The organism is Williamsia sterculiae (assembly GCF_900156495.1).
In the GTDB taxonomy this organism is placed as follows: domain Bacteria; phylum Actinomycetota; class Actinomycetes; order Mycobacteriales; family Mycobacteriaceae; genus Williamsia_B; species Williamsia_B sterculiae.
This window is the reverse complement of the sequence record NZ_FTNT01000001.1, coordinates 457677-515347: the sequence shown is the minus strand read 5'-3', so window position 1 is coordinate 515347 and position 57671 is coordinate 457677. Positions and strand designations below refer to the sequence as shown.

Below are 57671 nucleotides of genomic sequence, written 5' to 3'. Positions count from 1 at the left end.
CCGGTGGTCCCCTCGAGCACCGTGTCGAGGAATCCCCCCCACCGCAACACCGCGGACGGTTTGCCGTGTACACCCGCCTCGAGCGGAGTGAGGCCGTAGTCCTCGTAGCTCGCGGCCACCACGGCTCGGCAGCGCTGGTAGAGCCAGCGCATCTGCCCGTCGCTGAGATCCTGCAGCATCAGCACATTCGACGGCGACGTCCGCCGTAACCGGGCGGCCTCGGGTCCGCGGCCGACGACCACCAGGCGGCGGTGACTGTCACGGAAGGCGTCGATCACCTTGTCCACGTTCTTGTAGGGCAGCAACCGCGAGACACACAGGTGGAAGCCGAGGTCACCGGCCAGGGCCTCGACCTCGGGGATCGGTTCCGGCGTCGCGTCGTTCGGTGTGTGCGGGGCGAACAGGACGTTCGCGTCGATGCCATAGGTGTCGTGGATCCGCGTCTGCACGACACTGGAGATGGCCAGGTAGGCGTCACACGAGATTGCCGAGCGTCGATCCCAGCGCTTCAGGTATCCGGACATGACCCCGAGCATCAGCTTCTTGGCGCGGCTCGCGTCCGAACCGAGGTAGGCCTCGGACTGGTACAGCCAGCGCGCGGGCGAATAGCAGTAGGCCAGCTTCTTGCCGGTGGTGGTGAATCCGTGCGCCCAACCGCTGGTGCTGGTGAGCACGACATCCGCATCGATGTGGATCGAGCGGGCGGCGAACGGCAGCAGCGGCAGCGCCGCACGGTGGTTACCGCGGAGCGGCCCGACGCGATTCAGCGCTGAGGGGATGACGTTCAGATGGGCGAATTCCGGGTAGGTGCCGTCGGGCTCGTAGAGTGTCGTGTAGATCGGCGCGTCCGGAAAGACCCGCGCCATCGCCAGCACGACCTTCTCGGCCCCGCCGCGCTGCGTGAGGTAGTCGTGGGCGATGGCGATGCGTGGATGCGCGGGAGCTGCGACATCGAATCGGGTTGCGGCGTCGAAATCCCCACGCACGACGGGATCGGACCCGGTCATGACCGCTGACCACGTGGCCGCGGTACACCAGGTGCACAGTCACTCATCCGGACCTCCTGCCGACAAAGAATTACCACCGACAAATCGTGAAGAGCACTAAATTCGACCTCACCGCAGAGCTGCGGGCTTTCCCGCGATGACACAAGAAACGCGTTGGTCACGGTCCTCTGACGTGACGCTCGACCCCACCGAAAATTCACTCTCGTGTATCGACATTTCGCTGCGCCAACAATAACGGGTGACCCGGATATCCGCCGAGTACCGAAACGTGACGCCCGCCGCATCGGTGGGCGCTGTCCGCCGATCGCGCGACGACAACCCGCTCAACCTGCCGTTTCACCGCAGCTCGTGTCATTCCATCGCCCACCTCGCCCGATACGCCGGCATGCAGATGTGGCGAAGATCACCGGGTGATAATTGACCGGAATAGCCACTTCCACGTGCACGACATTCGACGAGCGAGTTCTGTGCTCAGCATCCGAGAATTGCCGCCTTGACGAAGGCGCCGGTCTGATACAGATACTGCGCCTCCCAACCGAGTACCCCCATGTCGTATCGGCGGGGGACCCCACGCATCACCACTTGGCCGTCAAAACATTGATGAAAGATGTAGCGCGAGCGCGGGAGGTGATAACGCCAGGTGATGACGATGACCTTCTTCCATCCGAAACTCTTCGCCAGTTGTTGGGTGAACTTGGCCTCGCCCTGCGTGGTGGCCGGATCCGGGGGCAAGCACATCACCAGTACCCCGGGTATCTGGGCGTTGCATCGGGTGGCCATCACCGGGTCCCAGGCGGGATAGGGATCAGACATCGCGACCACCGGCGCGTACCCCTGCCGGGCCAGGTCGAGTCCGTAATCCTCACGGCCATCGTGTTCACCGCCGAGCACGATGATCGCGTCGGCCTTGGTCAGCGGGTCCATGTCGGCCCGGGTGAACAGGAAATACCCGCTGATCCCCAAGATCACCGGGAACGCGACGATCACCACCACCACGGTGATCATCAGCTTCCGGATGCGGGACACGCAGCCGACGATAGCGATGACAACGGCTCGACAGCGGATGCAGCAATGTGCGTCACACTTCGGAACCTCGGGCCCGACCGGGGCCGGGTGCACGCGCCTTCTAAGGTGACCACCATGGCGACCAGCGGTGACAACACAACTCGGGACAACCCGTTCCGTCCCGACCAGTGGGCCCCGGTCGACGGTTTCGACGACCTGACCGACATCACCTACCACCGGCACGTGGGCCCCGGTCGCGAGAACGGGATCGTGCGGATCGCCTTCGACCGGCCGGAGGTGCGTAACGCGTTCCGTCCGCACACGGTCGACGAGCTGTTCCGCACCCTCGATCACGCTCGTCGCACCCCCGACGTCGGGGTGGTGTTGCTGACCGGGAACGGCCCCAGCGTCAAGGACGGCGGATGGGCGTTCTGCAGCGGTGGCGACCAACGCATCCGCGGGCGGTCGGGGTACCAGTACGCCGATGGTGACGTCGCCGAGACCGTGGACACCGCCCGGGTGCGGGTCGAGGGCGGCCGACTGCACATTCTCGAGGTGCAGCGTTTGATCCGCACCATGCCCAAGGTGGTGATCGCGGTGGTCAACGGATGGGCGGCCGGTGGCGGCCACTCGCTGCACGTGGTCTGCGACCTGACCGTCGCCTCGTCCGAACACGCGCGGTTCAAGCAGACCGACGCCGACGTGGGCTCGTTCGACGCCGGGTACGGCAGCGCGTACCTGGCCAAGCAGGTGGGCCAGAAGTTCGCGCGCGAGATCTTCTTCCTCGGCGAGTCGTACACCGCCGACGACATGTTCCGGATGGGCGCGGTCAATCGGGTGTTCCCACACGGCGAGCTCGAGACGTCGGCCGTGGAGTGGGGGCGGGCAATCAACCGCAAGTCGCCGACGGCGCAACGCATGCTGAAGTTCGCGTTCAACCTCACCGACGACGGTCTGATGGGGCAGCAGGTGTTCGCCGGTGAGGCGACTCGACTGGCGTACATGACCGACGAGGCGGTCGAAGGTCGGGACGCGTTCCTGGAGAAGCGACCGCCCCAGTGGGACGAGTACCCGTTCTACTACTGAGGCCCGTCGCTACTTGATCGGGTCCGGGCAGGTACCGGTGCTCTCACCGATCGAGTTGATCTCGGCATTGGATCGCGAGTCGCCTGCGTAGTTGATCAGGTCGGTGCACCTCTGCGCACCGTCGCCCCGGACACCGGCGGGTTGCCCGGCGCCTCCGGGACCCTGGACGTTCGCGTCGCCGGTCTGGCCGGCCCCGGCAGACTGTCCCGGGTCGGCAGCCTGTTCGCGTGCGGTGGTGTCGACGACGGTGGACGTGGCCGTTGGAGTCGGCGAACTCCTCACCGAGGAGGCGGAGACGGAGCTCGACGGAGCGGTGGTGCTGTCGTCGGAGCACGCCGTCACGGGAAGGGCGATCACAGCGATCATGGCCGCGCCCACCACCCACCTGATGGGTGACCGACGCTCTGCGGTACCTGTGCATGCGCTAGCAGTCATACCCGGTACATCTGTGCAGCCGTTCGTCGGTGTTAGCACCTTCCCGACAACAGGTCGGTAACGACGTCACCGACGCTGCGAGACAACGGCCCACTCGACGCCGATAAAGGCCCACTCGACGGGTTCAACCCGTCGAGTGGGCCCTCGATTGCGTCGAGTGGGCCGTCGTCAGGCGGTGAGCTCTTTGACGCGGGCCACGTCGGCCAGCCGCTGCTCGTGGGTCGCGGCGACCGCGCCGAGCAGCAGCACGGTGATGCCGGAGTCGCGGAAGGCGGCAGCGCGCTCGGTGACCACCGCTTCCGGCCCGATCAGCGACAACGCGTCGACGAGATCTGCGGGAACGGCGGCGGCCGCCTCCGCCTTCTTGCCGTCGAGGTACAGGTCCTGGATGGTCTTGGCTTCCTCGACGTAGCCGTACCGGGTGACCAGCGAGTTGTAGAAGTTCTTGCCCCGCGCGCCCATACCGCCGATGTACAGGGCGAGGTGCGCACGTACCCCGTTCTTCGCGTTTTCCTGCTCCTGCGGATCCTCGGTGATCAGCAACGCCGTCTGGGCGACTATCCCCAGTTCGCCGAGCTCCGGGTCGCGCTTGGCGCGACCCTTGGCCAGTGCCTCACCGAACGCAGCATCCACGTGGTCGGGGTGGAACAGGAACGGCTGCCACTCCTCGAACTTCTCGGCAGCCAGCTCGATGTTCTTCGGCCCGATGGCGGCCAACATCATCGGGATCCGGTCACGAACGGGGTGGTTGATGATCTTCAGCGGCTTGCCGAGGCCGGTGCCGCCGTCTTCTTCGGTGAGCGGCAGCTTGTAGTACTTGCCCTGGTAGTCACTGCGCTCCCGGCGCCAGATCAACCGGCAGATGTCGGCGTACTCGCGGGCACGACCCAGCGGGGCGTCGTACTTGACGCCGTGGAAGCCCTCGATCACCTGCGGCCCGGAGGCGCCGATGCCGAGCACCATCCGACCGCCGCTGACGTAGTCCAGACCCGCCGCGGTCATCGCGATGTTGGTGGGGGTCCGCGAGAACATCGGCAGGATGCCGCTGGCCAACTCCATGGTCTTGGTGCGCGCGGCGATGTATCCCAGTTGCGAGACGGCGTCGAAGCTGTACGCCTCGGGAACGACCACCCGGTCCACCCCGGCGGCCTCGTAGTCGATCAGATTGTCGATCGTCTCCCGGAAATCGCCCGCGTAATTGATGGGTATCCCGACCTTCATGACCACATTCCTCTCGCCGACGCCATCGTCCTGCCAACTCCGATTCCGGAGTCTGCCACACCTGTTCCGGGCCTCCCGTCGTCGCGATTCGGGCGGGTACGGCCAACGCCGCGAGGATGGTAGATGAACATTGGGTGAACAACCCCGAACTCGACGCGAACACGCTGGTCACAGGCCGATTTGTCCGGATCAACGGTTTCCACTTTTGCGTATCTGCACCCCAGAATGTGTGCTCATGAGCGCAGAAATGTTGATCCTCGTGTTGCTGGTCATCACAGCACTCGGTTTCGACTTCACCAACGGATTCCACGACACCGGAAACGCGATGGCCACGTCCATCGCCACAGGGGCCCTCAAGCCCAAGGTCGCCGTCGCACTGGCCGGCATCCTGAACCTCGTCGGCGCGTTCCTCTCGGTCGAGGTCGCCGCCACCATCACCAAGGACGTCCTGAAGATCCAGGGCTCGTCCGGTGCGCTGATCCCCGGCATCACGGCCACCGAGGGGATGATCATCATCTTCTCCGGCCTGATCGGGGGCATCCTCTGGAACCTGCTCACCTGGCTGTTCGGTCTGCCGTCCAGCTCGTCCCACGCCCTGTTCGGCGGCCTGATCGGCGCGGGTCTCGCGGCGATCGGCACCTCGGGCGTGAACTGGGACGGCATCGTGGACAAGGTCCTCGTCCCGGCCGTGCTGGCACCGGTCATCGCGGGCGTCGTCGCGGCCGCGGGCACCTGGCTGGTGTACGCGATCACCAAGCGCGTCACCGGCGCCCGTAAGGAGCAGGGCTTCCGCTGGGGCCAGATCGCCACCGCCTCGCTGGTCGCACTGTCGCACGGTACCGGTGACGCGCAGAAGACCATGGGTGTCATCGCGCTCGCGCTCATCACCACCGGTCACCTCAGTGTGAAATCGGTCAAGGACGGTCTGCCGTTCTGGGTGGTCTTCAGCTGCGCAGGCGCCATTGCGCTCGGCACCTACATCGGCGGCTGGCGGGTCATCCGCACCCTGGGCAAGGGTCTGGTGGAGATCGAGTCGCCGCAGGGTCTGGCCGCCGAGGCGTCCTCCGCCGCGATCATCCTGACCTCCAGCGCGTCGGGTATGGCTCTCTCGACCACCCACGTCGCCACCGGCTCGATCCTCGGCTCGGGCGTCGGCAAGCCGGGTGCCAAGGTGCGTTGGGCCGTCGCCGGCCGGATGGTCGTCGCCTGGGTGATCACCCTGCCGGCCGCCGGCGTGGTCGGTGCGATCACCTACTACATCGCGCACCTCATCGGTGGTGCGGGTGGCGCGATCGCCATCTTCGCGATCCTGCTGGTGCTGGCCGGAGCCATGTTCTGGAAGGCACAGCAGCAGAAGGTGGACTCCAACAACGTCAACGCCGAGTGGGACGAGAACTCCAACAGCGTGGTTCCGACCGAGGACGCCGTCGAAACCACGCCCACCGCGTCGGTCTGATCCGAGACAAGGACTGAATCTGACATGAACGAATTCGAGGCAATCGTCCGCGTGCTGATCGTCGGGTTGGTGCTCGGCGCCGGGCTGCCCGCGCTGTTCGCGGTGGGTCTGCGGCTCTTCACCGAAGGCGGCGGTGACGCCGACGCCGACGGCACCACCCACGCGGGCAACCCGGTCGTGCGGTACGCGGGTCTGACCCTGTTCGTCCTCATCGCGGCGGTGATCGTCCTGGCGATCCTGTGGATCTCACGGAACACCATCGACCACTACTTCGACGTCAACCTTTTCCCGTTCGCCCCGAAGAAGTGAGCAACCATGGCTGACCACAACGTCCCTGCCGCCGGCAACGGCAACGGCACCAACAAGTTCGAGGCGATCCTGAACTGGCTGCGGGCCGGTTATCCCGACGGCGTCCCGCCCAAGGACTACTTCCCCCTGCTGGCTCTGCTGAAGCGGTCGCTGTCGCCGGACCAGATCACCGACGTCATCCTCAACCTGTTCATGGCCAACGGCACCGACCAGCCGGTCACCGCAGAGCAGATCCGCAAGGCCATCAGCGAGGTCATCGAGGACGAACCCGAGCAGTCCGACATCAACCAGGTGGCCGCGCGACTCGCGGCCGTCGGATGGCCGCTCGCGGTGGAAACCCCCTGAGAGGCTGCACACCTCGACGTACAGCACGTCCTCTCCCACCACGGTCTAGCATCGACGTGGTGAGAGGGGGCGGCGTGGACAGACCGCAGTTTCTGCAGCGTGTGGTGGAGTGGCTCCGGGCCGGTTACCCGGACGGTATCCCCCGTGGCGACTATGTCCCGTTGGTCGCGTTGCTCCGCAGACAGCTGACCGACGACGAGGTCGCCGCGGTGAGCAAACGGCTCGTCACCTCCGGCGCCGTGGATCTGACCCACCCCCAGGACGTCTCCCGGGTCGACGCCGGGGTGCTGATCACCGAGATCACCGACGACCTGCCGTCGGAATCGGACATCGCTCGGGTCCGGGCACATCTCGGCACCTTCGCGATCGGCCCCGACGACGAGGATCCCCACTGAGCACCCTGCGTCTGCTGCCCCTGGGTCCCGGTGAGCGGGTGCTCGACGCGCTCGACTTCCTCGCCGAGGCCGTGGTCGGAGTGGCCGACGGCAGCGACGCACACCTGCCGGTACCTGCCGACGACGCCGGTGAGACTCGACGGCTGGCCGACGCAATGGCCGTGGACACCGACATCGACCCGGACATCGCGATGGTGGTGTCCACGTCGGGCACCACCGGGACCCCGAAGGGGGCACAGCTGACCTCGACGGCGCTGCGCGCATCGGCGACCGCCACCCACCGTCACCTGGGCGGTCCGGGTGGTTGGCTGCTCGCGCTCCCCGGGCATCACATCGCCGGACTACAGGTGCTGTTGCGCAGTATCGCCTCCGGGTACGAGCCGGTGGTCATCGATGTGTCGGTCGGCTTCGATCCCGACGATCTGGTCACCGGGCTGGAACGGATGGGTGCACCACGGCGGTACACCTCATTGGTGCCCACCCAACTGATCAAGGTGTTGGACCATCCGCGAGCGACCGCCGCACTGGCCGAGACCGACGGCGTGTTGGTCGGCGGGGCCGCCACCCCGGTCGCGCTGCGGGAGCGGGCGATCGCCACCGGTATCCCCATCGTGCGGACCTACGGCATGAGCGAGACCTGCGGTGGGTCGGTGTACGACGGCATCCCCCTCGACGGGGTGGACGTGACGATCCTGTCCCCGGACGCCGACGGGGTGGGCCGGGTGTCGCTTGGCGGTGCGGTGGTCGCATCGGGGTACCGCAACCTGCCCGATCACGCCGCCTTCGCCGACCCCGGCCGGTTCCGCACCGACGACCTGGGCCGGCTGGACGACGGCGTGCTCACGGTGGTCGGGCGAGCCGACGAGGCCATCTCCACCGGTGGATTGACCGTGGTGCCGCAGGTGGTGGAGGCGGCGATCCTCTCCGATCCGGCGGTCGCCGACTGTGCTGTGGTCGGTCTGCCGGACGCACGGTTGGGTGCCCGGGTGGTGGCCGCGGTGGTCGCCGCCGCGGGCGGTGAACCGTCGACCGAATCGGTCCGCGCCACCGTGACCGACCGACTCGGTGGCCTGGCCGCCCCGCGCGAAGTCCTGGTGGTGTCCGAGCTTCCGCGCCGTGGTCCCGGGAAAGTGGATCGGCGGGCGCTGGTGGCGCAGTGGGCGGGTTATTCGCAGCCGTTTCGCTGATCCGCACCGCCCGTAGCGGCTGCGAATGGCTGGAACTGGTGCGGATCCGACCCCGGCACCCTTCTCATCAGGGAACACTCAGCCGACCGGGGCACAATGGTCCGATGCTCCACGGCCCCTACCCGTTCGTCGGCACCGTGTTGGCGCTCCTGGTCCTGTGCACCCTGTGGTCGCTGATCCGGCCGAGCGTGACCGCCGCCGCGGTGACCCTGCTGCTCGCGGTGGTCTGGCTGCCGGTGAACGAACCGGTGGAGGGTGCGGTGCTGCTGGTGCTCACCCCGACCCACGGGATCACCCAGGCCGACCTGATCTCCGTGATGGCGGTCGCGGTGGTCGGAGTGCGGCTCTGGTGGGTGCGACGACGTCGGCGGGTGTGACCGTGACGTATTCTTTCCCGCAGCACCGTCGCCCCAAACCTGACACCATTTGCTGGTGAGCAACGACGCGCAGCCGGACACCCCAGAGACCGCCTCCCACAGCGATGGTGTGCCGGGCCCGCTGCTCGAGTTGGCCCACCGCTGCGGGGTCGCCACCGAGTACATCGGCTGGGGTGAGAAGCATTACGAAGTGGCTCCGGACACCCTGCGTAAGGTGCTGGGCGCGTTGGGGGTCGCCGCCGACACCGACGAGGAGATCGCGGTGGCCCTGGTCGACCGGGAGCTGGATCCCTGGCGCCGTCGGCTGCCGCCGGTGGTGGTCGGTGTCGCCGGCACCGAGACCCGCATCCCCGTCCACGTCCCGCACGGTGAACCGTTGCGGGTCACCGTGGTCACCGAGAACGGCGACGAGGCGGACGCCACGCAACTGAACGTGTGGGTTGACCCGCGTGAGGTGGACGGCGCGTTGGTCGGCGAGGCCACCTTCGCCCTGCCGGCCGACCTGCCCACCGGCTGGCACGTCATCCGCGCCGAGATACCGGGGCGACCCGAACTCGACGCCGAATGCGACCTCGCGGTCACCCCCGCACGCCTCGACACCGTGGAGCGCCTGAGCGGGCAGCGCTGGGGATTGGCGACGCAGTTGTACTCGATCCGTTCGCGGCGCTCGTGGGGGGTGGGTGATCTCCAGGATCTTGCCGACATCGCAACCGTCGCCGGCGCCCACCACGGCGCCGACTTCGTGCAGGTGAATCCGCTGCATGCGGCACAGCCGAGGCCGCCGGTCGAGTCGTCGCCGTATCTGCCGACCACCCGCCGCTTCGTCAACCCGCTCTACATCCGGGTGGAGGACATCCCGGAGGTCGCACACCTGCCGACCGCCGACTACCGCTCGCTGCGCAAGTCGGCGCACCGCTTCGACCGGGCCAACGTCAAGACCGACCGCATCCGTCGCAACCGGTCGTACCGGGAGAAGTTGTCGGTGCTGGAGAAGATCTTCGGGGTTCCGTTGAGTCCCACCCGGCAGGTCGCGCTGGACGACTACCTGACCCGCGAGGGTGACGGGCTGGTGGAGTTCGCCACCTGGTGCGCACTCGCCGAACGACTAGAGCCAGAGGATGCGCAGTGGCAGGATCTCCTTGCGCACCCGGATCAACTGGGCGCGGCGCGCGTCGAGCTGGCCGATCGGATCTCGTTCCACTGCTGGCTGCAATGGATCTGCGATCAGCAGCTCGAGGCCGCGCAACGCGCCGCCCTCGACGCGGGTATGGACATCGGGATCATGCACGACCTCGCTGTCGGGGTGCAGCGCACCGGCGCGGACGTCTGGACCCTCGGTGACGCGCTCGCCACCGGCGCGACGGTGGGTGCGCCACCCGACGGTTTCAATCAGCAGGGTCAGGACTGGAGCCAACCACCCTGGCACCCATGGCATCTGGCCGAGCGGGGTTACCGCCCGTATCGCGACATGCTGCGCACGGTGTTGCGGCATGCCGGCGGACTTCGTATCGATCACATCCTCGGACTGTTTCGGCTGTGGTGGATCCCGGAAGGTGAATCCGCTGCCGCCGGAACCTACGTGCGGTACGACCACGAGGCCCTCATCGGCATCCTGGTGTTGGAGGCGGAACGCGCGGGTGCCGTGGTCGTCGGCGAGGATCTGGGTGTCTTCGAACCGATCGTGCAGGAGTATCTGACCTCGCGCGGGGTGCTCGGAACGTCCATCCTGTGGTTCGAGCAGACTCCCGACGGCCCCGTCCCACCGGACGACTATCGGCGGCTGTGTCTGACGTCGGTCAACACCCACGATCTACCGCCGACGGCAGGATACCTTGCCGGTGAACACATCCGGGTGCGTTCCGAACTCGGACTACTCACCCGCAGCGAGGAGGAGGAGCGTCTCGCCGACGCGGAAGAACGCGACGCGGTGGTCGCGTTGGCGACGCAGCGGGGGCTGGTGCCCGACGATCCGTCCTCCGAGGACATCGTCGATGCCCTGCACGCGCTGGTGGCGGAGACCCCGTCGGCGCTGATCGGGGTGGCGCTGGTGGACGCCGTGGGCGAGTACCGCATCCAGAACCAGCCGGGCACCGACTCGTCGCAGTACCCCAACTGGCAGATCCCGTTGGCCGACGATCACGGCGCCGCGGTTCTGGTGGAGGATCTCGCCGACAACGAGCGGTTCGCGCGACTGGTCGCGGCGCTGAACCGGTAGCAGCCACGGATCGGGGCGCGCGGCCGTCAGCCGACCGGCCCGGCCCCCGATCCGGCGTGGATGCGGGAGCACGTCGGCGCGGCGAACCCGGCGTCGACGACGGTGCGGTGCACCCGCTCGGCAATCGCGTCGGCCCGATCGATGGGGGCGACGGCGATCACGCAACCACCGAACCCGCCGCCGGTCATCCGAGCTCCGTACGCACCGGCGGCGACAGCGGTGTCGGCGACGAGATCGATGTGCGGGGTGGTGATCTCGAAGTCGTCGCGCATCGAGGCGTGGGACTCGCTGAACAGACGCCCGACCGTCGAATAGTCCTCGGCCGTCACCGCGTCGACCACCGCGAAGACCCGGCGATTGTCGGTGAGGATGTGCCGCGCACGTCGGCGGTCCACCGGATCGACGACCGCCGACAACACCTCGACCCCGCGGTCCTGCACCTCGCGCAGCGACGCCACGCCCAGGTCGTGGGCCGCGCGCTCACACGATGCCCGGCGTGCCGCGTACTCACCGCCGGCGTGGGCGTGCGGGGCACGCGAGTCGATGAGCAACAGCGCCGCGTCGGCGGAGGCCGGGTCGAAACCCACCGGTGTCACCGCGGCATCCTGGAAGTCGATGAGCAGGGCGTGCCCGTCCTGCCCGAACAGCGACGCCAGCTGATCCATCAGACCCGTGGGCGCGCCCACGTAGTCGTTCTCGGCCCGCTGAGCGATGCGAGCCTGTTCCGTGCGGTCCACCCGGTCACCGGTGGCGGCGGTGACGGCGCCCAACACCGCGCACTCCAGCGCCGCCGACGACGACAGCCCCGATCCGATCTGCACCTCGCTGGTGATGTACATGGTCCCGCCGACGCTCCGTCGGCCCGCCACCCGCAAGGACCACAACACCCCGGCAACGTAGGCCGCCCACCCGCCGGTCGCACCGGGTTGGGTGTCCAGCGGGATGCGAATGGCACCGGTCTCATGATCGCTGCGGACGGTGACCGCGGCGGTGCCGTCCGGCGTGAACGTCACCGTGGTGCGCTGCGGCAACGCGATGGGCAGCGCGAAACCGTGGTTGTAGTCGGTGTGTTCGCCGATGAGATTGACCCGCCCGGGTGCCGCGTACCGGATGGCGGCCCCGGTCATCACGCCTCCCGCAGTCGCAGCGCGACGGACTCCGGGGTGACGTCGCTGATGAAGGCGTCCATCGCCGACTCCGAGCCGGCCAGGAACTTCAACTTGTTCGCGCTGCGCCGGACGGACATCAGCTCGATGTGGAAGTACCCCTCGCGTTGGGTGGGGACGTCGCGATACTGGTGCAGCGCGGAGATATACGGCAGCGGTGTGGGATACAACCGGTCGAAGCGACCGAGGACGTCGAGGTAGATCTCCGCGAGGCCGTCGAGTTCGATGGAATCGAGCTCGGTGAGGTTGTGCGCGAACCGGTTCGGGTAGATGTGCACCTCCACCGGCCAGCGCGCGGCGAACGGGACGAAGGCGGTGAAGTGCTCGGTGCGGGCGATCACCCGGCTGCCGTCGACCACCTCGTCGGCCAGGAGATCGGTGAACATGTTGCGGCCGTGGCGCTCCGCGTACGCGTCGGCCTGCTGCAGCATCTGCGCGGTGCGCGGGGTGAGATACGGATAGCCGTAGATCTGACCGTGCGGATGGGTCAGTGTCACCCCGATCTCCTCACCGCGATTCTCGAAGCAGAACACCTGCTCGATACCCGGGCGCGACATCAGGTCGGCGGTGCGGTGCCGCCACGCGTCCACCACCAGTCGTGCCTGCGCGGGTGGGAGCTGTGCGAACGACGCGCGGTGGTCGCTGGAGAAGCAGATCACCTCGCACCGTCCGTGGCCGGGCGCGGTCACGAAATCCGTTCCGTCGAGGGATGGCAACGCGACATCGGCGGTAGCGGCCCCGGAGAGGCTGGGAAATCGGTTCTCGAACACCACCACGTCGTACGACGCGGCCGGGATCTCGCTCAGGGTGCCAGTGGGCCCAGGGCAGAGCGGGCACTGATCGGCGGGCGGCTTGTAGGTGCGGTCCTGGCGCAGCGCCGCGACGATCACCCACTGCCCGGTCTGCCGGTCGTACCGGATCTCCGACTGCTGATCGGTGCGTGGCGGCAACGGGCGACGGTCGACAACCGGCTCCGGGACGTGACCGGGTAGCGAGAAGAACAACTCCTGGCGGCCGTCGGCCAACGGCCACGCCAATGGGGTTGCGGTGTCGGTCATTCCGCTCCTCCGACCGGGGCGACGAGCAGCTCGCCGACCTGACGCGACAGTTCCGCCCGATCGGTGCCGGACAATCCGTCGTCGATGATCATCACGTCGATCTGACCCAGTTGTGCGAACACGTTGGTGCCCACCTCCCGATACTTGGTGTGGTCGGCGAGCACGGTGACCCGGTCGGCGATCGCGATGAGAGTTCGGTTGGTCTGCGCCTCGGCGATGTTCGGTGTGGTGAGGCCGGCGCCGGGATCCACCCCGTGCACACCCAGGTAGGCGGCGTCGACGCGGAACGACCCGATGGACGCGTCCGCGACCGGTCCGACCAGCGCATCGGACGGGGTGCGCACCCCGCCGGTGAGATAGACGGTCGGGGCACCACCCTCGGCTCCCGCGACCGGGTCGGTGAGCACCTGGAAGATGCTGATCGAGTTGGTCACCACGGTGATCGAGGGTCGGTCGCGCAGCCGGCGCGCGAGCTCCACGGTGGTGGTTCCCGCGCCGACCGCGATGGTCATGCCGTCCTCCACGGTGGCGGCGGCGACATGGGCGATGGCGACCTTCTCGACCTGCTGCTGTGCGGCTTTGACCGCCGACCACGGCTCCTCGCCCCGGTTGTGCCGGACGACGGCGCCGCCGCGGACCTTGCGCAGCAGGTCCTGAGCGTCGAGGGTGTCGAGATCCCGGCGCACCGTCATCTCCGAGACGTCGAGCTCGCCGGCGAGGTCGGCAACCCGGACGGCCCCGCCGTCCCGCAGTGCGCGCAGGATCGCGCTGCGCCGTTCCGCCGCCAGCATCGTCTCCGACACTCCTCTCCATGGCATCCGCACAGTGCTCACGCAAGTACAGCATCAATGCCGAACCGAACAGTAACAAACATTCCGAGACCAAAAGGTCGGATCTGCGTGCCAGATGATGTTCTCTTCTGTTAGGTTACGTCAGAACATGTGCCCAGTGATCCACATCACCGGCACCTCGGACATACGCCGGGTCGCTCAACAAAGGAGTTGATGGATGACGACCACCACGCTGGCCGCAGACAATGTGCTGCGACTCAATGCCGGCGCACTCGACTACGTGCTGATCGCGATCTACTTCGTCTTCGTGCTCGGAATCGGCTACATCGCGCGCACCCAGATCTCGTCGAGTCTCGACTTCTTCCTGTCCGGGCGGCGACTGCCCGCCTGGGTCACCGGTATCGCCTTCGTCTCCGCCAACCTCGGCGCGGTGGAGATCATGGGTATGGCCGCCAACGGTGCACAGATCGGCCTGGCCACCATGCACTACTACTGGATCGGCGCCGTACCCGCGATGCTGTTCCTGGGCGTGGTGATGATGCCGTTCTACTACGGCTCCAAGGTGCGCAGTGTTCCCGAGTTCATGCGACGACGGTTCGGCACCGGCGCGCACCTGGTGAACGCGATCAGCTTCGCGGTGGCGCAGGTGCTCATCGCCGGGGTCAACCTGTTCCTGCTGTCCACGGTGATCAACGTGCTGCTGGGGTGGGAGAAGTGGGTGTCGCTCATCGTCGCGGCGGCCATCGTGCTCACCTACACCGCCCTCGGCGGCCTGTCGGCGGCGATCTACAACGAGGTGCTGCAGTTCTTCGTCATCCTGGCCGCGCTGGTGCCGCTCACCGTCTTCGGACTCATCAAGGTGGGCGGCTGGAGCGGACTGAAGGAGAAGGTCGTCGACACCAAGAGCGACGGTTCGGTGACCGCGACCATCCACGACCAGCTCAGCTCCTGGCCCGGAACCGCGTTGAGTGGCTTCAACAGTCCGTTCTGGTCGGTGGTCGGCATCGTGTTCGGTCTGGGCTTCGTGTTGTCGTTCGGGTATTGGACGACCAACTTCGTCGAGGTGCAGCGGGCGATGGCCTCGGACTCGATGTCGTCGGCCCGGCGGGCGCCGATCATCGGTGCGTTCCCCAAGATGCTGATCCCGTTCGTGGTGGTGGTGCCCGGCATGATCGCGGCAGCCTGCATCGGCGACATGATCAACCTGAAGCAGTCGGGGTCGGGTGACATCACCTACAACGATGCGATGTTGCTGATGGTCCGCGACATCCTGCCCAACGGGCTGCTCGGTGTGGCCATCGCCGGTCTGATCGCGTCGTTCATGGCCGGCATGGCCGCGAACATCTCGGCGTTCAACACCGTGTTCAGCTACGACATCTGGCAGCAGTACATCGTCAAGAACCGGTCGGACAACTACTACATCCAGGTGGGACGGGTGGCCACCGTCGGGGCAACGGTGCTGGCCATCTTCACCGCGCTCATCGCGTCGGGCTACTCCAACCTCATGGACTACCTGCAGACGTTGTTCGGGTTCTTCAACGCACCGCTGTTCGCGACGTTCATCCTCGGCATGTTCTGGAAGCGGATGACCGCGACCGCCGGTTGGGTGGGCCTGGTACTCGGAACACTCTCGGCGGTCACCGTTTTCGTTCTGTCCGAGACCGACGTGATCAATCTGCCCGGTCAAGGGATGCCGTTCCTGGCCGCGACCGCCGCGTTCATCGTCGACATCGTGGCGAGCATCCTGGTCAGCCTGGTCACCCGGCCGAAGCCGGTCGCCGAACTGCAGGGCTTCGTCTACTCGGAGACGAAGGTGAACATCCTCGGCGATCCGGACGACGCGAACAAGCCGTGGATCCAGCGGGCCGTCCCGCTGGCCGGCGTGATGCTGGTCCTGGTCGTCGTCCTCAACATCGTCTTCCACTGAGACCGACGTCTCTTCAGCGAGTCAGGAGCACATCATGGCTGTCCCGCACACCAGTCGGCTTATCACCCGACTGTTCGACATCCGCAACATCATCGGTCTGCTGCTCACCATCTACGGTGTGCTGCTCACCATCGCCGGCTTCGCCCCCGGGATCCTGCGCAATCACGACGACCCTGCGGCCGCCGGTAACCGCACCGACCTCTACGTCGGCACCGACGCGAACTGGTGGATCGGGCTCATCCTGCTGGCCATCTCGCTGATCTTCTTCGTGTGGTCGGTGGTCCGCCCGCTCGGCGGTGAGCGCACCGCCGACGGTGACCGCGCGGTCGCCCGCGGACCGGAGTAGGTCGGGGTTCGCGCGTGGGCCCGCGTTCGCACCAGTTTCCGCGATTCGCACCAGCTGTAACTGGTGCGTGCGCGCACAACTGGTGCGAATGCACCCCGTCGGCGGACTCGTCGACAAAGGGCACACATCCGCACCAGTCTCCGAGATCCGCACACCCTGCAACCGGTGCGGATCGGAGAGACTGGTGCGTGTTCGACATGTGGGTACACGTATCCACAAGTACGTCACCGGTCCACAACCGCTGACATCCGTGCTCACGGTCGTCCCTGCGCCGTCATGGTGGTCGGCATGGACTCGTTCCCCTCGGACTCCGACGGATTAATTCGTCGCCGCCTGGTGGTCGCCGGCTTCGGCGATGACGACGGGCTCGCCCGTGCGGTACGTGACGGGTCACTGATACGAGTGCGACGTGGGAGCTACACATCGGTGGATACCGATCCAGATGCTCTCGGCAGACTGCAGATTCTTGCTGCGGCCGGAGACGCCATCATCGAGAAGGCTGTCAGCCACCATTCTGCGGCGGCGCTGCACGGGCTCGACACACTTGACGACGACAGCCCGCCTCGTGGGGTGCACTTCTCGGTGCGGAGGGCCAACGGCGGTGACACTCGCACACGATTGCTGCATCCGACGCGGTGGGATCCGGACGAAGTGGTCATGATCGACGACGTCCTCACCACGTCCATTGCCCGCACCGCCGTGGACATCGCCCGTCAGGGCTCGTGGATGTCTGCACTGGTGGTCTTCGACTCCGCCCTGCGACTCGGGGTCACCAAGGACGACCTTCGGTCGGTTATCCAACGCAGCCGCGGCCGGACCGGGGTAGGCGCGGCACGGGCGGCTCTGCCCTACGCGGACGGCCGAGCCGAAAGCGTCGCGGAGTCACTGAGCCGAGGGTTGATCATCAGCTTCCACGACATCCCCACCCCTACCCTGCAACACGTCATTCGCGACGGGGACGGACGAGAGCTGTTCCGCCTGGACTTTCTCTGGGACAAGGACAGGGTCGTCGGCGAATGCGATGGCAGGCGCAAGTTCGAACAGCATCTACGACCGGGCGAATCCGTGGCAGATCGGCACTGGCACGCGAAAGAGCGCGATGAGGCGTTGATGGATCTCGGCCTGTTCCCCGTGCACTGGGGTTGGCGCGAGCTGATGAACCCGGAAAAGTACCACCACCGACTGGTCAGGGCGTTCGATCGAGCTCATCGACGGTTCGCCGCCTGAGCCGAGTGTCCTGCCGGTAGGCACGGTGGTTGCACCCCGAATACGCCCCAGTTTCGCCGGCGCGCACCCACTGCACCTCATGCGGGTTCGTAGAACTGGGGCGAACTCATCCACCGCCCGGGTGCGCCGAACTCCACATCCAGCGGCCACCGTGGAGCGATCGGTCCGGGTGTCTCTGTGGGGAGGTGGACAATCCGCACCAGTTTCACGAAGTCGGAGCCCCTACAGTGGCTGCGTACTCGCGAAACTGGTGCGAACTCCGCCAGCGCCACGCGCGTCCCGGCCCCCTGACCGCAGGCCACTCACCGCACGACAGCGCCAGACAGCCCCACGACAGCGGGCGAGGGCACAGTCGGCGGCATGAACACATCACGCGATCCCCTCGACGCACCGAGGGCCATCGAGGCCCACGGACTCGTGAAGCACTTCGGCAACACCCGCGCCGTCAACGGTGTGGACCTGGTCGTACCCACCGGCACGGTGTACGGCGTGCTCGGCCCCAACGGGGCCGGGAAGACGACCACCGTCCGGATGCTGGCCACCCTGTTGCGCCCCGACGCCGGGCAGGCGGCGATCTTCGGCCACGACGTGGTCGCCGACCCGGTGGCCGTGCGTTCCATGGTCGGCGTGACCGGTCAGTACGCGTCGGTGGACGAGGATCTGACCGCGAGTCAGAACCTGGTCATCTTCGGCCGGCTGCTCGGGATGAGCCGCGCCGACGCCCGCAGCCGGGCGGGTGAACTACTCGAGGAGTTCGGCCTCCAGGACGCCGCGCCCCGGCAGCTCAAGGAGTTCTCCGGCGGTATGCGCCGCCGACTCGACCTCGCGGCCAGCCTCATCGCCACCCCGCCGCTGCTGTTCCTCGACGAGCCGACCACCGGACTGGACCCGCGCACGCGGGCCCAGATGTGGGACACCATCCGGCGACTGGTCGCCGAGGGCACCACGGTGCTGCTCACCACCCAGTACCTCGACGAGGCCGATCAGCTGGCCGACCGCATCGCGGTCATCGACCACGGGCTGGTGATCGCGGACGGCACGGCCGCCGAACTGAAGCGTTCGGTCGGCTCGGCCACCTTCCAACTCACCCCCGCCGACCGTGCGGACGCCGTCGCCGCGCTCACCGTGGTGGAACGGGTACTCGGCGAGAAGGCCACGCTCAGCCCGGAAGCCGCGCGCATCACCGTGCCCATGCCGTCGTCGGATCGGGTCGCCGACGTGTTGGTGGCACTACGCGAACAGAACATCGCGGTCGGCGGCATGAACGTCCAGGAACCCACGCTCGACGAGGTGTTCCTCACCCTGACCGGCAAACCGCAGCCCGACCAATCCCCATCCGACGACTCCACGAAAGGGGTGGCAGCATGACCACCCTCACCTCCACACCCGGACCGGTCACCCACCGCGCCACCGCGCCCCAGCCCATCGGGATCAGCTTCTCGCAGACCGTCGCGCAGTCGCTGGTGATGGCCGGCCGGGGGTTGCTGAAGTTCCGACACAACCCCGAACAGTTCTTCGACGTGGTGTTCCAGCCGATCCTGTTCACCCTGATGTTCACCTACATCTTCGGTGGCGCGATCTCCGGAAGCGTCTCCAGCTACCTGCCGGTGATCATCCCCGGCATCCTGGTGCAGACCGTGATCACCACCTCGATGGTGACCGGCACCCAGTTGCGGGAGGACATGGACAAGGGTGTGTTCGACCGGTTCCGGTCGTTACCCATCGCCCGCATCAGCCCGCTGGTCGGGGCAACCCTGGCCGACGTGCTGCGCTATCTCATCGCCACGGTGATCACCTTCGCGGTCGGCATCGCGATGGGGTGGCGACCCGACGCGCTCGGCGCCGTCGGTGCCGCGGTGCTGGTGGTCATCTGCAGCTTCGCGTTGTCGTGGATCTTCGCGCTGATGGGGGTGCTGATGAAGAAGGCCTCTGCGGTGCAGGGCATCTCGCTGATGGTACTGTTCCCGCTCACCTTTCTGTCCAACGCCTTCGTGCCGGTGAACACCATGCCGGGTTGGCTGCAGGCCTTCGTCAAGGTCAACCCGGTCTCCAGCCTGGTGACGGCGGTGCGCGATCTGTGCAACGACGGCACCGTGGGCATCCACGTGCTGTGGTCGCTGCTGGGCGCCGCGATCATCATGGCGATCTTCGTCCCGCTGACCGTGCGCGCCTATATGCGCAACGCCTGAGGGGCACCACCCCGTCGACCGACCGTGTCCGCCGTCCGGCGCGCGCGGTCGGTCGGTCAGCGGTCGAACCGGATCTCGTCGGCGTCCAACTCCTGCTGGGCGTCGGCGACCACCTCGGAGCTGTACACCCCGGTGTGGCGGATCTCGAACAACGCGTCGCGTTCGGCCGCGAGCACCTGCATCTGGAGTTCCACCAGACGGGTGAAGGTGTCGCTGTGGGTCTCGGCGGACAGTTCCTCCCGCCACTTGTCGCGACCCTCGATGTATCGCTTGAGCCTGCCCGCCTCGTCGGGGTCGACGTCGCCGGCGGTGATCATGTCATCGATTTCGCTCGTCGCGGTCTCGTTGAGCTGCTGCCACAGTCGTCGACCCTCGTCGGCGATCCGTTCCGCGTCGTCTCCGGGCACGCGAGCGAGGCGGATCACCCACGGCAGCGACAACCCGTTGACGAGCAGGGTCGCCAATGCCACCACATAGGCGATGAGGATGATCTCCGGGCGGTACGGCAGATCCTCCGGCAGGGTCTGCGCCGCGGCGACGGTGATGGCGCCGCGCATGCCCGCCCAGCCGAGGACCAGACCGCTGCGCCACCCGAACGGTTGGTTGAGGACGAAGGCGGCGTCGGCATCCATCCGCCGCAGTCGCTCGGTCACCCGGGCGCGACGACGCTCCTCCCGCGGACTCTCACCGTCCATCTGCGTCAACCGATCCCACCACTGTTGGCTGCGCGAGTCGTGGGTGGACGCGCGCCGCAGGTCCATGCGCAGCATGGCGGTCAGCGGCACCACGAAGATCAACCGGATGACGATCGCGACGACGGTGAGCGTCAGACCCCACGCCACCGACTCCCCCACCCCCTGCGGGCTGTTCGACACGTCCTCGACGAGCCGGTGCATGCTCAGACCCATCAGCAGGAAGATGCCCGACTCGAGCACAAAGGATGCGGTGCGCCAATTGGTCCGCGCGACGGTGCGTTCGCGGGCGGAGATGTGATGCACCGAGATGTCACCGGTGACCAGACCGGCGATGACCACGGCCAACACCCCCGATGCGTGCAGTTCCTCGGTGGGCACGTACGCGACGAACGGCACCACGAACGTCACCGCCGTACTCGACACGGGGTCGTTCAGCCTCGCCCGTACCCGCACGTTGAGCACACCGACCAGCACCCCGATGATCACCGCGACCGCCACCGACAGCACGAAATCGCCTGCCACCGACCACAACGACACCGATCCGGCGATCGCGGCGGTCGCCGAGCGCAACAACACCAGTGCCGACGCGTCGTTGACCAGGCCCTCCCCCTCGATCATCGACACCAGTCGGCTGGGCAGACCCAACTTCCGACCCAACGAGGTTGCGGCGACGGCGTCGGTGGGGCTCACGATGGCGCCGAGGGCGAACGCTGCGGCCCAACCGATCTGCGGCACCAGCAGGTGTAACAACGCGCCGATCCCCACGGTGGTGACCACCACCAACAGCACGGCCAGACCGGTGATGGCCTTGAGGTTGCGCCGGAAATCCTGCGCGGGCATGTTCACCGCGGAGGCGTACAGCACCAGCGGCAGCACGCCGGCGAGGATCACCTCCGGGCCCACCGACACGTCGCCGGCGGCCGGGATGAATCCCAGCGCGATGCCGACCACCACCAGACCCAGCGGGGCGGCCACGCCGAGTCGTTCGGAGAACCGCTGGACCGCAACGATGACCAGCACGCCCACCACGGCGATCACCGAGACCGTCACCCGCGCGCACCTGTTCGCGGCAGATCGGCCTCGAGCTGCGGCCGCCGGACACGCACGATGTCGAGAATCTGTCGCAACGCCGGGTGACGCGCCAGACCACCCACCTCGGACCGTACGACCTCCCAACGGTCGTCCGGCAGAGCGGCGAGTTCGCGTCTGCGCGCGTGGATACCACCCAGCGCCGGGTAGTCGCGCCGGGCACCGATCCGCTCGGACAACAACATCAACCGCGCGCCGTCCTCCGACCCCGGCGTGATGGCACACAACCAGGCGCCGAAGGTGAGGACCAACGCCCCGGCCTGCGGGAGGTCGTGCCAACCGTGCGGACCGAACATGTCCTCCATGGCCACCAGTTCGCGCGCCAGGAAATTCCGCGCATCGTCGAGGTCCCCCGCGGTGACCAGTCCGGCGATCGCGGCGGAGACGACCATCATCGCGCCCGGATCCTGCGTCTCGATCGACTCGTTCACCACGAGATGTGCACCGGTGCGGCGGAACAGGTCGGACGCAGTGGACCGGTCACCGTCGATCACCGCGAGTTCGGCTGCCGCCAGCAGCAATCCACCGACCACCTCGGGGAGTCCCGGCGGGTCGGGTTGATCCGGGGTCCAGTCGCCGACCAGTCGACCCAGCTCGGCGCGGGCCTCGTCGACGCGACCGGCGCCGATGAGAGCGGCCAGCAGGTAGCCACGCACCTGCAGTGCGTCGTGTTCGGCACCGAGCTCCTCCATCAACGCCGCGCCGTCGTGGTAGAACACCGCGGCCTCGGCGTGTTCGCCGCGCTGGCCGTGGATGGACCCGGTGCTGGTGAGAATGGTTGCCTCCAACCACCGGTCACCGCTGCGGCGCGCCATCACCATCGCCATCTGCAGGTCACGCAGTGCGCCCGCGGTGTCGGCGTTGTTCTCCCGCGTGTTCGACGACATGTTCACCGCGATGGTGCGCACCTCATCGGTGCCGTCACGCAACCCGGTCACGAGCAACCGCAGCCCCGCGGTCGCGGTGCGCGCGAGTTGCATGCCACTGAGGAAGTCCGCCTCGGTATGCAGGACCAGGTCGGGTCGGTACAGCCGTCGCAGACACACCCGCGCCCGGGCCAGCACCCGCACGTCGTGGTGTCGGCTCATGGCCTGGAACATCGCGCAGACCAGCAGCGACAGCTGCCAGCTCTCCCGGTCGGCATCGTCGACCACCGGCGCGGCCGTGAGAGTGGTCACCACATCCGGTGCCCAGGAGACGATCTCGGAGTGCAGCCCGCGCATGGACCACAGCGCGGCGACCATCGGGAATCCCATCGCCACGGCCCGTCGGTACAGATCGGGGTCGTCCGTGCCCGGGTCGGCGGCGAGCACGACACACCGTCGCAGCGCCCACACGACGTTGTCGATGTCGGCACGTACCGCGGCCAGGAGTTCGACGTGACGGCGCCCGCGGTAGAGCGCACGGACCTGGGCGGCGAACTCGACGGCCCACCGTGCGGTGGCGGCATCGACGTCCGCACCGACCCCCGCCGCCGCGATCTTCAGTTCGCCGAACTCGCGCACCATCTCCAGCATCCGGTAGCGCACGGCACCGTCGCGCTCGACCACCCCGAGCAGCGACTGGTTGACCAGGCTGTCGAGGGCGTCGTCGAGGTCGGGACCCGACAGTCCGGTGAGCACCGATGCCGCGTCCGCGTCGAATCCCGCGGGGAGCCGACTGAGCATCCGCATCGTGTGCTGGGCGCGCTCGTCGAGCAGCTCCCAGCTCCACTCGATGACCGCCTCGAGTGTGCGATGGCGTTCGGGTGAGCTGCGGTCGGCTCCGCGCAGCAGCGCGAAGCGCTCGTCGAGACGACGGTTGATCTCCTCCACCGACATGGTCCGCACCCGGGCCGCGGCCAGTTCGATGGCCAGTGGAAGCCCGTCGAGGCTGCGGCACAGCGCGGCGACCGGACCCGCGGGCAGGGCCACACCGGGGCGGATCGCCCGGGCGCGGGCGGTGAACAGGTCGGTGGCCGCGGAACCCGTCGCGGCGACGGCCAGCATCGGCAGCGGATGGATACGCTCGCCCGCCACCAGCAGCGGCGACCGGCTGGTGGCCAACACGCGGATGGCGGGGTCACCGGCGATGAGGTCGGTGACCGCGGCGGCGCAGCCGTCGATGATCTGCTCACAGTTGTCCAGGACCAGCAGGGCGTCGGTGCCCTGCAACGATTCGGCGATGCGGTCGGCGAGGTCCACGTTTCCGCCGACCGGGCGGCGGCGGCCGGACGGTCCTATCTCGGTCTCCCCGACGCCGAGGGTGGCGGCGATTGTCCCGAGCACGTCGGCGTCGTCGCGGACCGGGGCGAGAGGGACCACGAAGACGGAGACCCCGTCGTCGACCATCCGCTGGGCGACGGTGTTGGCGACCCGCGTCTTGCCCGCACCACCGGGTGCCTGCACGGTGACCACTCGATGGACCCCCAGCGCGGCGACGATGGCGGCGACGTCGCCGTCCCGGCCCACCAGATCGTCGGGTTCGGCGCGGACCCCGACGCTGCGCCCGTGTGGCCGGGACGGCGCGGCGACGCGTGTCGACACGGGTGCAGTGGTGTCGGGCAGCTGTTCGCCGTCACCGGCCGTGAGCAGCTCGCGGTGCAATGCGGCGAGCTCGGCACCGGGATCGACCCCGAGTTCGGTGGACAACGCCCGCCGCAATCGGGAGTACACGGCCAGTGCATCCGCGGTGCGCCCGAGGCCGGCCAGTGCCCGCATCAGGTGACCGGCGACCACCTCGTCGAGCGGGTCGATGGTGAGCAGTTGCTCGGCCAACCGGCGGGCGGTGTCGTGATCGCCCGCTGTCGCGGCAGCGGCGAGACGCGCTTCGTCGAGCCGACGCCGCAGACCCGCCGCCCGCCGCGCCACCTCCCGTCCCAGTTCGTCCCCACCGCCGTCACCACCGCCGAGGTCGTCACCGGGGATACCCCGCCAGGCCCGCGTCGCACGGTCCAGTGCCGCGGGTGATCCCGCGTCGAGAAGATCGGCGACCTGGCGTAGATCGACGGCCTCGGGTGGCACCTGCAGCCGGTAGCCGTTGGCGGTGGCCTCGATGGAACCGCCCGGTAGCAGCGGTCGCAGCCGGGAGATCTGGGTGTGCAGCGCCGCCTGGGGGGACCGGGGCGGGTCGTCACCCCACACCAGGTCGATCAGCCGGGCCGACGAGCGGAACGAGCCCGCGTCCAGGGCCAGTGCCGCCAGCAGGCGCCGCGCCCGGGTGCCGGGTACCTCGCGCATCCCCGATCCCGAGTCGACGGCGATCGGGCCGAGCAGGCCGATCGTGACCGAGGTCCGCACCGGTGTCACCGCCCCAGTCTCTGTCAACGACCCGATCTCCTACCACGGTTGCGTGCCTGCCGTCTGTGCCCCTGCCATCTGCGGCGCCACGACGGTGGGGCGGCGCGGAACTCGGCCTGCGGGGGTTGTCGGTGTTCGGTCAACACTAATGCTGGAAGATCGACGGCATGGCAACCGCACGAGAGTGGGTCGAGGGCGCACGCCCACGGACCCTGCCCAACGCAGTCGCACCGGTGATCGCCGGGACCGGGGCCGCCTGGTGGGCGACGGACGCGGGAACGGTCGGCGCGCACTGGTGGAAGGTGGTGTTGGCCCTGCTGGTGGCGCTCGCGCTGGTCATCGGGGTCAACTTCGCCAACGACTACTCCGACGGCATCCGCGGCACCGACGACGACCGGGTGGGCCCGATGCGCTTGGTCGGGTCCAGGGCGGCGTCCCCGGCGTCGGTGAAGCGGGCCGCGATGCTGTGCTTCGCCGTTGCCGCGGTGTGCGGACTGGTCCTCGCGGTCACCTCCGCGTGGTGGTTGGTACTGGTGGGGGTGATCTGCATCGCAGGCGCCTGGTTCTACACCGGAGGTCGAAACCCCTACGGCTACCTCGGTTTCGGCGAGATCGCGGTGTTCGTCTTCTTCGGTCTGGTCGCGGTGTCGGGCACCCAGTTCGTGGTCGCGGGCCGGGTCGACTGGGTCGGTCTGGTCTGTGCGGTCGCGGTGGGCTGCTACTCCAGCGCGGTGCTGGTGGTGAACAATCTGCGCGACATCCCCACCGACAAGGCGTCGGGGAAGAACACTCTCGCGGTACGCCTCGGCGACGCGCGGACGCGGACCTTCTACACCGTGCTGACCGTCGTGCCCAGCGTGTTGACCGTGGTGCTGGTGGCAGCCACCCCGTGGGCGCTGCTCGGGTTGCTGGCCCTGCTGCCCGCGTTCCGCGCCGGTGCCCCCGTCCGTGCTCGCGCGCAGGGGCCGGCATTGATCCCGACCCTGGCCCTGACCGGGATCGCGATGCTGGTCTGGTCGATCAGCACCGCGATCGGGGTGTCGGTCTAGGACCGTCGGTCCCGCCGTCCCGTCAGGCCTGGACGGTGAGCGCCTCGCGCAACTGCTCGGGCGTGGTCACCGACTCGATCAGGGCCCGCGACGCGGCATCGTCGACGCGCAGGATGCCGATCAACACGTGCTTCTCGATCAGATCGGGGTCGCCCGCGCCGCGGGCATCCTCGACGGCGTAGGCCAGAGCGGCCTTGGCGTCGGCGGAGAAGCGCGACCGGCCGAACGGGCCTCCGCGACCGCGCGGCCCGCGTCGACCGCGACCTTCGCGCCAGGGTCCGTCGCGCCAGGGTCCGTCCGCACCCCAGGGGCCGCCGCGGCCGGGGCCGAATTCCTCGCGGTCCCACGGCCCGCGCTGACCGCGTTCCCATCCCGGCTCACCGCAGGGTCCGCCCTGTGATCGGCCGTGGGGTCCACGGGGATGGCCATGGTGCGAACGGCCCCGTCCGGAACCGCGGCGTTCGCTGCCGCGTCGACCCCAGCCCTCGGTGATGTCGCTGCCGAAGCGGTCGCGCACCGCGGCGACCACCTTGTCGAGGTCGATACCGATGGCCTTGAGGGCCTCGCGGTCCTCGTCGACGATCTCGCGGTCGTCGGACTCGGCGGTGGTGTCCGCCTCGTCGTCGTCGGGGCGGGTGGCCGCGAACTCGCGGACCGCCGTGCGGGCACCGTCCAGGGTCAGCCCCAGGTCGGTGAGGGTCGTGTAGATGGGACTGCGCGCATTGCACAGCATCCCCAGGATCAGGTGCTCGTTGCCGAGCCGGTCGCTGCCGAGATCGACAGCCTCGTCCATGGCGAACATCAGGGTCGCCCGGGAGTCTCGTGTGAAGTGTTCGAACATGTCAGTTCCTTCTTCTGTCCGACGCAGTTCTGTCTGCGTGTGAATGTTTCTGGTGCACGGCCTGCCTGCTGATCTGCAGCACGTCGGCAATCGTCTGCCAGCTCCAGCCCTGGTCTCGGGCGTTGGCCACCTGGACTTCTTCCAGGCGGTCGGCGAGGGTGCGCAGCGCGCGTACCGCTGCCAGCCCCTTGGCCGGGTCATCGCTGGTGACGCCGCGGGTGACGGCGTCGGTCCGGTCTGGTGTGGTCTCGTCGTTCTCGTGCACGTTGTCAGGTTATGTTGACACCACTCGGTTGTCAATAAAAATTGACAATTGGCTGCCGGCGCGACTCTGCCGGTGGTGTACAGGCTGGGCTACCTGAGCGCATCCTTGCTGGACAGGGGCCGGTAGTCGCTGTTTACCTGGCAGCATGACCACATCAGCGGATTCGACGTCGGAGGAGGGGGTGACCCCGCGCCGGCATCCCGCCGAACCTCACGCGGGTTCGCTCTCGCAACGGCTCAACTGGCTGCGCGCAGGCGTCCTCGGCGCCAACGACGGGATCGTCTCGGTGGCCGGCATCGTGGTGGGGGTGGCCGCGGCCACCGTGGAGCGGGGTCCGGTCCTGACCGCGGGAGTGGCGGGACTCGCCGCGGGGGCGGTGTCGATGGCTCTCGGCGAATACGTCTCGGTGAGCACCCAGCGTGACTCGGAGCGTGCACTGCTGGCCAAGGAGCGCGCCGAACTCGACGAACAACCCGGTGCCGAACTCGACGAACTCGCGGCGATCTACCAGACCAAGGGGCTCTCCCCGACAACCGCGCGACAGGTCGCCGTGGAGTTGACCCGGCACGATGCCTTCGCCGCGCACGTCGACGCCGAGTTGGGCATCGACCCGGACGAGCTGACCAATCCCTGGTACGCGGCGCTGTCGTCGGCGCTGGCGTTCATCGTCGGGGCGCTGCTGCCGTTGGTCGCGGTGTTGCTGCCCGGGTCGGATGCGCGCATCCCCGTCGCGGTGGCCGCGGTGTTGGTGGCGTTGGCCGTCACCGGTTTCCTCGGTGCTCGACTCGGCGGGGCCGAACCGCGCCGCGCGATGGCCAGAGTGGTCGCGGGCGGTGCGATCGCGATGGCGGTCACCTTCGCGATCGGCAGCGCCGTCGGCGCGGCGGTGAGCTGAACCGGATCGCGCCGGGGAACCGACTCAGAATCGTGCCAGGATGACGCGAGCGGCGCGGGCCACCACCCGGCGGTCCACGGTTTGGGCGACGGACAACATCACGTCGGCGTCGCCGGGCTCTCCCCAGCCGCTGCCATCCGCACCCCGATCGAGCGGCCGAGCCGACAACAACTGCGCACGATGGGTGCCGAGCACCACGACGTTCCATTCGTCGGCCAACGGGTCACCGTCGGTCAGCGCCGCGGACCGGACGTTGCCGTCGAGAATCTGGAGTGTGCCCACCCCGTACACGCCGGCGAAGGCGGTGCGGTCGGCCAAACCGTGCCAGCGCACCCGAGCTTCGTCGGTGAAGTCGGAGGCGGTGTGGAAGGTCCCGAGCACCAGGGCCGAGCGACCCGCGGTGGAGGCCTGGGCCTCGATGTGGTTGGTCAACGATTCCAGGAACGCACGGCTCATCCGTCGGGTGTGCCCGCCCGCCGCCGCGAGATCGTAGACCGATTCCCCGGCGACGAATGCCCCCCGCCCGGTCTCCGGGGCCTGCACCGCGGTCTGCGGGAGTGGCCGCAACGGTACGTCGAGCAGGTCGGCCGGATCGACCACGGCGGGGTAGTGCGACCCGACGCCGAGTACGCCACCCATCGACATCGCGGTCACCCGATCGGCCGGGCTGTCGACACCGTCGATCACCGCCACCGTCCCCGGGCAGGTCTCGCGGTAGACGCTGAGCACCTCCGCGATCGCCGCCACATCGGCGACGGGTCGGCGCAGGAGTTCCGGATCGGTCATCACAAGGTCGGGCTCCATCAGGAACACCGCCACCGTCGCACCGTCGTCACCGCCGACGCCGTCCACGATCAGCGTGATCCCCGCCGCGCGCGCCGCGGCCACCTGGCGGAGGACCGATCCCGGGTTCTCCAGCACCTCGCGAACACCGACCGACACCAGTTGACGTCGTCGTTCGGTGGCGAAATCGGGGGGCGCCAACTCCGTCACCGACGACGGATCGAGGAGGGTCAGGAGGAACAGGCCCTCCGGGAGCACCCCCTGTTGCGCGACCCGGGCGAGATCCCATTTCACCCGATCCAGCGCGTCGTGCTGCCGCATGGTGCGTGCCGCTCCTCGCAGCGCGGTCGCGTGTTCCACCGCCGACCCGGGACGGCCGCCGATGCGCAACTCGATCGCGGCCAGCGATCCGTCGCCGAGCCGATGTACGGGCGTGTATCGCACGGTGGTCATCGGCGGACGGAAGAACCGCTCATCGGGATCGACCGCGGCACCCCCATCCTCGCCCGAATCCACCAGCTGGGGATGGGAGGCGTTTGAGGCCTCCTCGTTACCGGTGCGCAGATCGCTGTTGCGATGTATCCGCAGGTCAACCCCTCTCGTTATCTGACCGTTATCCTAGCGCACCGATACCGTTACGCTGACTGTGCGGCGCTGTGACCCATTTGTACAATTCTCTACCCTGTGCGCACCGGGGTGTCGGCACTTCCGCCGTCGCTCCACCTGCGGTCTGGACCCGCCATATCGAGGCCTGAACCCGACAGGCGCCACACGGTCTTCAAGGTCAGCACCCACGTCCTCGCGGCGTGAGTGTCCTTGAGGTTGTCGACCCCGCATCCCGGAGGCTGCTTGCCCCTCAGCCTCCGGGACGCGGGGATCGTCGGCGGCCGAACCGTACCGACGTCGTCGATCGTATGCTGCGGCCACCCGATTGGTCGACCCTCCTAGTGTTGCGCCGGAAAGCCGCGGATCCCGTGTTCCGGTTCCGTGTCGTGCGCTCCGTCGCCGGTGTCCTATTCGTCGGTGACCGCGTCGCGGATCGTCATCCGCGACGCCTGCGCGGCCGGGAAGAACGCACCCGCAAAGCACAGCGCGAACGCGACGACCACATAGACGGCGGTCTGCCACTGCGCGGTGTAGACGATGTCCACCGAGGTGGTGGTGGCCAGGATGCGGTTGGACAGCTCGTGCAGCACCTCCCCCATCATCACGCCCAGTACGGTGCCGGTGGCCGCGATCGCCGCCGCCTCGGCCAGCACCATGCGCGAGATGAAGCCGCGCGCGGCACCCATCGCCCGCAACACTCCGAGGTCGCGTCGGCGTTCGATCACCGACAGCAGCAGGGTGTTGAGCAACGCCACCGCCGCGACCACCGCGACCACCCATTGGATGGCGACGGCGAACCGGCCCGACTGCTCCACCGATGTCCGCGTCGCCTGCAGGCTGTCGGCGCCCGTGTAGACGTGACCGGGGCGACCGGACGCGGCGATCTCCGCGGCGATCCGCCCGCGCACGGCGGCGACATCGGCACCGGTTTGCACATTGACCTGCAGATACGTGGCACCTGGCCGGTCGAACAGCTGCCGCATCAGATCCAACCCGATGGCCGCGGTACCCGAATCGATCGCCACGTAGTCGACGAGTTGCAGCACCGGCAGTTCGCGGAATCCCGCGGGGGTCGCGAGCCGGAGTCGGTCTCCGACGGCCACCTTCATCGTCCTGGCCAGCGTGGTGGAGACGATCAGGCCGTCGCCGGCGAGCACCCGCCGCAACACCGCGGGGTCCGCCCGTTTCACGAACGGTGCGGACATGCCGGGGGTGAGTCCCTGTAGCAACACCCGGGCCTCCCCTAGATTCACCGAGAGCCACTGCCCGTCGAGTACCCGCGCTACCCCCGGGGTGCGCGCCACCGCGGCGGTGAGGGAGGGATCCAACAACGGTCCCGACGGCAACTCCGCCGCCGGTCGCGACGAGACGTACAGGTCGGGGTCGCCGAGACCGTCGAGAGACCTCGACACGGATCCCACCAGATCGTTCATCGCCCCCGACGTGCCGACCCCCACCGTCACCGCGATGGCCACCGTCATCAGGGTCGCCCAGGCACGACGTGGTGCCCGTTCGGTGTTCACCGCGGCCAGCTGCCCCGGACCACCGAGCCGGGAGGAGATCGCGGTGACCACCCGCACCAGCGCGCCGGTGACCGCGAAACAGATCAGCAGCACACCCACGGCGTAGGCCACCCCGGCCAGGAACGCGGCCCGACCCTGCACCGTCACGACGATCAGCCAGGCCGCCCCCACCAGCAGCACCCCCACCGCACCGGCCAGGCGGGCCGACCACCCGGCTCGACGGTCGCGCGCGACCACCTCGCCGGGCACCAGTGCCTCCACCGGGGACACGCTCAGTACTGCGCGGGCAGCCAGCGCACTGGCGGCCACACAGGCGACGACACAGGCTGCGACCGCGACCGGCCCCACGTAGGCGGGTAGCGAGAACGTGATGGTCGCACCGTATTTGTCGGACGCGGCATCCGGCAGACGGTCGATGATCCACGACCCGGCGAGCATGCCCACCGGGATTCCCGCCAGGCCGCCGAGCAGTCCGAACAGTGCCGCCTCGGCGATCAGATCGGTGACCAGAGAGCGGCTGCGACCCCCCAGAGCGCGGATCATGGCCAGGGTGGGCCTGCGGGTGGCCACCGACATGGTCATCGTGTTGAACACCAGGAATGCGGCGACGACCAGCGAGATGAGGGCGATGAGCAGGGTGGAATCGCGGGTGACCGAGCCCGCGGTCTCGGCCTGGGCCGCCCGGAACTCGGGATCGACGACCACCGCGCGGCCGTTCACGACCCGTTCCAGGTCGGCCCGCAGGGCACCGGTGCCGACGCCGGGTGCGGCCTTGATCAGGACGGAATCCAGCCGCCCCTGATGACCGGTGAGCCGCTGGGCGAGACCGAGATAGGCGAAGGCGTACCGACCGCCGTTGAGAGCTTTCGCGGCATCGGAGTCGATGACGGCCGACACCGTCACCGGAACGCCACCGATGGTGACCCGATCCCCCGTGACCAGCCCGAGCGCCTTGCCGACCACCACACCGTCCTGCAATGTCCGCAGGTCGGTGCCGGTACCGGACTGCACCGCGGTACGCAGGCGGGAGTTCAGCTCGGTGATGCGGTAGTCCGACCCCAGCACCGAGATCGAGGTGGGCGCCGCCCCCGCGCGATCCAACTGGGCCGGGCTCTGGATGAGCGGAACGGCCGCGGCGGCCGCGGGTACGGACGCGCGGATCTCACCTGCGAGCGCGTCGTCGAGACCGGTGTCGGAGATGCCCGCGACCTCGAGGTCGGCGGTGCCCGCCACGGTGGCGCTCAGCTCCCGGACCGACGAGGTGAGCGACCCGTACGTGCCCAGCACCGCGACCAGGAGCGCCGAGGACACCACCACGACGAGCAGCGAGGTGATCACGCGCAGTCGGTGGGAGCGCAGCTCCCGCAGGTTGAGCACCCACAGGCGCGTCGCGGCGGCCCGTCCCGGCAGTCTCAGTGCCATCGCGCGACGGTCCCGCTCACGACGCCACCACGCGACCGTCGCGCACCTCGACCGTGCGGTCGGCGACCCGCGCGGCGTGGGGGTCGTGGGTGACCATCACCACCAACCGGCCGGCCCCGTCGTGCGCGACATCACTCAGCAGTTCCAGGACGGCGTCACCGGTGTGGGAGTCGAGGTTGCCGGTCGGTTCGTCGGCCAGCACCACCCTCGGGTTCATGATCAGCGACCGGGCGATCGCCACCCGCTGCATCTGCCCACCGGACAGTTCCGAGGGCCGGTGGTCGACCCGCGCGCCCAACCCGACCCGGTCGAGGAGGGCCACCGCCTCGGCTCGTTGCGCCCGCAGGGGGCTGCCGTCAAGCAGTCGCGGCAGCGCCACGTTCTCCCAGGCCGACATGGTGGGCACCAGGTTGAAGAACTGGAAGATGAACCCGACCCGCCGACGCCGGAACCGCGACTGCGCGTCGTCGTCCAGACCGGCCAGGTCGGCGCCGTCCACGACGATCGACCCCGAGTCGGGTACGTCGAGCGCCCCAAGGACGTGCAACAACGTCGACTTGCCCGCGCCCGAGGGACCCACCACCGAGACGAACTGGCCGCCGTCCAATTCCAGACTCAGACCGTCGAGGGCGCGCACGGTCGCCTCGCCGAGCCGGTATTCGCGGACCAGATCCGTCGCCTGCACCAGTGCGCTCACCGCGACCCCGGCGCCCGTGGTGGCGAACCCGTCACCGCGGCCAGGACCCGTCGGTCAGGAAGCGCCGCACCACGGCATCGGCGGCACCGAGGTCCAGGCCCTGCGCGGCCACCCAGCCGTCGTCGAAGTACGTGTCGGCGTAGCGGTCACCGCTGTCGCAGAGCAGGGTCACCACACTGCCCGCCCGACGGTCGGCGATCATCTCGGCGATCAGCGCGAAGGCACCCCACAGATTGGTGCCGGTGGATCCGCCGACGCGACGGTCGAGCACGTCGCTGACCCGTCGGGCGGTGGCGATCGACGCCGCGTCGGGCACCTCGATCATCGCGTCGATGACCTGCGAGATGAACGACGGTTCGACGCGCGGTCGACCGATACCCTCGATCCGCGAACCGGGTCGCCCGCCGGCGTCGGTGTGTGGCAGGCCATCGGTGTTCAACAGGCCATCTGGGCCCACATCGTCGGGAGACCGATAGGCCGGGGCGAACACCGAGTTCTCCGGGTCGGCGACGGCCAGCCAGGTGGCGTGCCGCCGATATCGCAGGTAGCGACCGATGGTCGCCGAGGACCCGCCGGTCCCCGCCCCCACGACCACCCAGGTCGGAACGGGATAACGCTCCTGGGCCATCTGGGTGTAGATGGACTCGGCGATGTTGTTGTTGCCGCGCCAGTCGGTCGCGCGTTCGGCCATCGTGAATTGATCGATGAAGTGTCCGCCGAGTTCCCCCGCCAGACGGCGGGCCTCGGAGTACATGTCACCGGCGCGATGCACGAAGTGGCATCGCCCTCCGCGACGCTCGATCAGGCGGATCTTCTCCGGCGACGTACTCGCGGGCATCACCGCAACGAACGGCACCCCGATGAGATCGGCGAAGTACGCCTCGGAGACCGCCGTCGACCCCGACGACGCCTCCACCACCGGGGTGTTCTCGGTGATCCACCCGTTGCAGAGGGCATACAGGAACAACGACCGCGCCAGTCGGTGTTTGAGCGACCCGGTGACGTGGGTGGTCTCGTCCTTCAGGTACAGATCCACTCCGGCATCGGCGCCGTCGACCCCGTCCCAGCGCGCGAAGTCCCCGAGCGGGAAACGCAGCAGGTGGGTGTCGGCGCTGCGCCGGGCGTCGGCTTCGATCAGTCGGACCGCGTTGTCCACCCAGGCCCGGGAACTACGGTGATCGGTGATGCGGGTGGGCACCGATGCGGCGCTCGGCACCCGCGTCAGCGCTTGCTGCCGGGACGCGCGCCGGGCTCGCCACCGCGCAGGCGCGCCTCGAGGTCGGCGCGTTTGGTCCGACGGGACTCGTCGACCTCGGCGATGGCCTCGTTCACCCGGGCGCGTGGTTTCTTGAACGCGACCATCCCCACCGGAAGGGCGATCACCAGACCGAAGAGGATCGCCACCAACAACGGCACGGTCACACCCACGGCCTTGCCGAGACCGAACACCGCCGCCGCGACGATCACCACCAACGCCAGCCGCAATCCGGTGTAGATCCCGAGCGCCAGGGCCAACCGACCCCCCGAACCGGGACGGGTGTCCGTCCGCCGCGCCGAGATGTCCGTCTCGTCACCGTCCACGCCGCGTGATCCCTTCTCCACGTTCGCACCGGCCACGTCGACGCGCCCGGTTCGTTCTCAGGTTCCCCAGCCTACGACCCGCGTGACGCGAGAATTTAGTTCGTCCTGCTCACAACCATGAACGCGCAGGTCGAGGCCCGATCCTCGGGCCGAACGGCGATCCGCGCGGTGTCGCGGATTAGAAAGAAGCGCGTTTTGGGTGTATTCATGAGTGCAGGGGCAAGTCCATGAACGGTGCGGTGCCATCGCGTACCGCCGTACAAACTTGTCCGGCCGTCAGGCCTGCAGAGGAGTAGTGATGACCGCCTCAGATCCGATCACCTTCGATTCGGTGTCGCCGAACCCCACCTCGCACAACACTTCCGCGCACACCCCGATCACCCCGCGAGCAGCGAGCCAGCACACGCTGACCCCGGGACAGGTGGCCGCCATGTTCAACGTGAATCCCAAGACCGTCGCCCGCTGGGCCAGTTCCGGGATCCTCGGTGCCATCCGTACGCCGGGCGGCCATCGCCGGTTCCGTGAGGCCGACGTGGTGGCGCTGCTGAACCGCAAGGTCGAGGACTGACACGACGCACCACTCGGGGGCCGTCGACGGAGTAGCGGTTGAGGGGCTGACCGTCGGCGGCCTTCGCTCATCGGTCACGACTCGACGATGAGGACCCCTGCCCCCGACAACGGGTAGCGTGGTCGCACGGAACACGTGTGGAGGGCTGGATCGTGGTCTACATCTTCGTCATCGTCGGGATCGCCGCGCTGGGTTATCTGGCGTGGCGGGCGTTCGGTCCCCAGGGCATCGTCGGCCCCGACCGGGACCGCGACGACCGCGCGCTCACGCCGCGGACCGGCACCCGACGTCAGGCACAGCGGCCCCCCATCGGTCCCGACGACGACCCGGAGTTCCTGTGGAAGCTCGGCCGCGACCGGCACCCCGGTCCCGACGACGCCCCCGGAGCCTCCGACTGATCACCCGACGGTCGGCCGGGACGTTCATGTCCCGCCTGTCACGCTCGTCCCGTCCGGCTCACTCACGCGCGACGCGGGAATGCGGACGCTAAGATTCGGGAGTCGGTGCCCGCTCTCGGTGGACGCCGGGACATGAGCAGGTCGGGGCCAGTGACAGTCACACATACACATACACACGAAGTTGCGGGCGGCACGTCGTTCGCCGACCGTCTGAACCAGTTGTTCGAGACGGTTCGGGACGAGAACGGTATGACGTTCACCGGCAAGAAGATCGCCGCGCGGGCCAACGAGCTGGGGTACACGCTCAGTGATGCCTACATCTCGCAGCTACGCACCGGTAAGGCCAAGACACCGTCGTTCCGCACGGTGGAGGCGATCTCCCGGGCGTTCCGGATCAGCGTGACCTACTTCCTCAGCGACCCCGAGGAAGACCTGGCCAGGGTGCAGCAACAGCGCGAGTACGTGCAGATGGCCGCGCAGACCGGGGCGCACCTCGCCGCGTTCCAGCACGGGCCGATCTCACCGGAGACCATCGACATGGTCATCGAGGTACTGAAGGTGATGAAGCAGCAGGACCCGGCTCGCGGGAACTGAGTGCTCGCGGCCGGTGCCGCCGGTGCGGCCGTCCGGCGGGTCAGAGGCCGGCGTACGAGTGCAGACCGGACACCACCAGGTTGATGATGAAGAGGTTGAACAGCATCGCCACGAAACCGGCGATGTTGATCCACGCCGCGGCGGTGTTCCGCCAGCCCGCGGTGGCTCGCGCGTGCAGGTAGGCCGCGTAGATCACCCAGGCGATGAACGACACCGTCTCCTTGGGATCCCAGCCCCAGAACCGTCCCCAGGCCGACTCGGCCCAGATGGCCCCGCAGATGACGCCGAGCCCGAACAACGGGAAGGCGAAGACGACGGTCTTGTAGGCCAACCGGTCCAGGGCCTGCGCCGACGGCAGCCGTTCGAGGATGCGGCCGCCGACACCGTCACCGGCGTTCGGGTAGCGCAACCGGATCAGGTAGAGCGCGCTGGCCACCCCCGACACCAGGAACACCCCCGATCCCACCGACACGATCGACACGTGGATGGCCAGCCAGTACGACTTGAGCGCCGGGACCACCGGGGCGGCCTGGGTGTAGAGCCACTTGCCGGCGATGAACATCAGCAACGAGACCGGCAGCAGCACGAACGACAACAACGGTCGCTGATCGGTCTTGCGCAACACGATCAGTCCGGCGATCACCCCGGCCGCGCAGGACAACGAGATGAACTCGTACATGTTGCCCCAGGGCATGCGGTGGGTGGCGAGTCCGCGGATCACGATCGACGCCACATGCGCGGCCACGCCGACGAACAGCACCGCGAACGCCATCTTGGCCCAGCGGTCGCCGATCGGGGTCCGCTCCTGCCGCCCCAGCTTGCCCGGGGTGCGTACGTCCTGGCCGGGCGATGTGTGGCCGGCGCCGACACCGGCGGCGACGAGTTCCTCGGAGCGCACCACCCGGCGGGTTCGCACCGACGCCAGCGACGCCAGGAACATCACCATCGCGAGGACGTAGATCGTGAGCGCGGTGCCGAACAACAGGTCGGAATACCGCGCGAGGTGCTCGTCGATCTGCATGTGTCAGGTCCTCACTCTTGGCTTCCGTGTCCTACCGAGCTTCCGGGCTCTACCGACCTTCTGGGCTCGACCGCCTTCTGGGTCGAGACCGACCAGTGTGCGGCTGAGGGCGACGAATCCCTCACCCCACCCGGCCTGGTCGGTGCGGGCCAACCCGGCCATCTCCACAACTGTAAGTCGTCGGTCGCCGGATCCCGAGTCGGCATCGGCGGGGGTCAGCCGCGCCCACACCCGGCGTCGCTTGACCAGCAGCGAGACCAGCAGCCCGGCGAGCATCGCGATGGCCGAGATCAACACGTAGATCTGCGCGGGGTCATGGGACACCTGTAGGGAGGCCCACGGCTTGTACCCGTCGAACGAGACCGTGGTGCCGTCGGCGAGTCGGGTGTTCTGTCCCGGCGCCAGGTTGACCTGGGCCTTCTGCAGCAGCCGGCCCTGGTTGATGAGGTTCTGGTCGAGGGTGTAGACGTTCTGCGGCCGCCCGGTGTCCAGGCCGGTGTCGCCCTGGTAGACCCGGATCGCGACGTACGGGTCGCGGGCGTCGGGATAGGACGACGACAACAGCGTGCCCTGAAAACTCGCGGTCGGGGCGAACAGACCTTCCAGCGCGACCTGGTGGTCGCGGCGTTGGTCTTCGTTCGGATACAGCCCGGCCGGGGTGTCGAAGCGCGCGGCACCCGACGACAGCAGCGTCGCGGTCTCGTCGGGACGGAACGGCACGGTCTGGGTGCGCTTCTCACCATTGGTGAAGGTGACCGTGAACGTCGGCGCGAACCCGTGACCGAGTAGGTAGACGCGGTCGCCGGCCACGCGGAGCGGGTCGTTCACCTTGATCGTGGTGTCGCGGTACCGACCCGCGTCGAGGTCGGAACCGGCCGCGTAGCGCACCTGAGCCGAGTACATGTCCGGTTGGCCGTCGGGGAGGTAGGCGGCCGAGAACCTGTTCACATCCACGCAGAACGGGGTCAGGTCGGTTCCGTCGACGAGGTTGCCACCGCGGAACGAGTCATAGACCGCGGTGGAGGTGTTGCACAGCCCCTGGTCGTCGTCGGCGACCAGGATGCGGGTGCCCTCGTAGCCGAACATCTTGCCCGCGGCGATGGAGACCAGCAGGGCGAGCAGCGCGAAGTGGAACACCAGGTTGCCGAACTCGCGGAGATAACCCTTCTCCGCGGAGATCTCGACGACGTCCCCGGATCGACCCTCGTCCGCGGTGGTCCCGCCGGACCCCTCGACGGTCCGGCTGACCTTGCGCCACCCGCGCAGGTTGCCCATGATCGTCGCGCCGACCTCGTCGGGAGTGCCCTCGACGGAGTGGGTGACGTGACGCGGCAACCGACCGAGGTTGCGCGGGGTGGCCACCGGCTGCGCCCGCAACGACGTGGCGTGCTCGATCATCCGCGGGGTGAGGCACCCGACCAACGAGATGAACAGCAGGACGTAGATCGCGGTGAACCAGACGCTGGAGAACACCTCGAAGAACTGCAGCTTGTCCAGGGTGCGGCCGATCCACCCGTGATCGGTGATGTACTGCTCGGTCTTCGCCTCGTTCAGCGACCGCTGCGGCAGCAGGGCGCCGGGGATGGCGGCCAACGCCAGCAGGAACAGCAGTGCCAGCGCGGTCCGCATCGAGGTGAGCGAACGCCAGGTGTTGCGGACCGGCCACCAGAGCCGTCGGGTCACTGGTCCCGGCCGCGGGTTCGGTGAGGACGACTGGGGGCGTGTCGGGGTGTCGGTGCTGGTCATCAGATCGGTAATTGGTTGTCGGTGACGAAGGCGTCGCGAACCCAGTCGACGAACACGTCCCAGGCGCCGGTGAGCAGTGCGACACCGACGGCGATGAGCAGGACCCCACCGGCCACCTGGATGGCGCGCGCGTGCGCGTTCATCCAGCCGACGGTGCGCAACGCCCACGCCGACCCGAAGGCCAGGATGACGAACGGCAGGCCGAGGCCGATGCAGTACGCGACGATGAGGGTGACCCCGCGGGCGGCGGTGGACCCGGCGGTGCCGCTGGCGGTGGCGATGACCGCGGCCAGGGTGGGGCCGAGGCACGGGGTCCAGCCCAATGCGAACACCGCACCGAGCAGCGGCGCCCCGACCAGGTTGGAGACCAGCCGCGGACGCATCCGGGTGTCTCGCTGCAACATCGGCACCAGACCGATGAACACCAATCCCATCAGCACGGTGATCACCCCGCCGATGCGTTGCAGCAGGTCGCGGTTGACCAGGATCGACCCGGTGATACCGAACACGGTCGCGGTGGCGGCGACGAACACCGCGGTGAACCCGGCCACGAACAGCAGTGCCGCGCCGGCCACCCGCACCCGACCGGACCCGGCCTTCTCCCCCGCCCGGACCGGTGGCGCCTCGGCGCCGACCAGCCCGGCCAGATACGACAGGTAACCCGGCACCAGCGGAACCACACACGGCGAGGCGAACGACACCAGCCCGGCCACCAGGCAGGCGGCCATGGCCAGCAGCAGCGGACCGGTCGCCACCGTGGTGGAGAACGTCTCGCCGACCGATGCCAGCGGGGTGAGCATCACTGTTCGGCCGCCAACCGGGTGACCACGGGTTTCAGCTCGTCGACGCTGATCGACTTGAGGAACACGGCGGCGGCGCGACCCTTCTTGTCCACGACCATCGTCGTCGGCACCACCGACGTGGGGGTGGTCAGCTTGCCCAGCTGCAGGCCCGGGTAGTCGTAGATGGAGGGGTAGGCGATCGCGCGGTCGGCGATGAAGTCCTTGGCCGAATCCCGGTCGTCGCGGAAATCGATGCCGAGGAACGCGACACCGGAACCCTTGGTCTGTTCGTAGGTCTGCTCGAGGTCGTCGGACTCCGACCGGCACGGCGCGCACCAGGAACCCCACACGTTGATCACCACCACCTTGCCGACCATCGACGACAGCGACAGCGGTTGCCCGGTGCTGACGTCGGGACCGGTGAGGTCGCGCACCTGCTTACGGCTGGCGGGTGGGTCGTAGGTGATGACCGTCTTGCCGCCCGGGGAGATGAACTGGAACGTGTCCCCCTGCGCCACTGCGTCGTCGCCGGTGCCGCAGCCGCCGACCACCAGGGCGGTGATCGCGGCGAGTGGCGCGACGAACGACGACATCCGGCACGGGCGGGACGCGAGCATCAGGCCCCGGTGGCGAGGGGGTCGGACGATCCGGCGGGTTCGGAGTAGACGATGTCGACCAGCGCGTCGCCGTCGAACATCAGGCTGGTCAGCGAGGCCAGGGCGCACTGCCGCGAGCGCGGGTCGTGCCACAACCGCTGGCCCTCGAGAAACCGACGCAGGGTGTACACGGGCAGTTGGTGGCTGACGCAGACCGCCTCGTGACCGGCGGCGGCCTCGCGGGCGCGGTTGGCCGCGGCCAGCATCCGGTGGGCCAACTGGATGTAGGGCTCACCCCACGACGGTGTGAACGGGTCGCGCAGCTTCGCCCAGTGCCGGGGGCGCCGCAGGGCGCCGTCGCCGACCGAGATCCGCAGACCCTCGAAGACGTTCTCGGCCTCGATCAGCCGGTCGTCGGTCTCGATGGTCAGGCCGTGTTCGGCGGCGATGGGGGTGGCCGTCTCCTGCGCCCGCTGCAGCGGCGAGGCGAAGACATGGGTGATGTCGTGGCCGGCGAGCACGTCGGCCACTGTCCGGGCCTGCGCCACACCGTTCTCCGACAACCGGAAGTTGGGCAACCGCCCGTACAGGATGCCGTCCGGGTTGTGCACCTCCCCGTGCCGCATCATGTGGACGATGGTGCGCTCCATCGGATCAGCTCACCTCCTGCGGGTCGGTCGCCGCAGCGGCCGCCGCAGCCGCTGCGGGCATCGCGTCGGCGATGACACCGAAAGCATCCTCGTCCAGCGCGGCGGAGACAAACCAGGACTCGAACGCCGACGGCGGCGGGTACACCCCGCGGTCGAGCAGCGCGTGGAAGAAGGGGGCGAACCGCCAGGTCTCGGTGCTTTTCACCGCGGTGTAGTCGCGGATCGGGGCATCGGGGTCGGAGGTGAAGAACACACTGACCAGGTTGCCCGCGAACTGCACGCGGTGGCCGACCCCGGCCGCGGTCAGTGCCTCACCGATCAGCGCGCCGAGCCGTTGGGCGTTGTTGTCCAGGGCGGCGTAGACGTTCTCGTCGGCGTGGCGCAGGTTGGCCAGTCCCGCCGCGACCGCCACCGGGTTCCCCGACAACGTGCCCGCCTGGTAGACGGGTCCGGCCGGGGCGAGGCGTTCCATCACGTCGGCGCGGCCGCCGAACGCCGCCGCGGGCAGTCCACCGCTCATCACCTTGCCGAAGGTGTACAGATCGCCTGCGACCCCATCGATGCCGTACCACCCGGAGCGGCTGACCCGGAACCCGGTCATCACCTCGTCCATGATCAGCAGCGCACCGTCGGCGGAGGTCACCTCCTTGAGCCCGGCGTTGAAACCCGGCATGGGTGCGACCGCACCCATGTTGCCTGCCGCGGCCTCGGTGATGACCGCGGCGATCTGACCGGGGTTGGCCTCAAAGGCCGCCCGCACCGCGTCGAGGTCGTTGTAGGGCAACACGATCGTGTCCTGGGCCTGCGCGCCGGTGACCCCGGGTGAGGTGGGCAGACCGAAGGTGGCCAGGCCGGACCCGGCGTCGGCGAGCAGCGAGTCGACGTGCCCGTGGTAGCAACCGGAGAACTTGATGATCTTGGTCCGACCGGTGAAGCCGCGGGCCAACCGCACCGCGCTCATGGTCGCCTCGGTGCCGGAGTTCACCAGGCGCACCCGCTCCACGGGTTCCACCCTGCCGATGATGGCCTCGGCCAGATCGATCTCGGCGGCGGTCGGCGCACCGAACGACAGCCCGGTGGACGCGGCGCGCTGCACCGCCTCCACCACGGCCGGGTGCGCGTGTCCCAGGATCATCGGTCCCCAGGACGACACCAGGTCGACGTAGGTGTTGTCGTCGGCGTCCGTGAGGTGACACCCCACGGCGCTGCTGATGAAGCGGGGGGTACCCCCGACCGCGGCAAAGGCCCGGACGGGCGAGTTCACGCCGCCGGGTATCACCGTCTCGGCACGGGCGAACAGGTCGGCCGAACGGGAGGTTGTCTCGGGAGTCGAGGTGCTCACGACATCCAGTGTTCCAAATCCGATCGCCGGACCCCGCATCCGGCGGGTGCGGGGTTCAGTTGGCCAACAGGATGAGCAGCAGTTCGGCGCGGGTACGGGCGTCGGCCAGGTCGATGCCCAGCAGTCGTTCGATCCGGTCCACCCGCTGCCGCAACGTGTGCCGGTGGATGCCGACGGCACGGGACGCGGCCTCCCACTGACCGTTGGCCTGCAGGTACGCGCGCAGGGTGGTCAGCAGGTCGGCGTGCTCGGCGTCCAGCAGCGGACCGAGGCGGGGTGCGTAGGCACCCTGCAATCCCGACCGCACACCGCCGATGGCCAGCACCGACCGCTCGGTGTCGAGGTCGACGAGCTCCCCGTCGGGCGCGGTGCCCGCGGCCACCCGCGCGCCGCGCGCCGAGGCCGCGATCTCGGTGACCGCGACCGCGGGCCCGAGCCCGCCGCGCACCCGCACCCCGTCGGGTCCCGGTGTGCGGAACCAGCCGCGCAACCCGTCGAGGAAACCGACACCGTCGTCACCGTGCACCAGTGCCGACACCTCCCGGCCGTCGGTCCGGACGAATACCGCGCGCCACTGCTCCTCGAGGTGTGCGGTGAGGTGCTCGGCACCCTGTTCGGCGTCGTCGTCGGTGGCGAAGACGTACAGCACCACCCGCACGCGACCGTCCCGTCCGGCCGCCCGGTCCAGCAGTCGCGCCATCGCGGGGGTGACGGTGCCGGACGCGGCGAGGTCGAGGAGCTCGGCGTGCACCCGCGCCTGTTCGGCGGCCACCTGCCGGGGTTTGGCGTGCTCCAGGGTCAACAGCGACGTCGCGTGACCGACCAGCACCCGCTCGAGGTCGCTGGGCGGGGTGACCCCCACCACCACCAGATGACCGAAGGTGCTGCGGCCCACGCTGATGCGTTGGACGGTGACCGCGGAGTCGGCGGTGATCGACACGCCGCTGGACGATCCGCGCTCGCGGCCGAGGATGGCGTCGGCGGTGGCGATCACGTCGGCGGGTGGGTGCGACGGCCGTGCGGTGATCAGGTGACCGCCGTCGTCGTACAGCAGCACGGTCTGCCCGATGGCGTCGCCCAGGGCACGCACCACCCCGGCGGTCCCACCGTTGACGATGGCCCGGGTCATGGTCGGTTGGGTGCGGGAGGCGCGGACGAACTGGTCGTATCGCTGTTCGGCCAGCCGGTCGAGCACGGTGCGGGCGATCGCCGAGAACGGGACCTGCAGCGGCACCGCGAACAAGGGCAGGCCCACCTCCTCGGCGGCGGCGATCAGGTCGGCGGGCACCTCGTCGAATCCCATCCCGACCGCGAAACCGAGCCCGGCGATACCGGTGCGGTCCAACGCCCGAACATAGCGATGCCGACCCTCAGCGGTGTCGGGAAGCCGCAATCCCGTGGTCAGCAGCAGTTCCCCACCCGACAACCACTCGTGCGGCGCCGGGAGTTCCGAGGTCAACGCGCAGTCGATCTCCCGGTCCAGTCCGGCAGCGCCGCCGCACAAACCCAGGCTCAGCGCGCGTCGACCCAGCAGCCAGCGCACAGTTGCGGTCATGGGCTCCATTTTGTCCTACGACTTGCCCACGGCACACCGGATTGTCAGGGTCGAGGGTGGGCCGGGTGCGCGAACACTGAAGCCACCGGCCACCACCGGCACACCCGACACAGAGGAGCGATGTCACGATGACCGCAACGATCAGCCACCGCCTGCCCCAGAAGCGGCACCTCGTGACGCCGCTACCGGGTCCGGAGTCGAGTGCGCTGGCGAAGCGGCGCGCGGCCGCCGTCGCCGCCGGGGTCGGATCGGTGGTGCCCATCTACGCCGCCGACGCCGACGGCGGGATCATCGTGGACGTCGACGGCAACTCGCTGATCGACCTCGGCTCCGGTATCGCCGTGACCGGTGTGGGCGCCAGCAACCCCGCCGTCGCCGACGCCGTGGCCGCACAGGCCCACCACTTCACCCACACCTGTTTCATGGTCACGCCCTACGAGGGGTATGTGGCCGTGGCCGAGAAGCTCAACGAGCTGACCCCCGGCGACCACGAGAAGCGGTCGGTGCTGTTCAACTCCGGGGCCGAGGCGGTGGAGAACGCGGTCAAGGTGGCGCGGCTGGCCACCGGACGCGACGCCATCGTCGCCTTCGACCACGCGTACCACGGCCGCACCAACCTGACCATGGCGCTGACCGCCAAGACCCAGCCCTACAAGTACAACTTCGGCCCGTTCGCGCCGGAGATCTACCGCATGCCGATGTCGTACCCGTACCGCGACGATCTCGGCACCGACGGAGTGTCCGCGGCGAAACGGGCCATCCGTCAGATCGAGACCCAGATCGGTGGCGAGGCGGTGGCCGGGTTGCTCATCGAACCCATCCAGGGTGAGGGCGGCTTCATCGTGCCCGCGCCCGGCTTCCTGACCACGCTGGCCGAGTGGGCCCGCGACAACGGTGTGGTCTTCATCGCCGACGAGGTGCAGGCCGGGTTCTGCCGCACCGGCACCTGGTTCGCCAGCGAGGCCGAGGGCATCGTGCCCGACATCGTGACCACCGCCAAGGGCATCGCCGGCGGTATGCCCTTGTCGGCCATCACCGGTCGCGCCGACCTGCTCGACAAGGTGCACCCGGGCGGTCTCGGCGGTACCTACGGCGGCAACCCGGTCGCCTGCGCCGCGGCGTTGGCGACCATCGCGGAGATGGAGGAACTGGACCTCAACGCGCGGGCGCACCACATCGAGGAGATCGCGCTGCCCCGGCTGCGGACGTTGGCCGACGACCTCGACGTGATCGGTGACGTCCGCGGACGCGGGGCGATGCTGGCCATCGAGATCGTCGAACCCGGCACCGACACCCCCGCGCCCGCGTTGGCCAAGAAGGTCGCCGCGGCGGCGCTGGAAGCCGGTGTGGTGATCCTGGTGACCGGCACCTTCGGCAACGTGATCCGCCTGCTGCCACCGCTGGTCATCGACGACGAGACGCTGGTCGACGGCATCGACGTGCTCGAGCAGTCGCTGCACTCCGTGGCCGCCCCGGTCGGCGTATGACCGAGCCGCATCCTCTCGATCCGCTGACCGCGGACGAGTTCACCGCCGTCGCCGCGATCCTCGGTCGCGACCGGGGAGTGGTGCCCGGGCCGGTCCCGGGATGGCGGTTCTGCTCGATCGAACTGATCGAACCGGACAAGAGCGCGCTCGCCGAGTACGCGACCACCGGTGCCGTCCCGCCGCGCCGGGCCACCGCGATCTGTCTGGACGCGGCCCACAACACGACCCACCGGGCCGTCGTGTCGCTGACCGACGACGGCGTGGAGTCGTTCCAGCACCTGCCCGATGTGCAGCCCAACGTGACCGTCGACGAGTTCGAGGAGAGCGACGCCGTGCTCCGGGAGCATCCGGACGTCATCGCGGCGTTGGCCCGACGCGGCATCACCGACCTCGACCTGGTGTTCATGGACACCTGGACCTACGGATGGGCCGTCGCGCCGCCGGAGTACCGCGACCGCCGGTTGGGTTGGTCGGACACATGGGTGCGCGCCGCACCGGGAGCCAACCCGTACGCGCATCCGGTCAGCGGTCTGCACTGCGTCATCGACCTGAACACGATGGAACTGTTGCGGATCGAGGACAGTGCCGACTCCCCGGAGGGCGCGGTGGAGCCCGCCGAGGTGATGGGCGAGTACGTCCCGCGTCACATTCCCGAACGCATCCGGGCCGGGTGGAATCGGGAACCGCTGCGGCCCTTGGAGATCACCCAGTCGGAGGGCCCGTCGTTCACCCTGGACGGACACCGGCTGACATGGCAGAACTGGACCATCCGGGTGGGGTTCAACTACCGCGAGGGGATGACCCTGCACACCGTGAGCTACCGCGACGGCGACACCGATCGTCCGGTGGCGCACCGGATGTCGTTCGCGGAGATGATGGTGCCCTACCGCGACCCCAGCGAGGAGCACTACCGTCGCACCGCCTTCGACATCGGTGAATGGGGCCTGGGTTTCATGACCACCTCGCTGGAACTCGGGTGTGACTGCCTCGGCGAGATCCGCTACCTCGACGCCACCCTGCACAACAGCCGCGGCGAGCCGTACACCATCGCCAACGCCGTGTGCATCCACGAGGAGGACAACGCCGTCCTGTGGAAACACGTCGATCAGGAGGGCCCCCACCCCGCCGGGGCCGAGGTCCGCCGGATGCGCCGACTCACCGTGAGTTCGCATGTCACCGTGGCCAATTACGAGTACCTGGTGTACTGGCGTTTCTACCAGGACGGCAACATCGAATGCGAGGTGCGGGCCACCGGCATCATGGTGACCACCCCGTTCCGCCCGGGGATCACACCCACGCACGGCACCGTCGTCGACGAACGCACCTACGCGCCGTTCCACCAGCACTTCCTGGTCGCCCGACTCGACCTCGACGTCGACGGCACCGACAACACGGTGTTCTCCTCCGAGACCGAGATCGAGCCGATGGGACCGGACAATCCACTGGGACTCGGTCTGGTGCAGCGCAACGTCGCGCTGACCGACGAGGACGCGGGCAAACAGGACATGAACTGGAACACCCAGCGGGCGTGGAAGGTGGTCAACACCAACCGCACCACCGACCTGGGTCTGCACCCGGCCTACAAGCTCGTGCCCGGCTCGGCGATTCCCGCGATGTTCGACCCGGCGTCACCGGTGTTCCAGCGCGCCACGGTCATCGGCCACACCCTGTGGGTCACCCCCAACGACCCCGACGAACGTTGGCCCGCGGGCGAATTCGTCAACCAGTCGGCAGGCGACCGGGGGCTCGGCACGTGGACAGCGGCCAACCGGTCCATCGACAACACCGACGTGGTGCTCTGGTACGTGTTCGGTATCCACCACATCACCCGGCCCGAGGACTGGCCGGTGATGCCGGTCGACACGGTGTCGTTCTGGCTCAAACCGTTCGGCTTCTTCGACCGCAACCCTGCGCTCGACGTCGTCGCCACCGCATCGGACCACTGCGCCTCATCCGACCATTGCGCAAACCCCCACCACCACTGAAGGAGAGCACCCGAGTGACCACCAGCGGAGTCCACCACGATGTCGTCGAGCGCCACCGGGCACTGCTCGACGCGGTGCCCACGGGTATCTGGATCGACAACGCCTCGCGTACGGCGGCCACGGCGCGGACCTTCGTGGTCGACGACCCGGCCACCGGCCGGGAACTGACCCAGGTCGCCGACGCCGGCCCGGACGACGCGATGCTGGCGCTGAAACAGTCGGTGGCCGCCGCGGACGACTGGGCCGCCACCAGCCCGCGCGAGCGGTCGGTGATCCTGCGTGCGGCATTCGACCTGATCACTGAACGCGCCGCCGATCTGGCGCTGCTGATGACCCTGGAGATGGGGAAGGCTCTGCCGGACAGCAAGTCCGAGATCGCCTACGGGGCGGAGTTCCTGCGCTGGTTCTCCGAGGAGGCGGTGCGCATCAACGGCCGCTACACCCAGTCGCCCGGTGGTACCGGGCGCATCTTGGTCACCCACCAGCCGGTGGGCCCCTGCCTGGCCATCACCCCGTGGAACTTCCCGCTGGCCATGGGCACGCGCAAGATCGGCCCCGCGCTGGCCGCGGGCAACACCATCATCGTCAAACCCGCCGCCGAGACCCCGCTGACCATGTTGGCGCTGGCCAAGATCTTCGCCGAGGCAGGGTTGCCGCCGGGTGTGCTCGCCGTGCTGCCTACGTCCGACGCGTCGGCGGTCTGCACTCCGCTGATCGAGGACACCAGGATTCGCAAGATCACCTTCACCGGTTCGACCGGGGTGGGTCGGATTCTGCTGGGTCAGGCCGCGGCGAATGTGCAGCGGACGTCGATGGAACTCGGTGGGAACGCACCGTTCATCGTGTTCGACGACGCCGACCTCGACGCCGCCCTCGACGGTGCGTTCGCGGCCAAGATGCGTAACGGCGGCGAGGCGTGCACCGCGGCCAACCGGTTCCTGGTGCACGACTCGGTGGCCGAGGAATTCACCGATGGGTTGATCGCGAGGATGCAGGCGCTGACCGTGGGACCCGGATACGCCGACGGCACCACCCTGGGTCCCCTGATCAGTGAGAAACAGCGCAACTCGGTGGCGCAGAAGGTCACCGACGCCGTCGCCGACGGCGCCCGGGTCCGTCTCGGAGGGGAGCAGGCTCGCGCCGAACAGCACGGCGGGGACGGCTGGTTCTACCCGCCCACCGTTCTCGACGAGGTCCCGGTCGGCGCCGAGATCACCCGCGGCGAGATCTTCGGTCCGGTGGCGGTGATCAGCACCTTCGGCACCGTCGACGAGGCGATCGCCGCGGCCAACGACACCGAGTACGGGCTGGCCGCCTACATCTACACCCGCGATCTCGACCGCGCGTTGTCGGTGTCGGATCGGTTGCAGACCGGTCTGGTGGGCGTCAATCGCGGGGTGATCTCCGACGTCGCCGCACCGTTCGGCGGTGAGAAGCAATCCGGGCTCGGCCGGGAGGGTGGACTCGAGGGGATCGGTGAGTTCCTCACCACCAAATACGTCGCGCTGACCAGCTGAGTCGCGGCACGGACCGGTGGGCCTCGGCCGGGAGGGTGGCGCGAACCGTGCTCGTCAGCCCGCCCGTCGGTAACGCATCACGACCGCGCCGTTCGCGAGAGGATCCGCGGAGATCAGCTCGAGGCGTCGGGTGCTCGGCAATCCGCCCTGGTACAGGGTCGGGCCGTGGCCGGTGATCCTGGGATGGACGAGGAACATGTACTCGTCGATGAGATCCAGGCGGTCCAGCTCGGTGGCGAGGGCGCCGCTCCCGACCAGGACGCCGCCGGCCACCGTGTTCGCGAGTCTGCGCACGGCCGTGCGCAGATCGCCGACGAGGTGGTGGCTGTTGGTCCACGGGAAGTCGCTGCGTGTGGACGACACGACGTATTTCGGCTTGGCGTCCAGCGTGCGCGCCCAATCGGCCAGTGCCGGCGGCGCGTCGACCTCGCCACGGGCGACTGACGGCCAGTAGCTCTCCATCATCTCGTAGGTGACACGACCCCAGAGCATGGCGCCGCAGTCGTCGAGAAGTCGGGTGAAGAACGCGTGGGTCTCGTCGTCCGCGATGCCCTCCTCGTGGTCGACGCAACCATCCAGGGTGACGTTGATACTGAACGTGACAGTGCCGGATCGCATGCAGGATTGACCCGCGACGGTGCAGAAACTCATCGCACCGTCCGTGTGAGCCTTACTACAGAGTGGACCCCACCGCCGGAGTGGTGTCCGTATCGTGGGGCCATGACCGTCACCGCTGCCGGAACACCGAAGCCCTCGTCCCCGGAGAACGGGTCCCCCGACGACGAGACCCTGGACACCACCGTCGACAACTCCGACGTCCCGCACGCGGGCAATCCGGAGGGAGCACCCTCGGTACCGACGCAGGAGTCGGCGGACGTCCGGCAACTGGTCGACAACCTGCGACGGACCTTGGACGGCCGGTGGCACGACCTGCGCGAATACGCACGGGAGAAGATGGACGACCCGGAGTTGCTGCCCGACCCCAGCCTGACGTTGGAGCAGACTCGGGAACGCACGTTCGACCACCTCAAGCGGTTGGCCGACCTTGATTTCGCCGCCGCAGGTTTCCGTCCGGAGCACGGTGGCACCGGCGACGTGGGGGCAGCCATCACCGGTATCGAGATGCTCGGTTACGCCGACCTGTCGTTGATGGTGAAGGCCGGTGTGCAATGGGGGTTGTTCGGTGGGGCGATCGAGAACCTGGGCACGCAGCGACACCACGACCGGTACGTCAAGGACCTGATCAACCTCGACCTGCTCGGCAGCTTCGCGATGACCGAGATCGGTCACGGGTCCAATGTGCAGGCGCTGGAGACAGTGGCCACCTACGACCCGCAGACGGAGGAGTTCGTCGTGCACTCGACGACCCCCGACGCCAGCAAGGAGTACATCGGGGGTGCCGGTCAGACCGCGACCATCGCCGCGGTCTTCGCGCAGTTGGTCACCGGTGGTCCGGACGAGGAGCCGACCGGACGCGGGGTGCACTGTTTCGTGGTACCGATCCGTGACGAGAGCGGCGCCGACCTGCCCGGCATCACCACGCACGACGACGGTTACAAGGGCGGACTGAAGGGTGTCGACAACGGCGGCATCACCTTCGACGAGGTACGCATCCCCCGCGAGAACCTGCTGAACAAGTACGCCGACGTCGACGCCGACGGCACCTACACCTCGCCGATCGAGAACGAGAACCGGCGTTTCTTCACCATGCTGGGCACCCTGATCCGCGGTCGCACCAGTGTGGCCGCGACAGCGGGAGCCGCCGGCCGCAAGGCACTGGCCATCGCCACCCGCTACGGGTTGTCGCGCAAGCAGTTCGAGGCCCCTGACGCCGATCACGAGATCGCGATCATGGACTACCTGGCCCATCAGCGCCGGTTGCTGCCGCTGATCGCCACGTCGTACGCGCTGGCCTTCGCCCAGAACGAGGTCACCAACGAATTGCACGAGGTGCAGGGCGGTCCGGAACAGAACCCGGACACCGCCTCCGACGGCGACGACTCCAGGGCCGGACGGCAGCGCGAGCTGGAGGCGTTGGTCGCCGGGTTGAAGGCGATGACCACCTGGCACGCGTCGCACACGATCAACACCTGTCGTGAGGCCTGCGGCGGCGCCGGATACCTCGCCGCGAACCAGCTGTCGATCATGCGCGGTGACATCGACGTGTTCACCACCTTCGAGGGTGACAACACGGTGCTCACCCAGTTGCTGGCCAAGGAGTTGTTGTCGGCCTACGCGCAGGATGTGCGCGGGCTGAGCACCGTCGGATGGGCCCGGTTCATCGCCGACATGGCTCGCGACGTGTTCTTGGAGAAGTCCGCGGCACGCCAGGTGGTGCAGACGCTGATGGACTCCTCCGACGAGGACACCGAGAAGTCGGAGCTGAGCAACCGTGGTACGCAGATCCGTCTGCTGCGGAACCGCGAGGACCACCTGGTGCGCACCTGCGCGCAACGGCTGCGACGAGCCACCGAACCCGACGCCGACGCCTTCGAGGTGTTCAACTCGGCGCAGGATCACCTGCTCAAGGTCGGTCAGGCGCATGTGGAGCGGGTGGTGTTGGAGTCGTTCGTCGAGGCCATCGACAACTGCGACTCGCGGGCCGCGTCCGAACTGCTCGGCAAGGTGTGCGACCTGTTCGTCTACTCCCTGCTCGAACAGGATCTGGACTGGTTCCTGATGCACCGGCACGTCTCGGTGGAGCGGGCCAAGGCCATCCGACGCGGGGTGAACGATCTGTGCGCGGATCTCCGTCCGCACGCGCGCACCCTGGTCGACGCCTTCGGGGTACCCGAGGGCCTGCTCACGGTGCAGATGACCCCGGAGAATCGACCGGATCCGACCACCGTCTGAGTGGTCGTCGCGGCCACACCGCCTGCGCGGCGATGAACACCGCGACCACGGTGATCACCGCGGCCAGGGTGGCCAACGCCATCCACGAACCATCGTGCGTGGTGATGGTGTACGCACCCGCGATGCGTGTGTCGCCGTCGCTGACCTCCGGGTAGTGCGCGGTGCTCACCCCGGCCATCCAGGCCAGCACGGTCCCCACCGAGGCCATCGCGGCGACCAGCACGGCCACCGCGATGGTGAGGCGTCGCCTCGTCATTCGGGGTCCTCGCGGGACGGTTTCTCACGGTTGGGTTTCTGGCCGTCGGGTTTCTCGCCGCCGGGATTCTCGCCGATGAGGCCGAGTTCGACGGCCAGGTGGGCCTCGGTGAGTTCGGTACGGAATCGGTCGACGTCGCGCGCCCAGGCCTGTGCCAGCGTGCCGTCGGCGAGCCGCACGCCGATCCCCTTGCGGCGTCGTGGGACACCGGTGAGCTCACCCAGCGCGCGTGCACTCTCCCACTTCTCGTGTTCGGTGCCCAGGTTGGCCGGATAGATCTCGGCGATGTCGTCGAGCCGGATCACCTTGGTGCCCTGCCGCAGGGTGGTCTCGGTCAGTTCCATGCTGACGTGTCGGCGGGCGGCATACACCTGGGCGACGGAGAATCCGGTGAGGACCACGAAGAAGATCGAGAGCACGGGCCAGTGCACCTGGCCGGGTCCGGCGATCTCGACGATCAGTGTGGCGGCGACCAGGGCCGGGCCGATGGCGACCACCCACCAGCTGCCGCCGTTCTCGCGGTAGAGGGTGCGCGACGTCGTCGGCTGCTCGGTGCTCACGCCGCGCCGTCTGCCTTACGGGTCTTGCCGGTGAAGAACTCCTCGGCGGCGGGACGGTAGGCGATCAGTGAGCCGACCAGGGTCAGCAGGCCGGCGATCAGGGTGAAGATCGCGAAAGCGAGTTGGAGCATGGCGAACAAGGTGGACACCAGGGTGATGGCCAGGGTCAGCACCGCCAGCGACGAACGCCACCGGGGGTCGGGAGCCAACGCCATGCGGGCCATCTGGATGATGCCGACGCCGACCACGATGACGATGACGCCGAACACCTTCACCACGGCGATGCTGAAGATCAGGAACACCACGCCCATCACGATCAGCAGGGCGGCTCCGGCGATCCAGAACCAATAGGCCCGTTTGGCGATGGGCGGGACCGGCCTGTCTGGGGTCGTCATCGTCGATCCTTGTCGTCGGGGTCGTCGGAGTCGTGTCGGCCTGGTGGGTACGAGGGCGGTTGCTGCTGGTACGGGGGCGGTTGCTGCTGATAGGGCGGCGGTTGCTGCGAGGGCCAGTTCGGGGACGGGGGCCACTGGGACGACGGGGCCCATCCGGACTTCTGCTGCTTGCGGTACCCGCTCATCGCTCGGCAGTAGGCGTCGGAATCCCGCAGGGCGGCGGTGTAGAGGGCACCGAGGGCCGCCACCCCGCCGATGACGATGGGAATCATCGCCCACGAGGTGCGGGCGTCGGAGAAGAACCGGAACACGGTGTCGACCAGCACGTACACGGCGAAGAAAATGCTGACCAACCTCGCCCAGTTGTACCCGGATCGTCCGAGCCAGGCGGCCCCGAGGACCACCGCGGTGGTGACCAGTCCGACGATGATCATGGCCACCAGCAGGACGGTGTCGCTGATGTGCACCTGAGCGGCACCGTCGCGGGCCGTGGCCGCGGTGTCGTCGTTCACCCGCTGCGCCACCTCACGTGAGGTGGCGCGCAGATCGGGTAGCTGCGCCACGAACGCGACCCACTGGGCGACCACGACCACCACCCACAGCTCGAACGCGATCGCGAGCCCGGTCGGTCGATCGGGCCTGTTCTGCTGCGGCCGGTCGTGCGGCGGTAGCGGCACGGGTGGCCCTGGCTGATACATGACTCCCGAGGATAGTGATCAGCAGGGCGTCGGGTCGGCGGGGTCGGCCGGTGTGGGTGGTGGTTGCTCGGGGTGACCCACTTCGATCAGGGCCTGCCACACCCGGACGCCCGCAACGCCCCGAGGTTCACCGCCTGCGCCATCGCCCGGTATCCCGCCGGGTTGGGGTGCAGATTGTCCACGCCCACCAGACGCGGGTTCATGATGTTCGGGTTGCGTGGGTCGCGGACCACCTTGTCGAAGTCGACCACGGAATCGGACAGTTTCTGCGATCGGATCCAGCCGTTCAGCCGGATCCGGACCGAGTTGGCCAACGGTGCGGTGATCCCGTCGAACAACGCGTCGGACGCGGGCAACAGCGTTCCCAGGTGGACGCGGATCCCCCGGGCATGCAACCGGTTGATGACGTCGGTGTAACCGCGAACCAGGTCCTCGTAGTTGACCCCGATCGGGATGCCCAGGTCGTTGATGCCCTCCATGAAGATGACGTCGCTGACACCGGACAGACCGATGACGTCGGAGTCGAGTCTCGCGATCGCCGCGGGTCCGAACATGGGGACGAATCCCGGACGGGTGACCCGGTTGCCGGTGATCCCCGCATCGGCCACCGCAGCGCCGGACCCCGTCGCCGTCAGCCTCCGTTGCAGGAAATCGGGGTACCGCACGTTGCGGTCGGTGACGGCACCGTTCTCCGGGACCAGGATATACGTCCCGCCCACGTACCCGTCGGTGATCGAGTCACCGAGGGTCGCGACTGTTGCCGAGGAACGGGTGGGCACCACGTCGAGCGCCGAGACCAGCGGCAGTGCCGTGGTGGTCAACGCGAATCGTCCGCCCTGACGGTCGCGGGTCGCGTCACCACTGCCCGGCAGCGAGTAGTAGCTGGTGGTGTTGGCGTTGAAATGGCCGGTGGGGGCGATGCCCTGTCCGGATACGTACAGGCTGACCGCCAGCGGCGCACCACCTCGTACGGGCCCCGCGATCGGGTCGGACACCACGTCTCGGCCCGCGGGGATGGTGACCCGCGACGATCCGCCGAAGGTGATCTGCCGCGGATTCCCGACGAGGTTGGCACCGCTGCCCTTGGGCGCCAGGGTTGCTCGGCCGACCACCAGAGGCGTGGGACGAAACCTGTTGGTGAGGCGCACTCGTACCTCGGTGCCGTCGACTCCCGGGGTCACCACCAGCCGATAGGATTGCTCCCCACCAGACAGGGTCGGTATCAGCCGCGGGTCGGCCAGGGTCGGGTCGGTGGGTCTGGCTGCGAACGCCGTGACCCATCCGGTGCCGCAGGTCGGACGGGGTGCCGCATTCACGGGTGCGGTCGCGGCGACGCCGACTCCGGAGATCAGAGCGGACACAATGGCTCCGGCGACGGCCATTCGGATTCGCATGCCGGAAACGTACTCTGGGCGTCGATCGACCACACCGGTTTCGGCCAAACCACCGGACTGATCGCACCGACCGCACGGGAGGCGACACCACGCGCCACGGCGCCGCTGCTCACCGGAGCAACGACTTCGGCCAAGCAGACGATGACCACGGCCCACTCGACGCGAATATCGGCCCGCTCGACGCGAACGAGGGCCCACTCGACGGGTCAGCCGAGGCGCTGGGCCACCTCGGTCGCCCAGTAGGTGAGCACGATATCGGCACCCGCCCGACGGATCCCGGTGAGCGACTCCAGGATCGCGGCGTCGCGGTCGATCCAACCGCGTTCGGCGGCAGCGGTGATCATCGCGTACTCCCCCGAGATCTGGTACGCCGCAACCGGTACGTCGACCTCATTGGCCACATCACGCACGATGTCGACGTAACTCATCGCCGGTTTGACCATCACGATGTCGGCGCCCTCGGCGAGATCGAGCCGCAGCTCGCGGAGCGCTTCCGAGCGGTTGGCCGGATCCTGTTGGTAGGTCTTGCGGTCACCGTGCAACGAACTGCCGACCGCCTCGCGGAACGGTCCGTAGAACGCCGACGAATACTTCGCCGTATAAGCCAAGATGCCGGTGTCGGTGAACCCGTCGAGGTCCAGGGCCTGACGCATCGCGCCGACCTGACCGTCCATCATCCCGCTGGGCCCCAACAGATGTGCACCGGCCCGGGCCTGTGCCAGTGACATCGACACGTACCGATCCACGGTCGCGTCGTTGTCGATCACGCCGTGGTCGTCGAGCACCCCACAGTGTCCGTGGTCGGTGAACTCGTCGAGGCAGGTATCGGCCATCAACACCGTGTCGTCACCGAGATCGGCACGCAGCGCGGCCAATCCGCGGTTCAAGATCCCCGCGTCGTCGTCGGCGCCTGACCCCACCGCATCCTTGTCCTCCGGCTTCGGCACACCGAACAACATCAGCCCGCCCACACCGGCGTCCACGGCCTCCCGCGCGGCGGTGCGCAGCGAATCCAGCGTGTGTTGAACCACCCCCGGCATCGATCCGATGGGCCGCGGCTCGTCGAGTCCATCGGCGACGAACATCGGCAACACCAGATGCCTGGGCTCCAACGAGGTCTGGGCCACCAGTCGACGCATCGCCGGACCGGTGCGCAGCCGGCGTGGCCGGATCACGGGACGGTCGATGTCCACAGCTGCCTCCTGATGTGGTCGGAAGACGGAGAACCGGTCAGGAGCGGGAGCGGCGCGCCTTCTTCCGCGGCGGCGGCAGCGCACCCTCGGCCCGCAGCCGAGTGGCGTGCTCGGCCAGCGCGTCCACCAGTTCGGACACCGAGGCCGTCTCCGGCTGCACGTCCACCCGCAACCCGAACTCCGTCGCGGTCTCGGCCGTCTTGGGGCCGATACAGGCGACGATGGTGCGCGCGTGCGGCTTACCGGCGATACCCACCAGATTGCGCACGGTGGAACTCGAGGTGAAGCACACCGCGTCGAAGCCACCGGTCTTGATCATCTCGCGGGTCTCGGCGGGCGGCGGTGCCGCGCGCACGGTCCGGTAGGCGGTCACGTCGTCGATCTCCCAGCCACCGTCGCGCAGTCCCTCGGACAACGTCTCGGTGGCGATGTCGGCGCGCGGCAGCAGGATCCGGTTGACCGGGTCGAAAACGTCGTCGTAGGGCGGGAAGTCGGCCAGCAGACCCTGCGACGACTGCTCACCCGACGGCACCAGCTCCGGGTTGATACCGAAGGCGCGCACCTTCTCCGCGGTCGCCTCACCCACACAGGCGATCTTCACGCCGCTGAAGGCGCGGGCGTCCAGACCGAATTCGGCGAACTTCTCCCACACGGCACGCACCGCGTTGGTGGAGGTGAACACCACCCACTGGTAGCGGCCGTCCACCAGTCCCTTGACCGCGCGTTCCATCTGCGCGGGACTGCGGGGCGGCTCCACCGCGATGGTCGGCACCTCGGCGGGTACTGCGCCGTAGGTGACCAACCGCTCGCTCATGTCGCCCGCCTGATCCTTGGTGCGTGGCACCAGCACGGTCCAGCCGTACAGGGCGCGGGATTCCCACCAGTTGAGCTTGTCACGCAGGCCGACGGCCTTGCCGATGGTCAGCACCAGCGAGCCCTGCAACTCGGCACCCTGCTCGTTGAGGGTGGCCAGGGTGGCCTCCACGGTCCGCTGCTGGCAGGTGGTGCCGTTGACGGTCACCGCGACCGGTGTCTGCGCGGCCAGTCCGTGCTCGGTGAGCGCGCTGGCGGCCTCGGCCAGATGCCCGGCCGTGGCGTGTAACACCAGCGGACCGGGGGCGGCGGCCAATGCGGCCCAGTCGACCTCACCTCGGACGTCGGCCTCGGTGTGACCGGAGCCCAGCGGGGTTCCCGCGTAGGTCGGCACGGCGGTGGCCGCGGACAGACCGGGCACCACCTCGAAGTTCAGGTGCGCCTTGGCCACCGCGGTGACCTCGGCGAGCACCGAATCGGTGGTCAGCGGATCTCCGGAGACCACGCGGACCACGTCGTCACCGTTGCGGGCAGCGGTGATGAGGGTCCGGGCGACCTCGGTCGGATCACCCAGTGCGGGCCGCACCGCGGCCTCTTCCTCGACACCATCGTCCGTGGTGGCCACGTCGCCCGTGGCGGCGTCGGCCGTCTCGTTCTTGGTGGGACGTCGCCGTTGGTCATCGGTGGCCGTCGAGCCACCGATGATCGCGATGACGCCCGCGGGCACGTCGGGGTCGATGAAGGCGATGGTCGCGCCGGTCAGCGCACCACGCGCGCGAACCGTCAGCAGTGCCGGATCCCC

At 68.5% G+C, this 57671-nt stretch carries 53 protein-coding genes (2 of these 53 cut by a window edge); 22 read left to right on the top strand and 31 right to left on the bottom strand.

All coding sequences use genetic code 11. The features are described from left to right. A protein-coding gene (locus tag BW971_RS02265; protein WP_083709174.1) for a glycosyltransferase crosses the window boundary here: on the bottom strand, positions 1-1007 show its 5' portion. The gene continues 199 nt to the left of window position 1, outside the view; the window shows 1007 of its 1206 coding nt (coding positions 1-1007); it begins with the start codon at positions 1005-1007; its stop codon lies off the left edge, out of view. 471 nt (positions 1008-1478) lie between these two features. Further along, a complete protein-coding gene (locus BW971_RS02260; protein WP_076476063.1) occupies positions 1479-2033 on the bottom strand; it encodes a YdcF family protein in 555 nt (184 codons plus the stop codon). Between the two features lie 114 nt (positions 2034-2147). Between BW971_RS02260 and BW971_RS02255 the strand changes: the two genes are divergently transcribed. Beyond that, positions 2148-3098 carry a 1,4-dihydroxy-2-naphthoyl-CoA synthase gene (locus tag BW971_RS02255; RefSeq protein WP_076476400.1) on the top strand — a complete coding sequence of 317 codons (951 nt, stop codon included), beginning with the start codon at positions 2148-2150 and terminating at the stop codon, positions 3096-3098. 9 nt (positions 3099-3107) lie between these two features. Here BW971_RS02255 and BW971_RS02250 read toward each other — a convergent pair whose 3' ends face one another. Both BW971_RS02250 and BW971_RS02245 read right to left on the bottom strand, forming a co-directional pair. Next, on the bottom strand, positions 3108-3464 hold the full coding sequence (locus BW971_RS02250; protein WP_143690162.1) for a hypothetical protein: 357 nt from the start codon (positions 3462-3464) through the stop codon (positions 3108-3110). A 237-nt stretch (positions 3465-3701) separates the two neighbouring features. After that, the gene (locus BW971_RS02245) at positions 3702-4754 is read right to left on the bottom strand and encodes an LLM class F420-dependent oxidoreductase (protein WP_076476058.1); all 1053 of its coding nucleotides are present in this window, start codon (positions 4752-4754) and stop codon (positions 3702-3704) included. A 235-nt stretch (positions 4755-4989) separates the two neighbouring features. On the opposite strand from BW971_RS02245, the gene BW971_RS02240 reads away from it, so the two are divergent. The 7 genes from BW971_RS02240 (at position 4990) to malQ (ending at position 11038) form a co-directional block, all read left to right on the top strand. Further along, positions 4990-6210 carry an inorganic phosphate transporter gene (locus tag BW971_RS02240; protein WP_076476398.1) on the top strand — a complete coding sequence of 407 codons (1221 nt, stop codon included), beginning with the start codon at positions 4990-4992 and terminating at the stop codon, positions 6208-6210. Between the two features lie 24 nt (positions 6211-6234). Further along, positions 6235-6519: a hypothetical protein gene (locus tag BW971_RS02235; RefSeq protein WP_076476056.1), complete on the top strand. Its 285-nt coding sequence runs from the start codon at positions 6235-6237 to the stop codon at positions 6517-6519. A 6-nt stretch (positions 6520-6525) separates the two neighbouring features. Next, entirely contained in the window at positions 6526-6864 is a 339-nt protein-coding gene (locus BW971_RS02230) for a DUF3349 domain-containing protein (RefSeq protein ID WP_076476054.1), read from the top strand. A gap of 74 nt (positions 6865-6938) precedes the next feature. Continuing rightward, entirely contained in the window at positions 6939-7259 is a 321-nt protein-coding gene (locus BW971_RS02225; RefSeq protein ID WP_076476396.1) for a DUF3349 domain-containing protein, read from the top strand. Beyond that, positions 7256-8446: an o-succinylbenzoate--CoA ligase gene (gene menE, locus BW971_RS02220; protein WP_076476394.1), complete on the top strand. Its 1191-nt coding sequence runs from the start codon at positions 7256-7258 to the stop codon at positions 8444-8446. Before BW971_RS02225 ends, menE begins: the two co-directional genes overlap by 4 nt. Before the next feature lie 104 nt (positions 8447-8550). After that, on the top strand, positions 8551-8823 hold the full coding sequence (locus BW971_RS02215; protein ID WP_076476053.1) for a hypothetical protein: 273 nt from the start codon (positions 8551-8553) through the stop codon (positions 8821-8823). A gap of 109 nt (positions 8824-8932) precedes the next feature. Further along, entirely contained in the window at positions 8933-11038 is a 2106-nt protein-coding gene (malQ, locus tag BW971_RS02210; RefSeq protein WP_076476392.1) for a 4-alpha-glucanotransferase, read from the top strand. 26 nt (positions 11039-11064) lie between these two features. Here the strand turns inward: malQ and BW971_RS02205 are convergent, their stop codons facing one another. Genes BW971_RS02205 through BW971_RS02195 form a run of 3 tightly spaced genes read right to left on the bottom strand, consistent with a single transcriptional unit; the run spans position 11065 to position 14065 of the window. Then, positions 11065-12165 carry a galactokinase gene (locus tag BW971_RS02205; protein ID WP_076476051.1) on the bottom strand — a complete coding sequence of 367 codons (1101 nt, stop codon included), beginning with the start codon at positions 12163-12165 and terminating at the stop codon, positions 11065-11067. After that, on the bottom strand, positions 12165-13262 hold the full coding sequence (gene galT / locus BW971_RS02200; protein WP_076476050.1) for a galactose-1-phosphate uridylyltransferase: 1098 nt from the start codon (positions 13260-13262) through the stop codon (positions 12165-12167). The genes BW971_RS02205 and galT overlap by 1 nt, the downstream gene beginning before the upstream one ends. After that, positions 13259-14065 (bottom strand): DeoR/GlpR family DNA-binding transcription regulator, encoded by an 807-nt coding sequence (locus BW971_RS02195; RefSeq protein ID WP_407701181.1) that lies wholly within the window; start codon positions 14063-14065, stop codon positions 13259-13261. The genes galT and BW971_RS02195 overlap by 4 nt, the downstream gene beginning before the upstream one ends. 205 nt (positions 14066-14270) lie before the next feature. Here BW971_RS02195 and BW971_RS02190 point away from each other — a divergent pair, with 205 nt between their 5' ends. From BW971_RS02190 to BW971_RS02170, 5 genes are all read left to right on the top strand, one after another. Beyond that, positions 14271-15980 carry a sodium:solute symporter family protein gene (locus tag BW971_RS02190; protein WP_076476048.1) on the top strand — a complete coding sequence of 570 codons (1710 nt, stop codon included), beginning with the start codon at positions 14271-14273 and terminating at the stop codon, positions 15978-15980. Positions 15981-16014: 34 nt separating this feature from the next. After that, positions 16015-16326 (top strand): Asp23/Gls24 family envelope stress response protein, encoded by a 312-nt coding sequence (locus BW971_RS02185; RefSeq protein ID WP_076476046.1) that lies wholly within the window; start codon positions 16015-16017, stop codon positions 16324-16326. A gap of 288 nt (positions 16327-16614) precedes the next feature. Beyond that, positions 16615-17553, top strand: a complete 939-nt coding sequence (locus tag BW971_RS02180; protein ID WP_076476388.1) for a type IV toxin-antitoxin system AbiEi family antitoxin domain-containing protein — start codon at positions 16615-16617, stop codon at positions 17551-17553. A 360-nt stretch (positions 17554-17913) separates the two neighbouring features. Further along, positions 17914-18921 (top strand): ATP-binding cassette domain-containing protein, encoded by a 1008-nt coding sequence (locus tag BW971_RS02175; RefSeq protein WP_076476044.1) that lies wholly within the window; start codon positions 17914-17916, stop codon positions 18919-18921. Beyond that, positions 18918-19742 (top strand): ABC transporter permease, encoded by an 825-nt coding sequence (locus BW971_RS02170; RefSeq protein ID WP_076476042.1) that lies wholly within the window; start codon positions 18918-18920, stop codon positions 19740-19742. Before BW971_RS02175 ends, BW971_RS02170 begins: the two co-directional genes overlap by 4 nt. 56 nt (positions 19743-19798) lie before the next feature. Here the strand turns inward: BW971_RS02170 and BW971_RS02165 are convergent, their stop codons facing one another. Then, the gene (locus BW971_RS02165; RefSeq protein ID WP_076476040.1) at positions 19799-21487 is read right to left on the bottom strand and encodes a cation:proton antiporter; all 1689 of its coding nucleotides are present in this window, start codon (positions 21485-21487) and stop codon (positions 19799-19801) included. After that, positions 21484-24813, bottom strand: a complete 3330-nt coding sequence (locus tag BW971_RS02160) for an ATP-binding protein (protein ID WP_076476038.1) — start codon at positions 24811-24813, stop codon at positions 21484-21486. Before BW971_RS02160 ends, BW971_RS02165 begins: the two co-directional genes overlap by 4 nt. A gap of 158 nt (positions 24814-24971) precedes the next feature. On the opposite strand from BW971_RS02160, the gene BW971_RS02155 reads away from it, so the two are divergent. After that, the gene (locus BW971_RS02155) at positions 24972-25853 is read left to right on the top strand and encodes a 1,4-dihydroxy-2-naphthoate polyprenyltransferase (protein ID WP_076476036.1); all 882 of its coding nucleotides are present in this window, start codon (positions 24972-24974) and stop codon (positions 25851-25853) included. 22 nt (positions 25854-25875) lie between these two features. Here the strand turns inward: BW971_RS02155 and BW971_RS02150 are convergent, their stop codons facing one another. Together BW971_RS02150 and BW971_RS02145 are read right to left on the bottom strand one after the other, a co-directional pair. Beyond that, positions 25876-26694: a Clp protease N-terminal domain-containing protein gene (locus tag BW971_RS02150; RefSeq protein WP_076476034.1), complete on the bottom strand. Its 819-nt coding sequence runs from the start codon at positions 26692-26694 to the stop codon at positions 25876-25878. A 1-nt stretch (position 26695) separates the two neighbouring features. After that, a complete protein-coding gene (locus BW971_RS02145; RefSeq protein ID WP_076476032.1) occupies positions 26696-26959 on the bottom strand; it encodes a hypothetical protein in 264 nt (87 codons plus the stop codon). 145 nt (positions 26960-27104) lie between these two features. Here BW971_RS02145 and BW971_RS02140 point away from each other — a divergent pair, with 145 nt between their 5' ends. After that, positions 27105-27854 (top strand): VIT1/CCC1 transporter family protein, encoded by a 750-nt coding sequence (locus tag BW971_RS02140; protein WP_076476030.1) that lies wholly within the window; start codon positions 27105-27107, stop codon positions 27852-27854. Positions 27855-27878: 24 nt separating this feature from the next. Here BW971_RS02140 and BW971_RS02135 read toward each other — a convergent pair whose 3' ends face one another. The 5 genes from BW971_RS02135 to BW971_RS02115 form a co-directional block, all read right to left on the bottom strand. Continuing rightward, on the bottom strand, positions 27879-29090 hold the full coding sequence (locus tag BW971_RS02135; RefSeq protein ID WP_159441818.1) for a DICT sensory domain-containing protein: 1212 nt from the start codon (positions 29088-29090) through the stop codon (positions 27879-27881). Between the two features lie 560 nt (positions 29091-29650). Continuing rightward, positions 29651-32188 (bottom strand): ABC transporter permease, encoded by a 2538-nt coding sequence (locus tag BW971_RS02130; RefSeq protein ID WP_076476026.1) that lies wholly within the window; start codon positions 32186-32188, stop codon positions 29651-29653. Between the two features lie 16 nt (positions 32189-32204). Further along, positions 32205-32876, bottom strand: a complete 672-nt coding sequence (locus tag BW971_RS02125) for an ABC transporter ATP-binding protein (RefSeq protein WP_083709217.1) — start codon at positions 32874-32876, stop codon at positions 32205-32207. 40 nt (positions 32877-32916) lie between these two features. Then, on the bottom strand, positions 32917-34101 hold the full coding sequence (gene cds1 / locus BW971_RS02120) for an L-cysteine desulfhydrase Cds1 (protein ID WP_234974183.1): 1185 nt from the start codon (positions 34099-34101) through the stop codon (positions 32917-32919). 5 nt (positions 34102-34106) lie between these two features. Then, positions 34107-34487: a DUF4229 domain-containing protein gene (locus tag BW971_RS02115; RefSeq protein WP_234974182.1), complete on the bottom strand. Its 381-nt coding sequence runs from the start codon at positions 34485-34487 to the stop codon at positions 34107-34109. Between the two features lie 277 nt (positions 34488-34764). On the opposite strand from BW971_RS02115, the gene BW971_RS02110 reads away from it, so the two are divergent. The 3 genes from BW971_RS02110 (at position 34765) to BW971_RS02100 (ending at position 36026) form a co-directional block, all read left to right on the top strand. Beyond that, entirely contained in the window at positions 34765-35034 is a 270-nt protein-coding gene (locus BW971_RS02110) for a BldC family transcriptional regulator (protein WP_076476022.1), read from the top strand. 137 nt (positions 35035-35171) lie between these two features. Beyond that, the gene (locus BW971_RS02105; RefSeq protein ID WP_327200195.1) at positions 35172-35432 is read left to right on the top strand and encodes a hypothetical protein; all 261 of its coding nucleotides are present in this window, start codon (positions 35172-35174) and stop codon (positions 35430-35432) included. Positions 35433-35564: 132 nt separating this feature from the next. Continuing rightward, the gene (locus BW971_RS02100) at positions 35565-36026 is read left to right on the top strand and encodes a helix-turn-helix domain-containing protein (protein WP_234974181.1); all 462 of its coding nucleotides are present in this window, start codon (positions 35565-35567) and stop codon (positions 36024-36026) included. A gap of 40 nt (positions 36027-36066) precedes the next feature. On the opposite strand, the gene ccsB is transcribed toward BW971_RS02100, so the two are convergent. From ccsB to BW971_RS02065, 7 genes are read right to left on the bottom strand one after another with little or no spacing between them, the layout of a single operon-like run. Further along, entirely contained in the window at positions 36067-37047 is a 981-nt protein-coding gene (gene ccsB, locus BW971_RS02095; RefSeq protein WP_076476018.1) for a c-type cytochrome biogenesis protein CcsB, read from the bottom strand. A gap of 3 nt (positions 37048-37050) precedes the next feature. Then, entirely contained in the window at positions 37051-38793 is a 1743-nt protein-coding gene (gene resB / locus BW971_RS02090; RefSeq protein ID WP_076476016.1) for a cytochrome c biogenesis protein ResB, read from the bottom strand. Then, complete coding sequence (locus BW971_RS02085) at positions 38793-39593, bottom strand: cytochrome c biogenesis CcdA family protein (protein WP_200799336.1); 801 nt, start codon at positions 39591-39593, stop codon at positions 38793-38795. Before BW971_RS02085 ends, resB begins: the two co-directional genes overlap by 1 nt. Beyond that, positions 39593-40168, bottom strand: coding sequence for a TlpA family protein disulfide reductase (locus tag BW971_RS02080; protein ID WP_076476378.1), 576 nt, complete (start codon positions 40166-40168; stop codon positions 39593-39595). Before BW971_RS02080 ends, BW971_RS02085 begins: the two co-directional genes overlap by 1 nt. Positions 40169-40191: 23 nt before the next feature. Continuing rightward, positions 40192-40821 (bottom strand): histidine phosphatase family protein, encoded by a 630-nt coding sequence (locus BW971_RS02075; RefSeq protein WP_076476014.1) that lies wholly within the window; start codon positions 40819-40821, stop codon positions 40192-40194. A gap of 4 nt (positions 40822-40825) precedes the next feature. Continuing rightward, positions 40826-42202 (bottom strand): glutamate-1-semialdehyde 2,1-aminomutase, encoded by a 1377-nt coding sequence (hemL, locus tag BW971_RS02070; RefSeq protein ID WP_076476012.1) that lies wholly within the window; start codon positions 42200-42202, stop codon positions 40826-40828. Positions 42203-42218: 16 nt separating this feature from the next. After that, entirely contained in the window at positions 42219-43718 is a 1500-nt protein-coding gene (locus tag BW971_RS02065; RefSeq protein WP_076476010.1) for a PucR family transcriptional regulator, read from the bottom strand. Positions 43719-43846: 128 nt separating this feature from the next. Here BW971_RS02065 and gabT point away from each other — a divergent pair, with 128 nt between their 5' ends. The 3 genes from gabT to BW971_RS02050 are packed head-to-tail and all read left to right on the top strand — an operon-like array spanning position 43847 to position 48707. Next, complete coding sequence (gene gabT / locus BW971_RS02060; RefSeq protein WP_076476008.1) at positions 43847-45205, top strand: 4-aminobutyrate--2-oxoglutarate transaminase; 1359 nt, start codon at positions 43847-43849, stop codon at positions 45203-45205. Then, entirely contained in the window at positions 45202-47190 is a 1989-nt protein-coding gene (locus tag BW971_RS02055) for a primary-amine oxidase (protein ID WP_076476006.1), read from the top strand. The genes gabT and BW971_RS02055 overlap by 4 nt, the downstream gene beginning before the upstream one ends. A gap of 14 nt (positions 47191-47204) precedes the next feature. Beyond that, entirely contained in the window at positions 47205-48707 is a 1503-nt protein-coding gene (locus tag BW971_RS02050) for an NAD-dependent succinate-semialdehyde dehydrogenase (protein WP_076476004.1), read from the top strand. Positions 48708-48761: 54 nt separating this feature from the next. On the opposite strand, the gene BW971_RS02045 is transcribed toward BW971_RS02050, so the two are convergent. Further along, positions 48762-49325, bottom strand: a complete 564-nt coding sequence (locus BW971_RS02045) for a dihydrofolate reductase family protein (RefSeq protein ID WP_076476377.1) — start codon at positions 49323-49325, stop codon at positions 48762-48764. 102 nt (positions 49326-49427) lie between these two features. Between BW971_RS02045 and BW971_RS02040 the strand changes: the two genes are divergently transcribed. Beyond that, positions 49428-51560 carry an acyl-CoA dehydrogenase family protein gene (locus BW971_RS02040; protein WP_076476002.1) on the top strand — a complete coding sequence of 711 codons (2133 nt, stop codon included), beginning with the start codon at positions 49428-49430 and terminating at the stop codon, positions 51558-51560. Here BW971_RS02040 and BW971_RS02035 read toward each other — a convergent pair. From BW971_RS02035 to BW971_RS02005, 7 genes are all read right to left on the bottom strand, one after another. Then, positions 51511-51816: a hypothetical protein gene (locus BW971_RS02035; RefSeq protein ID WP_076476001.1), complete on the bottom strand. Its 306-nt coding sequence runs from the start codon at positions 51814-51816 to the stop codon at positions 51511-51513. The two genes, BW971_RS02040 and BW971_RS02035, sit on opposite strands and share 50 nt — an antisense overlap. Then, on the bottom strand, positions 51813-52376 hold the full coding sequence (locus tag BW971_RS02030; protein ID WP_234974180.1) for a DUF3093 domain-containing protein: 564 nt from the start codon (positions 52374-52376) through the stop codon (positions 51813-51815). Before BW971_RS02030 ends, BW971_RS02035 begins: the two co-directional genes overlap by 4 nt. Beyond that, positions 52373-52771, bottom strand: a complete 399-nt coding sequence (locus BW971_RS02025; RefSeq protein WP_076475999.1) for a hypothetical protein — start codon at positions 52769-52771, stop codon at positions 52373-52375. Before BW971_RS02025 ends, BW971_RS02030 begins: the two co-directional genes overlap by 4 nt. Then, complete coding sequence (locus tag BW971_RS02020) at positions 52768-53469, bottom strand: hypothetical protein (protein ID WP_143690161.1); 702 nt, start codon at positions 53467-53469, stop codon at positions 52768-52770. The genes BW971_RS02025 and BW971_RS02020 overlap by 4 nt, the downstream gene beginning before the upstream one ends. A gap of 86 nt (positions 53470-53555) precedes the next feature. Further along, positions 53556-54863, bottom strand: a complete 1308-nt coding sequence (locus BW971_RS02015; protein ID WP_234974179.1) for a GDSL-type esterase/lipase family protein — start codon at positions 54861-54863, stop codon at positions 53556-53558. Between the two features lie 206 nt (positions 54864-55069). Then, complete coding sequence (gene hemB, locus BW971_RS02010; RefSeq protein ID WP_268811113.1) at positions 55070-56050, bottom strand: porphobilinogen synthase; 981 nt, start codon at positions 56048-56050, stop codon at positions 55070-55072. A gap of 43 nt (positions 56051-56093) precedes the next feature. Next, positions 56094-57671: the 3' portion of a bifunctional uroporphyrinogen-III C-methyltransferase/uroporphyrinogen-III synthase gene (locus BW971_RS02005; RefSeq protein ID WP_076475991.1), read on the bottom strand. It continues 57 nt past the right edge of the window; 1578 of the gene's 1635 nt are visible here — the last part of the coding sequence; its start codon lies beyond the right edge, outside the window; it ends in the stop codon at positions 56094-56096.

What these genes read in the sequence shown, in the direction of transcription:
- BW971_RS02255 (WP_076476400.1), top strand. Translation starts at nt 2,148, where the DNA reads ATGGCGACCAGCGGTGACAACACAACTCGGGACAACCCGTTCCGTCCC.
- BW971_RS02250 (WP_143690162.1), bottom strand. Translation starts at nt 3,464, where the DNA reads ATGATCGCTGTGATCGCCCTTCCCGTGACGGCGTGCTCCGACGACAGC.
- BW971_RS02245 (WP_076476058.1), bottom strand. Translation starts at nt 4,754, where the DNA reads ATGAAGGTCGGGATACCCATCAATTACGCGGGCGATTTCCGGGAGACG.
- BW971_RS02240 (WP_076476398.1), top strand. Translation starts at nt 4,990, where the DNA reads ATGAGCGCAGAAATGTTGATCCTCGTGTTGCTGGTCATCACAGCACTC.
- BW971_RS02235 (WP_076476056.1), top strand. Translation starts at nt 6,235, where the DNA reads ATGAACGAATTCGAGGCAATCGTCCGCGTGCTGATCGTCGGGTTGGTG.
- BW971_RS02230 (WP_076476054.1), top strand. Translation starts at nt 6,526, where the DNA reads ATGGCTGACCACAACGTCCCTGCCGCCGGCAACGGCAACGGCACCAAC.
- BW971_RS02215 (WP_076476053.1), top strand. Translation starts at nt 8,551, where the DNA reads ATGCTCCACGGCCCCTACCCGTTCGTCGGCACCGTGTTGGCGCTCCTG.
- BW971_RS02205 (WP_076476051.1), bottom strand. Translation starts at nt 12,165, where the DNA reads ATGACCGGGGCCGCCATCCGGTACGCGGCACCCGGGCGGGTCAATCTC.
- galT (WP_076476050.1), bottom strand. Translation starts at nt 13,262, where the DNA reads ATGACCGACACCGCAACCCCATTGGCGTGGCCGTTGGCCGACGGCCGC.
- BW971_RS02190 (WP_076476048.1), top strand. Translation starts at nt 14,271, where the DNA reads ATGACGACCACCACGCTGGCCGCAGACAATGTGCTGCGACTCAATGCC.
- BW971_RS02185 (WP_076476046.1), top strand. Translation starts at nt 16,015, where the DNA reads ATGGCTGTCCCGCACACCAGTCGGCTTATCACCCGACTGTTCGACATC.
- BW971_RS02180 (WP_076476388.1), top strand. Translation starts at nt 16,615, where the DNA reads ATGGACTCGTTCCCCTCGGACTCCGACGGATTAATTCGTCGCCGCCTG.
- BW971_RS02175 (WP_076476044.1), top strand. Translation starts at nt 17,914, where the DNA reads ATGAACACATCACGCGATCCCCTCGACGCACCGAGGGCCATCGAGGCC.
- BW971_RS02170 (WP_076476042.1), top strand. Translation starts at nt 18,918, where the DNA reads ATGACCACCCTCACCTCCACACCCGGACCGGTCACCCACCGCGCCACC.
- BW971_RS02155 (WP_076476036.1), top strand. Translation starts at nt 24,972, where the DNA reads ATGGCAACCGCACGAGAGTGGGTCGAGGGCGCACGCCCACGGACCCTG.
- BW971_RS02150 (WP_076476034.1), bottom strand. Translation starts at nt 26,694, where the DNA reads ATGTTCGAACACTTCACACGAGACTCCCGGGCGACCCTGATGTTCGCC.
- BW971_RS02140 (WP_076476030.1), top strand. Translation starts at nt 27,105, where the DNA reads ATGACCACATCAGCGGATTCGACGTCGGAGGAGGGGGTGACCCCGCGC.
- BW971_RS02135 (WP_159441818.1), bottom strand. Translation starts at nt 29,090, where the DNA reads ATGACCACCGTGCGATACACGCCCGTACATCGGCTCGGCGACGGATCG.
- BW971_RS02130 (WP_076476026.1), bottom strand. Translation starts at nt 32,188, where the DNA reads ATGGCACTGAGACTGCCGGGACGGGCCGCCGCGACGCGCCTGTGGGTG.
- BW971_RS02110 (WP_076476022.1), top strand. Translation starts at nt 34,765, where the DNA reads ATGACCGCCTCAGATCCGATCACCTTCGATTCGGTGTCGCCGAACCCC.
- BW971_RS02100 (WP_234974181.1), top strand. Translation starts at nt 35,565, where the DNA reads ATGAGCAGGTCGGGGCCAGTGACAGTCACACATACACATACACACGAA.
- ccsB (WP_076476018.1), bottom strand. Translation starts at nt 37,047, where the DNA reads ATGCAGATCGACGAGCACCTCGCGCGGTATTCCGACCTGTTGTTCGGC.
- resB (WP_076476016.1), bottom strand. Translation starts at nt 38,793, where the DNA reads ATGACCAGCACCGACACCCCGACACGCCCCCAGTCGTCCTCACCGAAC.
- BW971_RS02085 (WP_200799336.1), bottom strand. Translation starts at nt 39,593, where the DNA reads ATGCTCACCCCGCTGGCATCGGTCGGCGAGACGTTCTCCACCACGGTG.
- BW971_RS02080 (WP_076476378.1), bottom strand. Translation starts at nt 40,168, where the DNA reads ATGTCGTCGTTCGTCGCGCCACTCGCCGCGATCACCGCCCTGGTGGTC.
- BW971_RS02075 (WP_076476014.1), bottom strand. Translation starts at nt 40,821, where the DNA reads ATGGAGCGCACCATCGTCCACATGATGCGGCACGGGGAGGTGCACAAC.
- hemL (WP_076476012.1), bottom strand. Translation starts at nt 42,202, where the DNA reads ATGCGGGGTCCGGCGATCGGATTTGGAACACTGGATGTCGTGAGCACC.
- BW971_RS02065 (WP_076476010.1), bottom strand. Translation starts at nt 43,718, where the DNA reads ATGACCGCAACTGTGCGCTGGCTGCTGGGTCGACGCGCGCTGAGCCTG.
- gabT (WP_076476008.1), top strand. Translation starts at nt 43,847, where the DNA reads ATGACCGCAACGATCAGCCACCGCCTGCCCCAGAAGCGGCACCTCGTG.
- BW971_RS02055 (WP_076476006.1), top strand. Translation starts at nt 45,202, where the DNA reads ATGACCGAGCCGCATCCTCTCGATCCGCTGACCGCGGACGAGTTCACC.
- BW971_RS02045 (WP_076476377.1), bottom strand. Translation starts at nt 49,325, where the DNA reads ATGCGATCCGGCACTGTCACGTTCAGTATCAACGTCACCCTGGATGGT.
- BW971_RS02040 (WP_076476002.1), top strand. Translation starts at nt 49,428, where the DNA reads ATGACCGTCACCGCTGCCGGAACACCGAAGCCCTCGTCCCCGGAGAAC.
- BW971_RS02035 (WP_076476001.1), bottom strand. Translation starts at nt 51,816, where the DNA reads ATGACGAGGCGACGCCTCACCATCGCGGTGGCCGTGCTGGTCGCCGCG.
- BW971_RS02025 (WP_076475999.1), bottom strand. Translation starts at nt 52,771, where the DNA reads ATGACGACCCCAGACAGGCCGGTCCCGCCCATCGCCAAACGGGCCTAT.
- BW971_RS02020 (WP_143690161.1), bottom strand. Translation starts at nt 53,469, where the DNA reads ATGTATCAGCCAGGGCCACCCGTGCCGCTACCGCCGCACGACCGGCCG.
- BW971_RS02015 (WP_234974179.1), bottom strand. Translation starts at nt 54,863, where the DNA reads ATGCGAATCCGAATGGCCGTCGCCGGAGCCATTGTGTCCGCTCTGATC.